Source organism: Aridibaculum aurantiacum, assembly GCF_017355875.1.
In the GTDB taxonomy this organism is placed as follows: Bacteria; Bacteroidota; Bacteroidia; order Chitinophagales; family Chitinophagaceae; genus Segetibacter; species Segetibacter aurantiacus.
In genome coordinates this window covers 2,363,913-2,421,583 of the sequence record NZ_JAFEWC010000001.1, presented here as the reverse complement: position 1 = coordinate 2,421,583, position 57,671 = coordinate 2,363,913, and the positions used below count along the sequence as shown (strand labels likewise).

At 41.6% G+C, this 57,671-nt stretch carries 44 protein-coding genes (2 of these 44 cut by a window edge); 24 read left to right on the top strand and 20 right to left on the bottom strand.

Going from position 1 to position 57,671, the window contains the following annotated elements; all coding sequences use genetic code 11:
* The 6 genes from J4N22_RS10115 to J4N22_RS10090 form a co-directional block, all read left to right on the top strand.
* Window positions 1-1,160: the 3' portion of a serine hydrolase gene (locus J4N22_RS10115; RefSeq protein ID WP_207493889.1), read on the top strand. It extends 178 nt beyond the left edge of the window; the window shows 1,160 of its 1,338 coding nt (coding positions 179-1,338); its start codon lies beyond the left edge, outside the window; the stop codon is at window positions 1,158-1,160.
* A 309-nt stretch (window positions 1,161-1,469) separates the two neighbouring features.
* Window positions 1,470-3,983, top strand: a complete 2,514-nt coding sequence (locus J4N22_RS10110; protein ID WP_207493887.1) for a DNA gyrase/topoisomerase IV subunit A — start codon at window positions 1,470-1,472, stop codon at window positions 3,981-3,983.
* 277 nt (window positions 3,984-4,260) lie between these two features.
* A complete protein-coding gene (locus J4N22_RS10105; RefSeq protein WP_207493885.1) occupies window positions 4,261-7,236 on the top strand; it encodes a SusC/RagA family TonB-linked outer membrane protein in 2,976 nt (991 codons plus the stop codon).
* Between the two features lie 21 nt (window positions 7,237-7,257).
* Complete coding sequence (locus J4N22_RS10100) at window positions 7,258-8,742, top strand: RagB/SusD family nutrient uptake outer membrane protein (protein WP_207493884.1); 1,485 nt, start codon at window positions 7,258-7,260, stop codon at window positions 8,740-8,742.
* 19 nt (window positions 8,743-8,761) lie between these two features.
* On the top strand, window positions 8,762-9,631 hold the full coding sequence (locus tag J4N22_RS10095; RefSeq protein ID WP_207493879.1) for a DUF4843 domain-containing protein: 870 nt from the start codon (window positions 8,762-8,764) through the stop codon (window positions 9,629-9,631).
* A gap of 167 nt (window positions 9,632-9,798) precedes the next feature.
* On the top strand, window positions 9,799-10,158 hold the full coding sequence (locus J4N22_RS10090; protein WP_207493878.1) for an RNA polymerase sigma factor: 360 nt from the start codon (window positions 9,799-9,801) through the stop codon (window positions 10,156-10,158).
* Between the two features lie 37 nt (window positions 10,159-10,195).
* Here the strand turns inward: J4N22_RS10090 and J4N22_RS10085 are convergent, their stop codons facing one another.
* The 6 genes from J4N22_RS10085 to J4N22_RS10060 form a co-directional block, all read right to left on the bottom strand.
* Entirely contained in the window at window positions 10,196-11,134 is a 939-nt protein-coding gene (locus J4N22_RS10085) for a hypothetical protein (protein WP_207493876.1), read from the bottom strand.
* A gap of 87 nt (window positions 11,135-11,221) precedes the next feature.
* Window positions 11,222-11,665: an SsrA-binding protein SmpB gene (gene smpB, locus J4N22_RS10080; RefSeq protein ID WP_207493874.1), complete on the bottom strand. Its 444-nt coding sequence runs from the start codon at window positions 11,663-11,665 to the stop codon at window positions 11,222-11,224.
* Between the two features lie 180 nt (window positions 11,666-11,845).
* A complete protein-coding gene (gene accD, locus J4N22_RS10075) occupies window positions 11,846-12,757 on the bottom strand; it encodes an acetyl-CoA carboxylase, carboxyltransferase subunit beta (protein ID WP_207493870.1) in 912 nt (303 codons plus the stop codon).
* Between the two features lie 280 nt (window positions 12,758-13,037).
* Window positions 13,038-14,096 carry a class I fructose-bisphosphate aldolase gene (locus tag J4N22_RS10070; protein WP_207493869.1) on the bottom strand — a complete coding sequence of 353 codons (1,059 nt, stop codon included), beginning with the start codon at window positions 14,094-14,096 and terminating at the stop codon, window positions 13,038-13,040.
* Window positions 14,097-14,286: 190 nt separating this feature from the next.
* A complete protein-coding gene (locus J4N22_RS10065; protein ID WP_207493868.1) occupies window positions 14,287-15,393 on the bottom strand; it encodes a hypothetical protein in 1,107 nt (368 codons plus the stop codon).
* 1 nt (window position 15,394) lies between these two features.
* Window positions 15,395-16,192, bottom strand: coding sequence for an ABC transporter substrate-binding protein (locus J4N22_RS10060; RefSeq protein WP_207493867.1), 798 nt, complete (start codon window positions 16,190-16,192; stop codon window positions 15,395-15,397).
* Between the two features lie 152 nt (window positions 16,193-16,344).
* Between J4N22_RS10060 and J4N22_RS10055 the strand changes: the two genes are divergently transcribed.
* Complete coding sequence (locus J4N22_RS10055; protein ID WP_207493866.1) at window positions 16,345-18,648, top strand: PAS domain-containing sensor histidine kinase; 2,304 nt, start codon at window positions 16,345-16,347, stop codon at window positions 18,646-18,648.
* A gap of 52 nt (window positions 18,649-18,700) precedes the next feature.
* Here J4N22_RS10055 and J4N22_RS10050 read toward each other — a convergent pair whose 3' ends face one another.
* The gene (locus J4N22_RS10050) at window positions 18,701-20,056 is read right to left on the bottom strand and encodes a pyridoxal-phosphate dependent enzyme (protein WP_207493865.1); all 1,356 of its coding nucleotides are present in this window, start codon (window positions 20,054-20,056) and stop codon (window positions 18,701-18,703) included.
* A gap of 186 nt (window positions 20,057-20,242) precedes the next feature.
* On the bottom strand, window positions 20,243-21,850 hold the full coding sequence (locus J4N22_RS10045; protein WP_242692118.1) for a S41 family peptidase: 1,608 nt from the start codon (window positions 21,848-21,850) through the stop codon (window positions 20,243-20,245).
* A 326-nt stretch (window positions 21,851-22,176) separates the two neighbouring features.
* On the opposite strand from J4N22_RS10045, the gene J4N22_RS10040 reads away from it, so the two are divergent.
* Window positions 22,177-23,904 (top strand): phospho-sugar mutase, encoded by a 1,728-nt coding sequence (locus tag J4N22_RS10040; RefSeq protein ID WP_207493864.1) that lies wholly within the window; start codon window positions 22,177-22,179, stop codon window positions 23,902-23,904.
* An 83-nt stretch (window positions 23,905-23,987) separates the two neighbouring features.
* On the opposite strand, the gene J4N22_RS10035 is transcribed toward J4N22_RS10040, so the two are convergent.
* Complete coding sequence (locus tag J4N22_RS10035; RefSeq protein WP_207493863.1) at window positions 23,988-24,506, bottom strand: outer membrane beta-barrel protein; 519 nt, start codon at window positions 24,504-24,506, stop codon at window positions 23,988-23,990.
* A gap of 137 nt (window positions 24,507-24,643) precedes the next feature.
* On the opposite strand from J4N22_RS10035, the gene bshC reads away from it, so the two are divergent.
* Window positions 24,644-26,239: a bacillithiol biosynthesis cysteine-adding enzyme BshC gene (bshC, locus tag J4N22_RS10030; RefSeq protein ID WP_207493862.1), complete on the top strand. Its 1,596-nt coding sequence runs from the start codon at window positions 24,644-24,646 to the stop codon at window positions 26,237-26,239.
* A gap of 37 nt (window positions 26,240-26,276) precedes the next feature.
* Here bshC and J4N22_RS10025 read toward each other — a convergent pair whose 3' ends face one another.
* The 4 genes from J4N22_RS10025 to J4N22_RS10010 all read right to left on the bottom strand — a co-directional run bounded on the left by J4N22_RS10025 (window position 26,277) and on the right by J4N22_RS10010 (window position 29,505).
* Complete coding sequence (locus J4N22_RS10025) at window positions 26,277-26,807, bottom strand: rhodanese-like domain-containing protein (RefSeq protein ID WP_207493861.1); 531 nt, start codon at window positions 26,805-26,807, stop codon at window positions 26,277-26,279.
* Window positions 26,808-26,809: 2 nt separating this feature from the next.
* A complete protein-coding gene (locus tag J4N22_RS10020; RefSeq protein ID WP_207493860.1) occupies window positions 26,810-27,751 on the bottom strand; it encodes a DUF6929 family protein in 942 nt (313 codons plus the stop codon).
* The gene (gene purE, locus J4N22_RS10015; protein ID WP_207493859.1) at window positions 27,693-28,220 is read right to left on the bottom strand and encodes a 5-(carboxyamino)imidazole ribonucleotide mutase; all 528 of its coding nucleotides are present in this window, start codon (window positions 28,218-28,220) and stop codon (window positions 27,693-27,695) included. The genes J4N22_RS10020 and purE overlap by 59 nt, the downstream gene beginning before the upstream one ends.
* A gap of 157 nt (window positions 28,221-28,377) precedes the next feature.
* Entirely contained in the window at window positions 28,378-29,505 is a 1,128-nt protein-coding gene (locus J4N22_RS10010) for a 5-(carboxyamino)imidazole ribonucleotide synthase (protein ID WP_207493858.1), read from the bottom strand.
* A 197-nt stretch (window positions 29,506-29,702) separates the two neighbouring features.
* Between J4N22_RS10010 and hppD the strand changes: the two genes are divergently transcribed.
* From hppD to J4N22_RS09995, 3 genes are all read left to right on the top strand, one after another.
* Window positions 29,703-30,833 carry a 4-hydroxyphenylpyruvate dioxygenase gene (hppD, locus tag J4N22_RS10005; protein WP_207493857.1) on the top strand — a complete coding sequence of 377 codons (1,131 nt, stop codon included), beginning with the start codon at window positions 29,703-29,705 and terminating at the stop codon, window positions 30,831-30,833.
* Window positions 30,834-30,918: 85 nt separating this feature from the next.
* On the top strand, window positions 30,919-31,671 hold the full coding sequence (locus J4N22_RS10000) for a L,D-transpeptidase family protein (protein WP_207493856.1): 753 nt from the start codon (window positions 30,919-30,921) through the stop codon (window positions 31,669-31,671).
* A 115-nt stretch (window positions 31,672-31,786) separates the two neighbouring features.
* Window positions 31,787-33,616 carry a M61 family metallopeptidase gene (locus J4N22_RS09995; RefSeq protein WP_207493855.1) on the top strand — a complete coding sequence of 610 codons (1,830 nt, stop codon included), beginning with the start codon at window positions 31,787-31,789 and terminating at the stop codon, window positions 33,614-33,616.
* Here J4N22_RS09995 and J4N22_RS09990 read toward each other — a convergent pair whose 3' ends face one another.
* Entirely contained in the window at window positions 33,617-34,873 is a 1,257-nt protein-coding gene (locus tag J4N22_RS09990; RefSeq protein WP_207493854.1) for an aspartate kinase, read from the bottom strand.
* Window positions 34,874-35,255: 382 nt separating this feature from the next.
* On the opposite strand from J4N22_RS09990, the gene gyrA reads away from it, so the two are divergent.
* Both gyrA and J4N22_RS09980 read left to right on the top strand, forming a co-directional pair.
* Window positions 35,256-37,898, top strand: a complete 2,643-nt coding sequence (gene gyrA, locus J4N22_RS09985; protein WP_207493853.1) for a DNA gyrase subunit A — start codon at window positions 35,256-35,258, stop codon at window positions 37,896-37,898.
* Between the two features lie 13 nt (window positions 37,899-37,911).
* Window positions 37,912-39,207 carry a hypothetical protein gene (locus J4N22_RS09980; RefSeq protein WP_207493852.1) on the top strand — a complete coding sequence of 432 codons (1,296 nt, stop codon included), beginning with the start codon at window positions 37,912-37,914 and terminating at the stop codon, window positions 39,205-39,207.
* A 75-nt stretch (window positions 39,208-39,282) separates the two neighbouring features.
* On the opposite strand, the gene J4N22_RS09975 is transcribed toward J4N22_RS09980, so the two are convergent.
* The 3 genes from J4N22_RS09975 to serA form a co-directional block, all read right to left on the bottom strand.
* Window positions 39,283-40,128 carry an alpha/beta hydrolase family protein gene (locus tag J4N22_RS09975; RefSeq protein ID WP_207493851.1) on the bottom strand — a complete coding sequence of 282 codons (846 nt, stop codon included), beginning with the start codon at window positions 40,126-40,128 and terminating at the stop codon, window positions 39,283-39,285.
* A gap of 17 nt (window positions 40,129-40,145) precedes the next feature.
* Window positions 40,146-41,465 (bottom strand): NAD(P)/FAD-dependent oxidoreductase, encoded by a 1,320-nt coding sequence (locus J4N22_RS09970; protein WP_207493850.1) that lies wholly within the window; start codon window positions 41,463-41,465, stop codon window positions 40,146-40,148.
* A gap of 374 nt (window positions 41,466-41,839) precedes the next feature.
* Complete coding sequence (serA, locus tag J4N22_RS09965) at window positions 41,840-43,075, bottom strand: phosphoglycerate dehydrogenase (protein WP_207493849.1); 1,236 nt, start codon at window positions 43,073-43,075, stop codon at window positions 41,840-41,842.
* Window positions 43,076-43,229: 154 nt separating this feature from the next.
* Between serA and J4N22_RS09960 the strand changes: the two genes are divergently transcribed.
* From J4N22_RS09960 to J4N22_RS09935, 6 genes are all read left to right on the top strand, one after another.
* On the top strand, window positions 43,230-43,661 hold the full coding sequence (locus J4N22_RS09960) for a response regulator (RefSeq protein WP_207493848.1): 432 nt from the start codon (window positions 43,230-43,232) through the stop codon (window positions 43,659-43,661).
* A gap of 378 nt (window positions 43,662-44,039) precedes the next feature.
* Window positions 44,040-45,029 carry a serine hydrolase domain-containing protein gene (locus J4N22_RS09955; RefSeq protein ID WP_242692117.1) on the top strand — a complete coding sequence of 330 codons (990 nt, stop codon included), beginning with the start codon at window positions 44,040-44,042 and terminating at the stop codon, window positions 45,027-45,029.
* 72 nt (window positions 45,030-45,101) lie between these two features.
* Window positions 45,102-46,592 carry an NAD(P)H-hydrate dehydratase gene (locus J4N22_RS09950; protein ID WP_207493846.1) on the top strand — a complete coding sequence of 497 codons (1,491 nt, stop codon included), beginning with the start codon at window positions 45,102-45,104 and terminating at the stop codon, window positions 46,590-46,592.
* 168 nt (window positions 46,593-46,760) lie between these two features.
* Window positions 46,761-46,991 carry a hypothetical protein gene (locus J4N22_RS09945; protein WP_207493845.1) on the top strand — a complete coding sequence of 77 codons (231 nt, stop codon included), beginning with the start codon at window positions 46,761-46,763 and terminating at the stop codon, window positions 46,989-46,991.
* A 214-nt stretch (window positions 46,992-47,205) separates the two neighbouring features.
* Window positions 47,206-49,614 carry a sodium-translocating pyrophosphatase gene (locus tag J4N22_RS09940; RefSeq protein ID WP_207493844.1) on the top strand — a complete coding sequence of 803 codons (2,409 nt, stop codon included), beginning with the start codon at window positions 47,206-47,208 and terminating at the stop codon, window positions 49,612-49,614.
* A gap of 201 nt (window positions 49,615-49,815) precedes the next feature.
* Window positions 49,816-50,868, top strand: a complete 1,053-nt coding sequence (locus J4N22_RS09935) for a T9SS type A sorting domain-containing protein (protein WP_207493843.1) — start codon at window positions 49,816-49,818, stop codon at window positions 50,866-50,868.
* Window positions 50,869-50,969: 101 nt separating this feature from the next.
* Here J4N22_RS09935 and rimO read toward each other — a convergent pair whose 3' ends face one another.
* On the bottom strand, window positions 50,970-52,277 hold the full coding sequence (gene rimO / locus J4N22_RS09930) for a 30S ribosomal protein S12 methylthiotransferase RimO (RefSeq protein ID WP_207493842.1): 1,308 nt from the start codon (window positions 52,275-52,277) through the stop codon (window positions 50,970-50,972).
* A gap of 116 nt (window positions 52,278-52,393) precedes the next feature.
* On the opposite strand from rimO, the gene J4N22_RS09925 reads away from it, so the two are divergent.
* The 3 genes from J4N22_RS09925 to J4N22_RS09915 all read left to right on the top strand — a co-directional run bounded on the left by J4N22_RS09925 (window position 52,394) and on the right by J4N22_RS09915 (window position 53,783).
* Complete coding sequence (locus J4N22_RS09925; RefSeq protein WP_207493841.1) at window positions 52,394-52,867, top strand: hypothetical protein; 474 nt, start codon at window positions 52,394-52,396, stop codon at window positions 52,865-52,867.
* 126 nt (window positions 52,868-52,993) lie between these two features.
* Window positions 52,994-53,464 carry a hypothetical protein gene (locus tag J4N22_RS09920; protein WP_207493840.1) on the top strand — a complete coding sequence of 157 codons (471 nt, stop codon included), beginning with the start codon at window positions 52,994-52,996 and terminating at the stop codon, window positions 53,462-53,464.
* 64 nt (window positions 53,465-53,528) lie between these two features.
* Window positions 53,529-53,783, top strand: a complete 255-nt coding sequence (locus tag J4N22_RS09915) for a hypothetical protein (protein ID WP_207493839.1) — start codon at window positions 53,529-53,531, stop codon at window positions 53,781-53,783.
* A gap of 5 nt (window positions 53,784-53,788) precedes the next feature.
* Here J4N22_RS09915 and J4N22_RS09910 read toward each other — a convergent pair whose 3' ends face one another.
* Both J4N22_RS09910 and J4N22_RS09905 read right to left on the bottom strand, forming a co-directional pair.
* Window positions 53,789-54,664, bottom strand: a complete 876-nt coding sequence (locus J4N22_RS09910; protein ID WP_207493838.1) for an SDR family oxidoreductase — start codon at window positions 54,662-54,664, stop codon at window positions 53,789-53,791.
* 61 nt (window positions 54,665-54,725) lie between these two features.
* Window positions 54,726-56,849, bottom strand: a complete 2,124-nt coding sequence (locus J4N22_RS09905) for a prolyl oligopeptidase family serine peptidase (RefSeq protein ID WP_207493837.1) — start codon at window positions 56,847-56,849, stop codon at window positions 54,726-54,728.
* A gap of 446 nt (window positions 56,850-57,295) precedes the next feature.
* On the opposite strand from J4N22_RS09905, the gene pfkA reads away from it, so the two are divergent.
* Window positions 57,296-57,671 carry the start of a 6-phosphofructokinase gene (gene pfkA / locus J4N22_RS09900; protein WP_207493836.1) on the top strand. 608 nt of this gene lie beyond the right edge of the window, so the window shows 376 of its 984 coding nt (coding positions 1-376); its start codon is at window positions 57,296-57,298; the stop codon falls past the right edge of the window.

The window sequence follows — 57,671 nt, the reverse complement described above, 5'->3', positions numbered from 1 at the left end:
ATGCTGACGCTAAAGTGATGAATGATGCCAATTCAATCTTTCAAATTGGCTCCGTTACTAAACAATTCACTGCTACTATCATTTTGCGTTTAGCAGAACAAGGCAAGTTGTCGCTGAATGACAAGGTGAGCAAGTACTTGCCTGAATTTCCCAATGCTGATAAATTTACTATTGAACACCTGCTGAGCCATACTGCTGGCATTTACAACTATACCAACAACTCCGAGTTCATGAAGAACGAAGTGGAGAAGCCTATCAACAGCCAGGTCTTTTATGCTATGGTAAAAGACAAGCCGCTGGAATTTGAACCTGGCAGTAAGTTCAACTATAGCAATAGTGGCTATATGTTGTTGGGTTACATCATTGAAAAGGTTACAAACAAGCCGTACGAGCAGGTGGTAAGGAAAGAAATTTTTCAGCCGCTGGCAATGAACAACAGCGGTTTTGACTTTACGCACCTGCAGCACAAGGACAAAGCTATTGGATACACTTTGGTAAGTGATGGTAAAGGAGCGCGTGCACCAATAGTGGACTCTACAGTGTGCTATGCCGCTGGTGCTATATATTCTACAGTAGGCGATCTGCAGAAATGGAATGCAGCCGTTTTATCAGGTAAAATTCTAAAGAAGGCTTCTCTTCAGAATGCGTTTACCCCTCGTCATTCAGGTTATGGTTTCGGTTGGGCGGTTGATACAGTTGCAGGCAAGCCAGCCATTGTTCATAGCGGTGGTATACATGGTTTCCTTTCTTACAACGGCATCTTCCCGGCAGAAAATTCCAGCATTGTAGTTCTTACCAATTCTGGCGTAGCAAAGCCTGGAAAAGTTTTCAAAGACATCGCAGCCATTCTTAATGGACAACCATATGAGCTGCCAAAGGCAAAAACAGCCGTTACAGTAGATGAGAGGATATTAAAACAATATGAAGGAGTTTATGAAATCACTCCGCAATTCAGCATCACTGTTCGTGTACAGGATGGCCAGTTAAAGGCTCAGGCTACCAATCAACCAGAGTTTGATCTTTATGCAAAAAACGAAAGGGAGTTTTTCCTGAAAGTGGTGGACGCACAAGTGGAGTTTGTAAAAAATGAGAAAGGTGAAGTGGAGAAAATGATACTTTACCAAAATGGTATGACCTTACCAGGTATAAAGAAAAAGTAAAATTGATTTCTATATTATATTCAGAGCCGCCAAGAAAGCCGGCTTTTCTTATATCCCTATACTTATATCATGAACTCTCTTTACCTGTATAGAAGAAGGTAAACTGCCTTGTATATATGTGCAATTTTTGTTGCTCGTGGGAATTTCATTTTGTAGCTACACCCACTTATTAACGAATGGGTAAGAGATAGGCTGGCGGATTATATTTGCGGCACCTAAGCCGCATCCGGTAAATACATTATGTACATCATCCGTAGCTGGAACTATAGGTATAGGTTCTAATAAAAATTTGAAAGCGTAATTATATAAATGTCAAAAACAGTATTAAATCCTACGGATCCGGCAAACGAAACCGGCGTAACAGGGCAGTATAAAAACTGGTTCCTTGATTACGCATCGTACGTAATACTTGAGCGTGCTGTGCCGGCTGTTGAAGATGGAATGAAACCCGTGCAGCGACGTATTCTGCACGCGATGAAGGAAATGGATGATGGTCGTTTCAACAAGGTAGCGAACATCATCGGGCAGAGTATGCAGTACCACCCGCATGGTGATGCGAGCATTGGCGATGCATTGGTAAACATGGGACAGAAAAACCTGCTGATAGAAACGCAGGGTAACTGGGGCGATGTACGTACAGGTGACGATGCCGCAGCGCCACGTTATATTGAGGCTCGCCTGAGCAAGTTTGCGCTCGATGTTGCTTTTAACAACAAAACAACCGAGTGGCAGCTGAGCTACGACGGCCGGAAGAATGAGCCTGTTACTTTACCTATGAAGTTCCCTATGCTGCTGGCTCAGGGTGCAGATGGTATAGCCGTAGGTCTTTCTACTAAAATTCTTCCGCATAACTTCTGCGAACTGATAGAAGCCTCAATTAAAGCGCTTCGCAATAAGAAGTACGAAATATTTCCGGATTTTCTTACAGGAGGTACTATTGATGTAAGCAACTACAACGAAGGAAAGCGTGGTGGAAAGGTGCGTGTAAGAGCCAAGATCGAGGAGCTGGACAAGAAGACACTGGTAATACGTGATGTTCCGTATGGTGTCACCGTTTCCAGCCTTTGCGACAGCATTGTAAAAGCTAACGACCAGGGTAAGATCAAGATAAAAAAGGTAACGGACGCCACAGCAGCTGAAGTAGAGATAATCATTGACCTGGCTCCGGGAATCTCTCCAGATATCACCATCGATGCACTTTATGCTTTTACTGATTGTGAAGTAAGTATTTCTCCTAATGCCTGCGTCATCATTGATCAGAAACCGCAGTTTGTTTCGGTGCACGAACTGCTGCGGGTGTCCGCTGATAATACACGCAACCTGCTGCGCCGTGAGCTGGAGATCAGGCTGGGTGAATTGCAGGATAAATGGCACTATACTTCATTAGAGAAAATCTTCTTTGAAGAGAAGATATACAAGGAACTGGAGAAGAAGCACGAAACATGGGAGAAGGTGCTGGTGGCTATTGAAAAAGCTTTTGCGCCTTTTGTAAAGAAGCTGCGCAGAGATGTTACAAGAGAAGATGTACTGAAGCTGACGGAGAAACCTGTACGTCGTATCTACAAACTGGACATCGACGAACTAAACGCGCAGATCAAAGCGTTGGAAGCCGACATCAAGCAGGTGCAGTACGACCTTGAGCATCTTACTGATTATGCCGTTGCTTACTATGAAGGTTTATTGAAGAAGTATGGCAAAGGACGGGAGCGCAAAACAGAGATCCGCCAGTTTGATGTGATCACAGCTAAGACTGTGGCCATTGCCAATACCAAGATCTATATGAACCGTGCAGAAGGTTTTATAGGTACAGGTTTGAAAAAAGATGAATTTATTACAGACTGTAGTGACCTGGATGATATCATTGTTTTTACCAAGAGTGGTAAAATGAAGGTGGTGCGGGTGTCCGAAAAAGTATTTGTTGGTAAGGATATCATTCATGCTGCAGTATTTCAGAAGAATGATGAGCGTACTACTTACAACATGATCTACCTGGATGGAGCTTCAGGCGTGAGTTATGCAAAACGTTTTAATGTAACCGGTATAACCCGCGATAAAATATATGATCTTACCAAAGGCAGCGACAAGAGCAAAGTCCATTATTTCACTTCCAATCACAATGGCGAAGCAGAAGTAGTAAAGGTGGTACTTAGCCCGAATTGTACTGCACGTATCAAGGAGTTTGATTTCTTCTTTGAAACAATAGATATAAAGGGTAGGGGCAGCCAGGGAAATACGGTAACAAAGTATCCTATCAAAACAGTCAAGTTCAAAGAAGCTGGAAAAAGCACTTTGTCAGGTAGGAAATTATGGTTCGACAGTAAGTTCGGTAGGTTGAATACTGAAGAGAAAGGCGAATACCTTGGCAGCTTCGAAGAAGAAAAGCTACTGGTAATAACTGATGATGGTAGCTACGAGCTCACTGATACGGAACTTACGCAGCGTTTTGAACCTGAGAAAATTCTTTTGATTGAAAAGTTTGATCCTGAAAAAGTGATCACTGCTGTTTACCTGGATAACGATAAACTGCAATACAATATCAAGCGTTTTAGAATTGAAACATCATCCATTAAGAGCAAGTTCTTATTTATTAAAGAAGGTAAGAACAACAGGCTGGAAGCAGTGACCACAGACCAGGAGCCGGTGCTTATTCTTCATACAGGCAAAGGAGCACAGGCTACAACCCAGCGTATACAGATAGCAGGATTTATAGAAGTAATGGGTTGGAAGGCTGCAGGTAATAAATTGACCGACTACAATAAAACTGTTGAAATGGAATGGGAGCAAAAACAAAATGAAGAGGACGTGCAGGCTAAACTTTTCTGATGTAAAATTTCTTAAAGGTTACATTTTGTATATGGCTACTGACAAAATCAGTAGCCATTTTTTATATGAGAGCCACAATAGCTTGATGAGTGGGTGTAAAACATTTTAGATACTGTAATTAGATATAAACTTTGAATATAACCTTACACATAATGCTTATTCTTCTGAATCCTCATTAATAACTATTAAAAAAATGTGAATAGAAAAGCAGCGTTACACCACCAATTGTTTACTTGTAAGGATATATTTGCGATCGTTTAACAAAAAAAACAGTCTAATGAGAAAATGTAGAATGCTTTGCCTCATGGCGATGCTTTTGACCTGTCAGCTTGTTTGGGCACAAACAAGAGATGTAACAGGTAGGGTAGTCGACCAAAATGGCAACACCCCCCTGAGTGGCGTTACAGTTAGTGCTAGAGGAGGCACACCCGCTACAACTACTGACGCAAACGGTAATTTTAGTTTGCGCGTTCCGGGCACAGTAACCACTCTAGTGTTTACTTATGTTGGTTATGCAGAAGTTCAGGCTCCTATTTCATCAGGGCCTATGAGCATTTCTATGCGTGCCGGCGCAAGTACTATTGATGAAGTGGTTGTTACTGGTTACACTACTATTCAGCGTAAGAAATTTAGTGGTGCCACAGTAGCGGTTCCAATAAATGAAGTACGTACTGCACCTTTCGGTTCATTTGACCAGGCGCTACAAGGTAATGCTGCCGGTGTTTCGGTAATTGCATCCAGTGGTCAGCCAGGAGCAAACGCAGTTGTACGTATCCGTGGTATCGGATCTATCAGTGGTGGTAACGTACCTCTTTACATTTTAGATGGTATCCAAATCTCTGCTGCTGATTTCGCTTCTCTTAACCAAGGTGATTTCGAAAACGTAGAGATCCTGAAAGATGCGGTAGCTACTGCTATGTACGGTTCTCGTGGTGCTAATGGTGTTATCGTTATCACTACCCGCAGAGGTCGTGCAGGACAGATCAACCTGAACTACGATGCTCAGGTAGGTTTTAGCGATCTACCTAAAGACCGCCTGGTTATGATGAACAGCCAGCAAAAAATTGACTACGAATTACAGCGTGGTAATCCTTTTGGATGGACTCCTGCGCAGGCAGATAGCTTACGCCTGGTTAACTTCAACTGGAGAGATGCGCTTTTCCGGACTGGTATGACACAGCAGCACCAACTAAGTGCTTCTGGTGGTTCTCAAGCTAGCCGTTTCTTCGCTTCATTGTCTTACATGGACCAGGAAGGTATCGTTAAGAACACTGGTTTGAAGCGTTATACTACAAGGATCAACGTTGACAACAATATCAAGAACTTCCGTTTTGGTGCAACCCTTCAAGGTGGTTACTCTAGAACAACCAATACTTCTGAAGGTGCAACTTTCACCAACATGCCTCTGAACGCTATCCGTTGGACTAACCCATACGATCGCGATTTTGATCCTAGAACTGGTGACTACCAGCAGACAATCAACCCTACTACAGGCAGACCAACTGGCCAGTTCAGGTCAGGTCAGCCAAATGGTGCGCTTGAATTGTTTGAGAACAGAAGGTTTACACACCAGGTAAAAGGTATAGCTACTACTTACCTTGAGTACCATCTTCCTTGGGTTACTGGTTTATTTGCCAGGACTAACTGGGGTATAGATTATACTCAGAACGAATTTGACTTCTATACAAGCCCTAGAACTTCTGCTGCACAAAGCCGCGAAGGTTCTTTGCAAAGACAATTCAACAGGAACCTGCGCTACACTGGTACTACTTCATTGAACTATAAGAGAACTTTCGACAAGCATGAAGTAGAAGCAGGTGTTTTCACCGAGGTTGTAAAAACTGACTTCCGCACATTTGGTTTCGTAGGTTATGGTTTCACAACTGATTTCAGAAACGAAGCAGGTATCACACAGGGTAGTGCTACCAATGCTAACTTCATTCCTTCAGTGAATGGTAGTGGTACACAAAATGGTATCCTTTCTTACTTCTCTATCCTTAACTATGGTTACGATGGAAAATACTATGCAACATTAGTAGGTCGTCGTGATGGTTCTTCTCGTTTCGGTGTAAACAACCGCTTTGCAAACTTTGGTTCATTCGGTCTTACATGGGTAGCTACACAAGAAAACTTCCTTCGCGATGTTAAGTTCTTGAACGACCTACGTGTTAGAGCTAGTATTGGTACTACAGGAAGCAACAATGCTCCTGCAGGTGACTATCCAATCCCAATGTTGGGTACTGCATCTTATGCTGGTGCAAATGCACTTTCTCCAATCACTCCAGGTAACCTTGATTATAGCTGGGAAACAAACCGCACTGCTAACCTTGGTGTTGACTTCGCGGTGTTGAATCGCAGATTGTCTGGTACTGTAGAAGTTTATGACAGGCTTACTAAAGATCTGTTCTTCTCTATTCCTGTTGATTATTCTACTTCTGGTTTCGGTTCTATCCCAAGTAACTTTGGTAGCCTTAGAAACCGTGGTATAGAGATCATGTTAAGAGGTGATGTAGTAAGAACAAGAGATTTCAGGTGGACTTTGGAAGGTAACTTCACTTACAACCAAAACAGGATTGTAGAAATTCCAACTGACTCCACAGTTACTGGTGTTACTATTCTTGCAAAAGGTCGTCCGCTTAACAGCTACTTCCTGGTACCATTTGCTGGTGTAAACTCAGCTAACGGTAATGCATTGTATCGCACAAAAGATGGCGCTCTTACTGAAACTTACAGTGTGAACGATCGTCGTATCCAGGGTACTGCAGATGCACCTTATGTAGGTGGTATCCAATCTACCATCTCTTACAAAGGATTTGACCTGAGCGCACAGTTGAACTACTTCCTTGGTCGTGTTCTCTACAACAATGAAAGAAACAACGTGATCAACCCTCAGTACTACACTGATAACATGTCAGTAGAAATGCTAAGAGAGTGGAAGCGTCCAGGTGATGTTACTGATGTTCCAAGAGCATCTTCTACTGGTGGTAATGCTTTCCAGGCAGAAACAACTCGTTTGTTGGAAAATGCTGACTTCTTCCGTTTGAGAAACGTGATGTTAGGATATACTTTCCCTCAGCGTTTGCTTTCTAAAGCTAACATCAGAAGTGCAAGGATCTTCGTTCAGGGACAAAACTGGTGGACATGGACAAGGTTCCAGAGCTACGATCCTGAATTAACACAATCTTCAGCTCAAACAGGTGCTCAATACCCAGCACTTATCCAAACAACTGTAGGTTTGTCACTAGGTTTTTAATTCAAATTTTAAAAGAAGAGTATGTTTAAAAGAATAAAATATTCCTTCGTAGCATTGGTTGCTTTCATCATGGTGCTACAAGGATGTTCAAGAAAAGAGGTTCTGGAACTAACGCCAGAATACCAGCTGGATGCCTTGACGAACCCATCTACAATTGATCAGGTAGAGCAGGTATTGACAGGTGCCTATTCAAGATTTAGAAACGCCAACTATTATGGTTCTGGTAGTGGTACCGGCGCTGGTTGGGCTATCATGCCAGATGTTCTTTCTGATAATCTTTACGAGACTTTGGAATCACTGGCGAACTCAAGAGCAATGGCTGATTGGATCTACAATGGTAATACCGGCCAGATCACAAATATGTACGCTGCTGCTTACCAGGTAATAGCTAATGCTAATATCGTAATCAGGGATGTGGACAAATTTGCAACGCCTTCTAACCAGGGCAGGATCAACAGGATCAAAGGGCAGGCTTTTGCTATTCGTGCTTTGGCTCATTTTGACCTGTTCAGGTACTGGGCTGTTGATTACGACAGGAACAGCACTACTTCATTAGCGCTTCCTTACACTACAGAATTTATTGTGTCATCTAACCTAAAGCCTACAAGGTTGTCGAATAAGGTGTATTACGATAACCTGTTTGGTGATATCCAGCAAGCAACTACTTTGCTGGCGAACGTAGACCAACCAATCAATCCTGCGGGAAGAGCTTCTCGTCCTTTCATTGACCTTACTGCAGTTCATGCACTGAATGCAAGGGTTTCTTTGTATGCAGGTTTGTGGAGCCAGGCTGAGACTGCAGCTACTGCTGCTATCAATGCAAGGCCACTGGCTACCGGTGCTGCTTTTGCAGGTATGTATACTGAAAGTTCAGCTGGTGAGATCATTTGGAACGTACAGGTTGAGTCTGGCCAGTCTGGCCCTACTTACCTGATTTTCTTCCCTGCTCAGCAGAGGACTTATTTCCGTCCTGCTTTAGAGGTAGCTAATACTTCTAACACTGGTCTTATCCAGACCAATGATATCAGGTACAGCACATACTTTAGTAATGTAGGTGGTTCACTAGCTGTAACCAAATACAGTGGTAAAGGTGGTGCAGTAGATGGTGCTGCAAACTTCATCGTTTTCCGCACTGGCGAAATGTACCTTATCAGGGCTGAAGCAAGAGCAAGAATGGGTGGACAAGATGCTGCTGCATTGCAGGATCTGAATACACTGCGTGCTGCTCGTATCACAGGTTATACTCCGGTTACAGGTCTTAGCGGACAGGCATTACTTGATGCTATCGCTAACGAAAGAAGAAGAGAACTGATAGCTGAAGGGCATCGTTTCTTCGACCTGAAGCGTACTACTCGTACAATTGTAAGAGGTAGCACTTGTGGAAATTCTAATATCTCTCCAACAGGTGTTTGTACACTGGCACCAACAGCAAGAGAGTGGGCACTGCCTATTCCTGAGCCTGTAAGAAATGCTAATCCAAACCTGGTTCAAAACCCTGGGTACTAATCTTAAATAAGTAAATATTATGAGAAATAAATTCAATCACCTTTACCTGGCCCTGGCATTATTTACAATGCTGGCTGGCTTGGTAGGTTGTAAAAAGGATGAAGGAATGGTTGTTCCTGAACAAGTACCTTTCTTCCTTGCTAAGCCTGCATCTGGTAATTATTCCATTGCTACTCCAACTTCTGTTTTTAAAGTATTGGTAGGTTTAACTACTCCTTCCAGCACCGACAGAACAATCAACATCTCTGTTTCTTCACCTTCTGGTGCAGTAGCAGGTACACACTATAACTTAAGCAAAACTTCTATTGTTATTCCTGCGGGAAAAGTACTTGACAGTTTTGAAGTTAGAGGTGTGCAGAGCCAGTACTTAACTGGTAGAAGAGATACACTTCAACTGAGAATTGATGGTGCTGAAACTTCAAAGAGCCTGTTGGCCAGCACTTTCAACCTGTTTGTTTCAGGTCCTTGCTTTGAAGGAAGTGTAAACCTGAATGCTTTCCTTGGAGCTTATCCTGGAACCATTGAAGAGTTCGGTACTCCTTACGGACCTTACACTACTACAGTTACTGCAGTAAATCAAACAAGTCCTACAACTGGAACCATCACGGTGTCTAATATCTTTGATGCAGGATGGAACCCGGTAACCTTCAATCTAGATTGGACAGATCCGGCAAACAGGATCATCACTTTAACTCAGCAATCTAATATTGGTGATGCAGGTACGATCAATCCTACTTACTCTGGACAGGACATCAGTGTTAGAAACCATTCTAATGGACAAAGAGGAACTTTCTCTATCTGTAATCAAACAATCACTATCAGGATGCAATTAGGCGTTACTGGTTTAGGTTGGTTCAATACAATGTATACTTTGAACATGGCTAGATAAGATCATTTTCAAAATGGAATTACAATGGGCTGCCTCTTCTGGGCAGCCCTTTTTTTTTGTTTTATAAAACATAGTAGAGGAAAATTAGTACCAGGTAAGGATGTAATCAGCAGGAATTTGATGAATTGCCATGGAATAGTCTTTGCATCTAAACCCAAAATCATTCTATGAAAAATCCTTCAACGGAGCTGTTAGGCTCTATCATTCTGCTTTGCCAGCAAGGTGATCGTGAAAGTCAAAGATTGTTATACGATCATTTTTCTCCCGCTATGTATACTTATTGTTTAGAGAATGCTTCAACCACTGCAGAAGCAGAAACTTTATTATTACAAGGATTTCTCCAGGTATTTGATAAGATCTCAGAATTTCAACCAGGTGCAGATCTTGAAGCATGGACACTTGGTATCTTTCAAATTACAATTAGTCAGTACCAGTACAAGAAGATTTTATGCGCCACCGAATTTCCTTCCGTTCGGATGACCACAGAGCGTAAGAGTATGGATGTTTTCCAGGTGAGAAATAGTTAATTGCATAAAAAAACCGGCAGAGCCGGTCTTTAGATTCTTATTGATTGCTGCTGATAAGTGTAGGAGGTTTTCTCCTAAAACGTATGGTAGCATTTTTAATAAAGTTACTGGTCATGAATAATTCGTAACGTTTATCTCCAGCGTATATAATTGCTACAGCAGTGTTAGGAGGGATAGTCCCAAGGTTTTCTGCATACATCGCTATTTCATTAACCGTAGTATCAAGCGGCAGCGTAAAGTTGAGCGGCTGTTTGCTTAGCATTTGTTTATGTGATATCAACTGTCTATTGTAGAAAAGTGAAATGGTATCATTGTCTATATCACCATTATCGTACAAGCTGATCTTCAGGCTGTCGGCATCTACTTCTATAACCTCTGATGCTTCAAAAGATCTTTTAACCAAAGCGGCTACCATTGGTGCAGTAGTATCTGGTTTCTCTTCTGGAAACTGTTCTTTCAATAGTTTTTCCAAAGGATTATCATCTTCTAAATTATCAGCAAGATCTCTCAGTTTCGGATCATCCGTTTTGGCCTGAGGTTGCTCTTTCTTAAATTTTATATTTATAGGAGGGCATGTAAAACGATAATCATAAGTAGGATTGAACTGACCAGTAAGTGTGGTCTCTAATTTAGATATACGTAAAGTGAAAGATCCCTCCATTGGACAATCAGCACCATTTTGATCTTTAGCCTGGTAATTTAGTACCGGCCTTGCCTGTAGTTCAAGTGTGCGGGTTTTGCTATTGAAGACACCGGTAACATTGGTTTTGATAGCTACACTTCTAAAAAAATAATTGAAAGTACCAGTAACACTATTGCCTCTTTGGGTAAGCGTAAGTTCGGATAAGTAACTATTGTGTTCACCAGCCCAGTTCACGCTGCCTATGCCGTACCATTCGCCTGATACAGATTGAGCTTTAACGCTTTGGGTAATGGAAAAGAAAAGGAGTAAGAGGGATAAGGTATAAGATTTCAATAGAAAGTAGATTTAGCTGGACAAATAACGCTGACTTCAATCGATTATCATGCCAGTAAAATCATAAAAACGCTTGGTGGGAATAAATTATTTGAGATAACGTTTTAATTCACGTTCGGTATCTTTCTTCTTGATACTGTCTCTTTTATCATGCAATTTCTTACCGCGGCCAAGGCCTATTTCTATTTTGGCCATACTCTTTTCATTGAAGAAAATGCGAAGAGGTACAACTGTAAAACCCTTGTCTTTAAGCTTTGTCTCTAGCTTTCGCAATTCTCTTTTGGTGAGTAATAATTTCCTGTCGTGTACGGCTATATGATTATTGGCAGTGCCCAAAGAATATTCGGCTATATACATGCCGCGTATCCATAGCTCGTCTTTGAAGAACATGCAATAGCTATCGTTGAAGCTAACCTTTCCTTCGCGTATGCTTTTTACTTCTGTTCCCATCAGCACCATTCCAGCTACCCATTTGTCCTCTATATAATACTCGTGGTAAGCCTGCCTGTTATTTATTTCTTTAGTAGCCATGGCGGCAAAAATAAGTGATGTGTGAAACTGTGAAGTCAAAAATAAAATGTAGCAACCTGGTGATAACAAATACTGAAAAACACTATCTACCTGGTGGTTCAGGATATTCTCTACAAAGCAAAAAGGAAAACCCATTTGAAGTTTTCCCTTTTGAATTATGATTTTTAGAATTGTAGTTTTCTAAGACTGGAAGAGCCTGATAACCTGCGCCAGCTTTTGCTTTAATGACCTGCGGTGAACAATGAAATCCAGGAAACCATGCTCCAGCAGAAACTCGCTGCGCTGGAAACCTGCAGGAAGATCTTTTTTGATGGTTTCTTTAATTACACGAGGCCCAGCAAAACCAATAAGAGCACCAGGTTCTGCAATATTCAGATCGCCCAGCATACCGAAGCTCGCTGATATACCTCCAAAGGTTGGATCTGTAAGCATGCTTATGTACGGAAGCTGTGCATCGCTAAGTTGCGAAAGTTTACCGCTGGTTTTTGCAAGTTGCATCAGGCTAAAAGCACTTTCCATCATGCGGGCACCACCACTTTTGCTGATGACCATGTACGGCAGTTTATGCTCAATACAATAATCAACAGCGCGGCTGAATTTTTCACCCATAACACTTCCGAGACTTCCACCGATGAACTCAAAGTCCATGCATGCGATTACAATTTCCTGCCCGTCTACCTTGCCGGTAGCAACACGCATACTGTCTTTCAGGTCAGTCTTGTTCCAAATGTCTTCCAACCTTTTGCCGTATGGTTTCAGGTCGGTAAAACCAAGGTAGTCCTTGCTAAGAATGTTCTCGAACAGTTCGGTGTATTCGTTGTTATCGTAGATGATCTCGTAGTACTCGCTGCTACCAACGCGGTGATGATGATCGCACTTCTGGCATACGTAATATGCTTCTTTCAGATCTGCTGCGGTTGAGATATAATTGCACTCAGGACATTTAGCCCAAAGCCCTTCCGGTGTTTCCTTCTTTTCTGAAGAAGGCGTAAGAATTCCTTTTTTTATGCGCTTAAACCAGCGCGGCCTTCCTTCTTCGTTCTTGGTTTCATCGCCGGTCAGGTTGGCATCAAAATCCTCTTCTTTTTTCATACGCTTTTCAATTGGGGGATTGAAGATAGTGATAAAATCTAGTGCTGGTTGAGCTGACAGCTTTAGAAAAAAAACGGAGTACATAGTACGCAGTAAGAATTCCCAGTTGCTGTCAACGCTTTGCTAGATCATTATCATTTTGTTCTAATGTTTAAACTAATATGCAGCTTTTGCTGCTTTATGTACTGTAGTACAAGTGAGTGACACAACGATGATGCCACAGGGTACTACTGCTGGTTACAAAAATACCTGTCATATTGCTACGACAGGTATTCTTTTTTTATGCTACTGTAATTGATTCGTCCAGGTAAACATCCTGTATAGCGTGCAGCAGGCTGACACCATCCTGGAACGGGCGCTGGAATGCTTTACGTCCAAGAATTAGTCCCATTCCACCGGCACGCTTGTTCACTACCGCTGTGATCACTGCTTCCTGCAGGTCGCTGTCGCCCATGCTTTCGCCACCGCTATTTATCAGGCCTACACGTCCGTTGAAGCAATTGAGCAACTGGTAACGGGTAAGATCGACTGGGTGATCGGAAGTAAGTTTTTCGTATACCAACTTGTGAGTTTTGCCGTGCTTGGTAGCCAGGTACCCGCCATTGTTGGTAGGCAGTTTTTGCTTGATGATATCTGCCTGCAGCGTAACACCAAGATGATTTGCCTGCCCGGTAAGATCGGCTGAAGTATGATAATCTTTACCATCAACCTTAAAGGCATTGTTGCGGGTGTAACACCAAAGAATGGTAGCCATACCTAAAGAATGCGCTATTTCAAATGCTTCGGCAACTTCCTTAAGCTGGCGGGAACTTTCGGCGCTTCCCCAATAGATGGTAGCACCTACCGCTACAGCTCCCATATCCCATGCATTCTTAATGGTGCCAAACATGGTCTGGTCGAACTTATTGGGATAGCTAAGAAACTCGTTGTGGTTGATCTTTACAATGAAAGGTATCTTGTGCGCATACTTGCGGCTCATGATACCTAGTACGCCATAGGTACTGGCTACACCGTTGCAACCACCTTCTATAGCAAGCTTTATTATGTTTTCAGGATCGAAATAAATAGGATTGGGAGCGAATGATGCACCACCGCTGTGTTCAATTCCCTGGTCAACAGGGAAGATGCTGCAGTGGCCTGTTCCGGCAAGGCGGCCTGTGTTCAACAAAGTGTGCATGCTGCGCAGAACCTGGTTGCTGCGATTGCTGTTCACCCAGTTTTCATCAACATGGTTGGGAGAGGGAAGATGAATAGTTGACTTATCAATTGTTTTACACTCGTGGTTTAGCAGGTATTCTGCTTTGTCACCTAAAAGTTCCAGGATTTTTTGATTTGCCATGGCAAGTGGTCAGTGGTTTGGTTAGTGTATAATTTTTCTTCTATCGTCTACTGCACTTAGATGCATAGTAAATAACCAGCGGTACCCGTAGCGGAACTGAATATTGCAGGTTCAGAACTACGAATATTAAGCGCAGTTTTTAGTGCTGGCAAAGATAGAAGGAAATAGAATATAGCGGTTGAGGGAGAAGCTAATACACACTTCTTACCCTGCTTTTCTCAACGAAACGTATATTCTTATGAAGCGTTTGTTTCAGGTTCAGTTTTACAATATCACCCATTGTTCTTGCTTTCAAAAAGCGCTTGTTATCATGATAAAATGCAAGTTCCGTTTTTAGTTGTTCTATCTTCTCTGGCGAAGAGATGTTGTCCTTGCACATAATGTTGAAGAGTTCCATTAAGCGGAAGCGAGAATCAGCAACCCGGAAAGCCATCATGGTTCGTTCTTCAGTTTGGTATTGTTCTATGGAATCTTTGTTCAGGTGCTCTAGCGCTGTATTTACAAAAGGAAGGTTCTCTTTGAAAAACTGGGGCAGGTAAAGATTCTTACGGCTCTCGTAGGATTGCTGGTCAAAATCTATAGCGCGTATGCGGTATTGCAAGTCTTCAATATCGGGTGTTATATCAACTACATAATTATAAGAACGCATATCGCCCAGTAGCCTGAGAAAGCAACGTTCGTTGAATTTAACGAACTCCTTGGAAAGCCTGATCTTGTTGGTATGTGGTTGTTCCAGGTAGTTTTTGATGAACATATCACCGGGAATTCCGGGAATATGTTCTTCTACCATGGTGTCAAGAAAGGTAAAATAAGTTATACGGTTTGGTGATAATAAGTGCTCAAGCTCAAGGCCGTAGATACGTGAGGCATCTGCCTGCTTTATGTAAAAATGATCGTAGTTGTCGTTGAACTTATTTACAATGCGGATGCGAAAAGGATGGGAGTTACCAAACGGGCAGAAGTCAATCCGTGCTACATCCAGGTGTTTAGAAAAAGCAAGATTTCCTTCTGTTTTGAGAATGGCATAGATCTGCAACAAGCCATCGCGAATAAATTCCCATTCACGCATATCGTAAACCACCTTTTCCCAATGCGTATCGTTGCCATATTTATCCAGTAGCGGAACAGAGAAGGTTATGCGAGCAAGGTCGGCGTATAATACCGGAAGTTTTACCTCTCGACCATATTGCTGCAGGTAGTGCCGAAGTTTGGTGTTGATGGGATACATCGGCTTCTTACGTGACGGCGCATCTGATACTTTTTCCCGCTCTGCATTGAACTGGTCGCTAAAACTCATTTTAGCAATTTACCTGATTTGATCGTATTTCTTCCAGCAGTTGGTGAAAATACTTTGGTGCATCCACCAGCCTGCTACCATACCAGCTAAACATTTCGCCATCTACTAAAACAATGCGTGTTGCAGGTAAGTACTGTTGCAATTCCTGAATATGTTTTTCTTTGAAAGGATAAGGTTCTGAAGATAGCAGCAACAGATCGCAGCCGCTTTCAGCTAATTGATCTTTGGTTACTTGTGGATAGCGTGTGGTGTCTTCCAGTATATTTGAAAACCCGCAGCGACGCAGCATATCTCCAATAAATGTATCACCGGCTGCAGCCATGTACGGTTCTCTCCATATCAGGTAGGCACAAGAAAGTTTTTGTTTTAATTGTAGTAAATCAGCATTCTCTAGTTGTTCAAAATTTTTCTGTATTGTTTGTTTGATCTCCTTTGCTTTTTCATGCTTGTTGGTAAGGGTTCCAATAGTTGATATCATTTCCAACGCCTCTTCCAGGTTATTTACATCGCTTACATATACCGGAGCAATCTCTTGCAGTGCTTCCACCTGCTCCTTTACATTTTCTTCTTTATTGGCAATGATAAGCGTAGGTTTTAGAAGCATTACCTTTTCTATATCTACAGTCTTTGTTCCGCCAATTCTTTGCTTGCTTCTAAACCAACGTTCAGGGTTAATACAAAACTTAGTGATGCCGACCACTTCATCTTCTAAACCGAGGTGGTAAAGCAGCTCAGTTTGTGACGGGACAAGTGAAACAATTCGTTGCGTTTGTGATAGGTTAACTGGTGGAACATTCATAATCAAATATATACACGTGAATTGACTCTCAAGATCTACTGATTTGAGTGCGGAGAAATAATTGAAGCAATTCCTGTTTGAGTGCCTTCATTTATACTTATAAGAATTTGAGCACGAACATTTATTATTACCTTTCACGCAACAGTTTATCCATGAATTCAGAAGCTAGTCTCATACCTGATATTATCAATAAGGAAGTACTTAAGTTGAGCATAGAAGCCTCGCCTGAAGCTGTATTGGTGCTGGATCAACAAAAGCAAGTATTGTACTACAACAATAACTATGCAGCCATGTGGGGTATCGCCCGTATGGAGCATGATAGTCATGATGATGCTCTTCTATCAAAAGCTCTTTCTAAGGTGAAAGATCCGGTAGAGTATGCCCGACGAGTAAATGAGATCTACGCGCAACCGGATGTCACCAGCCACGACCAGGTAGCATTGAAAGATGGAAGAATTCTTGAGCGATATGGAAAGCCAATCAGGGGAGAGGATGGTAAATATTATGCATGGGCCTGGTTCTTTCGCGATATTACCCAGATAAAACAACAGGAGCAAAGGCACCAGCAAATACTGAATTCTCTTCCGCAACTAGTATGGACTTCCTCGGCATTTGGAGTACCCGATTATTACAATAAAAGCTGGTGTAACTATACAGGAAAATCAGTTGAAGAACTCATGGGAAATGGGTGGCAGTCTATTGTTCACCCCGCCGATCTTGCTGAGGGATTGAAGCACAGGCAAGCTACTTTGAAGACACGCGAAACATTTAAATGGGAAGCAAGATATAGAAGATGGGATGGCATGTACAGATGGCATATTATGCATGCTGAGCCGGTAAAGGAAGGGGACGAGGTACTATATTGGGTAGGTACATGTACTGATGTGGATGATCTGAAAAGAGCAAATGAACAACTGGAAGCCAGCAAAGAAGAGTTGAACAGCCTGGCTAATGCAATGCCGCAACTGGTTTGGATAGCTGATAATAATGGTGTAGTTGATTTCTATAATAACAGGATAGAGGAATTTAGTGGAGCAACCAGGCTGGAAGATGGAAGATGGAAATGGGCAGGGTTGATTCATCCGGAAGATGAGCAGCTAACCGTAGATGCCTGGAACCATGCAATTAAAGAAGGTGTTACTTATGCTGTAGAACATCGTGTGAAGATGAAAAATGGAAGCTATAAGTGGCATCTTAGCCGCTCGTTTCCACAACGAAACCATGAGGGCGAAATCATAAAATGGTATGGTACTGCTACTGATATCCACGAGTTAAAGCAGTTGGAAAGGGAACTGGAGCAGCGGGTGAAAGAGCGAAGCAAGGAACTTATTCAGCAGAAAAACCTTCTTGACTCTATTCTTAAACATTCCCCTGCGGGTATAAGTGTTTATACTGCCATAAGAAATGCAGAAGGTGTTGTGGTAGACTTTCAATGCATTCTGGCCAACGATGCTGCACAAACATATACCGGCTTGTCCAACGAAGAAAGGTATTCAAAGACTGTTTTAGAGATCACACCTTCACTTGAAGGTAGCCCGCTTCATAATATGGCCATAACAGCTGTTGAAGAAGGAAAATCTTTCCGTACAGAGTTTTACAATGAAAACTTACAGAAATGGCTGGAACTGGTGGTAGTAAAAATGTATGAGAACCACTTGATAAATGTTTTCCGTGACATAACACCCATCAAGGAAACGCAGCTACAACTAGAAAAACATATAGATGATTTGAAGCGTACCAATTCTAACCTGGAAGAATTTGCTTACGCAGCCTCACATGACCTGCAAGAGCCGGTTCGGAAAATGAAGATATTCACCGACAGGTTGAAGAAAAGCTTGGAGGACCAGTTGGATGCTGAACAGGAGAAGTATTTTGAAAGAGTAGAGTTTGCTGTCAGCAGAATGGGTAGTTTAATTGATGACCTGTTGTTGTTCTCATTCGTCACAAAAGGAGCCACTTTTGAAGACGAAGTAGACCTGAATCGCAAGGTTGATTTGGTACTACAGGATCTTGAACTGGAAGTGGAGGAAACAGGTGCTAAGATCACCATTGATAATTTGCCGACCATTTCTGCTCATAAGAGGCAACTGCAACAGTTATTTCAAAATTTACTTACCAATGCTCTAAAGTACAGGAAGCCTGGCGTGCCACCAGAGATCAGCATTTCCTGCTCAAGATTGAAAGGAAGCGAAACACCCGTACTGATGCCTGCCGAACATGCTAGTAAAGAATTTTACAAACTACAGATCAAGGATAACGGCATTGGCTTTGAGGAACAATATGCAACTGAAATTTTCAAACTCTTCAGTCGCTTGCATGGAAACAATTATACAGGAACCGGTATTGGTCTTTCTATTGTTCAAAAGATAGTGGAGAACCATGGTGGTTACATTTGGGCAGAAAGTAAGGTGGGAGAAGGAGCCACTTTCAACATTTTATTTCCTGTTGAACATTAATTCATTTATCAAAAAAATAAAAAGGCGCTCACTGTTGGAGCGCCTTTTTCAGCTATTTAGCCAAGCTCTGAATTACGTCGTACTTCGTTAAAATGTGGAAATCACCAGTATCATCTTTTGCCAGCACAGCACCATTTTCTTTATTTATCAGGCCGCTTACTTTTTCTACAGGTGAGTCGAAAGCAACTACAGGGTAGGGTGCTTCCATTACTTCTTTCACCGCCTGGGCTTTGATGTCAGGATTGTTGATGATCTTTTTAAATAAACCTCCTTCGCTGATAGAACCGACAATTCCTTCTCCATTAAGAACAGGAATGTGTTCAATATCGTACTTCTTCATCAGTTCTACAGCATCGGCTACTGTTTGTGAAGGTTCTATAGTAACCAGTCTTTTTTTGCCACGTGCGCTTACAATGTCTTTAAATGTCTTCACTTCCAGGAAACCGCGTTCCATCATCCACTGGTCGTTGTAAATTTTTGCAACATACCTGCTTCCATGGTCGTTGAAGATGACAACCACAACGTCCTCCGGCTTCAGTTTATCTTTTAGTTGCAGCAATCCTTTTACAGCAGTTCCCGCACTATATCCAACAAATATTCCTTCTTCACGTGAAATGCGGCGTGCCATTACAGCGCCATCTTTATCGTTTACCTGCTCAAACAAGTCAATCACGCTCATGTCGTAGTTGGCTGGAATAAAATCTTCACCAATACCTTCAGTTACGTACGGGAAAACTTCATTGGTATCCAGTTCACCTGTTTCATGATACTTCTTCAGCAACGATCCAAATACATCAATTGCCCATACCTGTATGTTTGGATTTTTCTCTTTGAAGTACCTGCCTAAGCCTGTGATGGTTCCACCTGTACCTGTTGCTACCACCAGGTGAGTGATCTTACCTTCTGTTTGTTCCCAGATTTCAGGGCCAGTAGTTTCGTAGTGAGCCTGGCGGTTGGCCAGGTTGTCGTACTGGTTCATGTGAAAAGAGTTAGGTATCTCTTTGGCCAGTCGTTTTGCTACTGAATAATAGCTGCGAGGATCTTCAGGCTCTACGTTGGTAGGACAAACTATAACTTCAGCACCTACAGCCTTTAATATGTCAACCTTTTCTTTTGATTGTTTGTCGGTAGTGGCAAAAATGCATTTATAGCCTTTTACTACACCAGCAAGCGCCAATCCCATTCCAGTATTACCGCTGGTACATTCTATAATAGTTCCACCCGGCTTTAGTTTTCCTTCCTGCTCGGCTACTTCCAGCATCTTTATTGCCATCCGGTCTTTCATCGAGTTGCCGGGGTTGAAGTATTCTACCTTAGCCAGTACAGTGCAAGGCAATTCTTTGGTTACATTATTCAGTTTTACAAGAGGCGTGTTCCCGATCGTTTCGAGAATATTTTTTTGCCACATAAGCAAGCTTTTTATTTAGCGGCCAAAGGTAAGGAAATAGGAGAGGGAGGAGGTTTGATGTTTAAGGTTTGGTGTTTAAAGTTTAAAGTTTCACTGCAAAGTTTAATATTTACCCGTACCTGCTCACCACTCACCATTCACGTCTCACCAGTTTCATCTAATGCCTCAAGTGTTATCCCTCACGCCTTACTTCATCACCTCCATTGCCTTTTTTACAAAATCATCTGTTCGGTTCATTACCTGGTAGTAGCCTTCCTGGCGCCACATTTGCCTGGCCAGTAAACCCGGGATGCGCTTCAAAATATCGGCTTTGTCTTTAGCGCTTACTTTAGCAAGGTTGATGGTATCTTTTGCTGCAAAGTTCTTCAGTGCTTCCCATTCGTTATCACCTGCACGAAAAGCTTCAGCCAGGTCATTTGCTTTTTGGTAATTGGTAAGTTCAGGCTTGTGTTGTATATAATAGGTATAGATAAAATTGCTGAGTGTGCCTTTCAGGTAGAGTTTTACAGTTTCGTCACCCATACTGGTTGTATCTAAAGGCACGTACACATCAGGTGTTATGCCACCACCACCGTATACTATTCTTCCGCCTGGTGTTTTATAAGCCGGACCTGACCTGCGGGTAGTGTCGCCTTTCAACACCTCGCCATTTTGAATGCGGGAGGTTACTTCTTCTTCATATTTCTCGTATCCTTCTTTATATGACTTCTGAATGTTGCGGCCAAGCGGGGTAAAGTAGCGGGCAACGGTGAGGCGTAAAGCGGAACCATTGCTTAATCCAAATTGTTCTTGTACCAATCCTTTTCCAAAGCTGCGACGCCCAACAATAGTTGCCCTGTCCCAATCCTGTAGTGCTCCACTCAAAACCTCGCTGGCGCTGGCCGAGCTTTCATCTACCAAAACTACCAGTTGTCCTTTCTCGAACAAACCATCGCGTTTACACCTGTATTCATATTTAGGTACATGGGCACCTTCTGTATAAACGATCAGTTTATTCTCATCTAAAAATTCGTCTGCAATGTTTACGGCCTGTGCTAATAAACCGCCACCATTTCCACGAAGGTCTAAAACGAGCCTTGTCATCTTTTGCGCCTGCAGTTTTTCCAGTGACATCATGAACTCGCGGTAGGTGCTTTCAGCAAATTTGTTGATATGTATAAAACCGGTTTGCTGATCTATCATGTATGCAGCATCTACAGAAGGAATGGCTATGGTGCCACGTTCTATAACAACGCTTACAGGTTTACCATCGCGGAGCACGTTTACCTTTACAGGAGTTCCTTTGCCGCCCCTTAGTAATTTTCTAATGTCTTCGCTTTTCATGTTCACGCCAGCAATCTGTATGCTGTCGTTGATGCGGATCACTTTGTCGCCCATTAGCAGACCGGCTTTTTCAGAAGGACCACCAGGAAGTACATTTAAAACATTGACAGTGTCGTGAAATATTTGGAACTCAACACCTATGCCACTAAAGTTGCCGCGCAATTCATCATTGGCCAGCGTAAGGTCGCTGGCAGGAATGTAAACAGAATGCGGATCGAGTTGGTGAAGAAGGTTCTGGATTGATTTATTACTTAAAGAGTCTAGACCGATAGGGTCTACATATTTCATATCTACCAGGTCGAGTACTTCCTGGAATGTATTGCGATTGATCACTTTGAAAAAACCCGGAACAGCAGTGTTCTCACGCAATTTAAAACCAACGATCATTCCAAGCACCATGACCAACGAAAACAACAAAGGCAACCAAACCTGTAACTTCCTGTTGCCCATCCTATTATTTCTCTCTTGCATAGGGCGCGAATTTCATTATTTATCAGCAATTAAATTCTTTAAAGTTTAAGACTGGAGGTTTTGTGGCAGAAGAGTTAGGCTTTATAGTTTTTATGTAAAGGAAAGAGGACACGAAAAGCAAAAAGGTATGTGCCTGCTGTAAATGTTTCAGATACAAATAATTCTCTACATCTAAGTGCCGAAGTAACAGTTTATCGTTTAATTTGCCACACTGCAAAAACAGCCGATGTGCCAGTTGCCGATGAACTGAGCGTAGCAACGATGTAAAACCGGAGTTACAATGCTGGTACAATAATTACTAACAGAATAAACCAAAATTGAACATTATGGACGCTGCTATATTGGACAAAGTAAATGTATGGTTGAACGGGAACTATGACGAAACTGTAAAGGCGGAAATCAAAAAGCTACAACAGGATAATCCTGATGAATTGGCTGATGCTTTTTACCGTAGCCTTGAATTTGGTACGGGTGGTCTGCGCGGGTTGATGGGTGTGGGTACCAACCGTATGAATAAATACACAGTGGGCATGGCCACGCAAGGCTTTAGCAATTACCTGAAAAAGGTTTATGGCGAAGTAGAGATTAAAGTTGCTATAGCACATGACTGCCGCAACAACAGCAGGTTTTTTGCTGAAACGACTGCTAATGTATTTGCTGCTAATAATATCAAAGTGTACCTGTTTGAAGACCTGCGTCCTACGCCGGAGCTTTCTTTCACTATTCGACATTTGGGTTGCCAGGCAGGTGTAGTGCTTACTGCATCGCACAACCCCAAAGAATATAATGGTTATAAAGCGTACTGGAATAATGGTGGCCAGTTGGTGCCACCTCACGATAAGAACGTGATCACCGAGGTAGAAGCGATAACCAGTGTGGATGAAGTGAACTGGACTGGCGGCGAAAGCAACATCAGTATTTTGGGCAAAGGAATGGATGATGCTTACTTGGAAATGGTGAAAAGCCTGAGCATTTATCCTGATGTAATTGAGCGGCAGAAAGACCTGAAGATCGTTTACACATCTATACATGGTACCGGTATAACGCTGGTGCCGGAAATACTACAGCGTTTTGGTTTCACCAATGTGCATGTAGTGGAAGAACAGGCTGTGGTAGATGGTAATTTCCCAACAGTTGTTTATCCAAATCCAGAGGAAAGCGAGGCGATGAACATTGGCTTGCAGAAAGCAAAAGAACTGGATGCAGACATACTGCTGGGAACTGACCCGGATAGTGACCGCGTAGGTATTGGTGTAAAAGATACCAATGGAAACTGGGTACTGATGAATGGTAACCAGACTGCTGTGCTTGCTTTCAATTACATGATTGAGGCGCGCAAAACAAAAGGAATAGCGGAACCAAACGATATGGTGGTTAAAACAATTGTTACCACCGAAATGATTGACCGTATAGCAGCAGAAAACGAGGTGAAGTGTTATAATGTGCTTACCGGTTTCAAATGGATAGCTGAATTGATAGAGTCCAAGCTGGGTGAAGAGAATTACATAGTAGGAGGTGAGGAAAGCTATGGCCTGATGATAGGTGATAAGATAAGAGATAAAGATGCAATTTCTGCTGTAGCTATGCTTTGTGAAATGGCTGCTTTTGAAAAGGATAAAGGTCGCAGCTTGTACGAAAAAATGATTGACCTGTACGTACAATACGGAGCTTTCAAAGAGGGATTGATAAGCATAACTAAAAAAGGTATGCGCGGTGCAGAAGAAATAGCTGAGATGATGAAGAGCTACCGTGATAATCCTCCGACTACCATTAATGGTTCGCCTGTGGTTCGCCTGCTTGATTACCAGGAGCAGGTAGCGCGCAACCTGCAGGTAGGAGAGGTGTCTGATATTGCTTTACCAAAGAGTAATGTACTGCAGTTTGTACTGGAAGACGGGTCTAAGGTAAGTGCAAGGCCGAGTGGTACCGAGCCAAAAATCAAATTTTATTTCAGTGTGAATGCTCCGCTGGAAAGTGCTGATAAATTTGCTGAAGTAGAACAGGAACTGGATGCCAAGATCCAGGCAATCATCACAGATATGAAGTTGAAGTAATTTTTATAACCTGGAGATGGAGTAGAAGTTCTGTCTCCAGGTTTTCTTTCTTAGGATTTTGTTTCTGCCTATTATTTTAGAAACTAGCTTTTGCGGTTGCGCCAAATGCTAAACAGCGCCTTAAAGTTTAACCGCACATTGGTACCGCCACTGATGTAGTCTACTCCAGCATCAACGAAGTAATCCTCTGTAAGATTTATTCGTTTTCCTGCACCAATTAGATAAGAAAATTCTACGTTGCTGGCTGTTTTATATTCCGGACCTGCTGAACCATTTACATACCATCCGGAACTGCCAAAGACGTATTTGTAGCCTCCGCGAAATGAGAAAATATTGATGTTTTGCTTCGTGCCTGAATGCTGGCCTGGAGCATTCTTCAATCCATGGCTGGCAAAACTGGTTTGCAGCAAAAGCACAGATCTGTTTGTGAAATTGTATTGAGCCATAGCCTCCATGCCAAAGCCAGTTTTCCACTGCTTATTTAGTAAGACGTAAGTGGGTACAGACACAAGTGGCCCAAGTGTAATATTGGTTTCATGTTTTTGAGCGAGTAGAGTACTTGAAAAGGCTATCAGAATTATCAAGATAAAAGTTGGCTTCATATTTTAATATTTCTGCCAGTGAATGTAAATCTTGCTGCTGACAGTAAGATCATTGAAAAAGAAATTCCTTCTCATCGGCTACTGGGTTCAGCACGCCTGCCTGCACAAACCTTGGTTTTACCTAACTTGCACCTCGCATGGAAACCAATTGTATTTACCTGCCTTACCAACAGACCGGCTCATTCTCTACCATAGTAACAGATTACCTGGCGCAGGATGAAAAACTCAAGCCTTTCTATACTCACGCACCTACTTTAGAAGGAATAAAAGCGGCAATTGAAGATCGCAGGTCATACATAACAGACAGGCAGCTTTTGGTAGACCAGCTTCGGGCTCAGTATGCCTCCATTGATTTATCTGCTCTTCAGCAGCAATACCTGGATGAGTTGCTACTGGATAACACTTTTACTATTTGCACGGCACATCAGCCCAATATTTTTACCGGCCACCTATACTTTATTTACAAAATTCTGCATGCCATAAAACTGGCTGATGAGCTAAGGCAACAGCTGCCTGCTTATAATTTTGTTCCGGTTTATTATATGGGCAGCGAGGATGCAGATCTTGATGAGTTAGGACACATCACCATCGATGGCAAAAACTATAAGTGGAATACAGCTCAAACAGGTGCTGTTGGCAGGATGAAAGTTGATAAAGCATTCATTTCCCTTATCAGTGAAATGGAAGGACAACTACTTATTCATCCTTATGGGCAGGAACTAGTGGATCTATTCAAACGTTCTTATACATTAGGTTCTTCTATACAGCAGTGTACGCTGGAACTGGTAAATGCACTGTTTGCTTCCTATGGCCTGCTGGTGCTCATTCCAGATAACGCAGCATTGAAACAACCTTTCAACCAGGTTGTAAAGCGCGAACTGCTTGAACAGTTTTCATATCCGCTGGTTCAGCAAACATGCGAAGCGCTTTCTCAGCATTACAAAGTGCAGGCTGGCGGACGACCTATCAATTTGTTTTACTTGATAGAAGATAAACGCGAAAGAATAGAAAAGGCAGGGGAGGAATATGTTGTTGTAAATCTTCAGAAAAACTGGAAAGAAGCAGAATTGTTACAGGAAGTAGATGAACATCCTGAGCGGTTCAGCGCCAATGTTATATTGCGCGGCGTCTTCCAGGAAATGATCCTGCCCAATATTGCATTTATTGGTGGTGGTGGAGAGCTGGCTTATTGGATGGAGTTAAAAGAAGTTTTTAATGCATGTGCTGTTCCTTTTCCTGTGCTGGTATTGCGAAATTCTTTCATGATGGTAAATGAGCAACAACTGCAGGCATCAGGTAAACTGGGTTTTGAGATAGATGAATTGTTTGCTTCTACAGATCAACTAGTTCATACGCTTATAAAAAAACATAATGGTGTAAAGCTGTCGCTGGAAGAAGAAATAGACGCAATTGAAACAGTTTATGATAAAGTGGCGGTTGCTTCTTCTACCATTGATGGTACACTTAAAGAGCATGTAGAAGCTTTACGCACACGTCACCTGAAGCATTTGAATGAACTGGAAAAGAAAATGCTGCGGGCTGAAAAGCGTAAATATGCTGCAGAGCAAAGGCAAGTGCAAAAACTACGTGACCAATTATTTCCTAAAAATGGTCTGCAGGAGCGGGTTGATAACTTTAGTTTGTTTTATGCAAATTTTGGGAAGAATTGGATAGAGAAGTTGTATAAAGTTTCACTGGCTTTAGATCAGAAGTTTGCTATTTTAAAGTTGTAGAAGCTGGTGTGCTAGTAGTTGTAGAGCAGCTATTAGGTCATAAGATCACTTCACCATTCCTGATCCATTTTGCCCACACCAGGTTATAACCATGAATATCTTTGGTAGCGCCTTTTGCGTTCACCAAACTCTTCTGTTGGTTGATCCACTCGAAGATGCCCCCATACAAGTTGCTTACATTAGCAAAACCTGTTTCTTGTAGATGCATGGCTGCTTTTTCGCTTCTCATTCCTATTGAACAATACACTACCACCGGTTGGTCTATTGGCAGTCTTTGCACCTGTTTTATTTGTTCGTCTTTTTCAGTTCCTATCCAAATGGCACCAGGCAAATGGCTTACCTCAAATTCTGCTTGAGTCCTCGAGTCCAGGATGATGTAACGAGCATAATTTGAATCTAGTTGCTGTACCGAAAGTTCGTTTACCTGGTGCTGCAATAGGTTTTGCAGGATGACATCAAAAGCCTTTTCTTCTACCTTACCTGAATGTTGCTGTTGCCTGAACCATGTATAGCCAACTGCAAGAAAGGCTGCCAATACCACAGCAGGAATGATGATCCACTTCTTCATGGTTATAAATCTATGGCTATTCTAAATAAAACAGAATTGCCTTTATCATTATCAGCAACAAGGTGTGCTATCACTTTATCTCCTTTCACACTTTCTATTGCAATTGATTCAATTTTTTGCCCATCGAACTGGGGTGAAACAGCAGGTAACTGATGCCATGTAGTTACGTTTACCTGCCCTGATTGTAAAGCTGACGAAGCATTATTGATCATCCCAATGTAACTGTCGCCAATAGCGCCATCATCAAAAGCATTGGTGGTTTCTTCTGTAGAGGCAGTAAAAATTAGTATGTCTTTTTCCGCTAAATAGGCCAGGCCGGAAATGCCTGCAATTAGTTCACTGGCAGGAAGCTGAATGTTGCAGGTCTGCACATGGAGTGTTGCGGTATCATGAACTGCCGCTACAGGAAGCATAATAAAGGTGTTCTGGGTTTGCTGTTGATTGGCCCTGTTCACCAGTACAAGTTTGTCATTTATAGTGGCTGCACCTTCTATATTTATTTCTTTGATCCCCGCTTTTTCTATGGCAGAAAAAACAGCAGCAAGGTCTTTCACCTCCAGCACCGACTGGCCGGAAGCAGGCAGTGGAATAAGTAAGCCAGATTTTCTTTTATCGGTGGAACCAGAACCGAAGCATATAAGAGTAGCAACACCATTATATGGTATGATGGCAGATGCTTCGTAATCATGTTTAATGTTTTTTGCCAGTCGCACCACATGAGAAGTATCGATGCTCAGACTGTCAATGCGGTTGTACTGCTTGTCGAGGAGTAGGATGCTGGAAGCATCGTCACCAATTAGGATCAACTGTTGATTGTGAATCTCCAAAGAAGAGCCAGAAGGAAAATCTAGGGTGGCAGAATGAAGAAGTTTTATTGCTCCATCATTACAAGCTGTCGAAGTAATTACTCCAGCCATCAGCAGATAATTTAGCAATTTTTTCATCCACCTGGGTTTGCATTTGTTGTTTGTATTCAGCCATTCTAGTAGCTAGATCATCATTGCTTGTAGCTAAAATTTGTGCCGCCAGCAGTCCTGCATTTTTAGCGGCATTCAGTGCTACAGTAGCTACAGGTACACCATTTGGCATCTGAAGAATAGACAGAATAGAATCCCAGCCATCAATACTATTAGAGGATTTTACAGGAACACCGATAACAGGAAGAGTAGTTATAGCAGCTACCATTCCAGGTAAATGAGCGGCACCACCAGCACCAGCAATGATAACTTTCAAACCTCGTTGCGCAGCGGTTTCCGCATACTTCACCATGCGCTGCGGCGTACGATGCGCCGATACTACGGTCAATTCAAAAGAGATATCAAACTGCTTCATTACATCTGCAGCAGCTTGCATAACAGAAAGATCGCTATCGCTGCCCATGATGATCCCTACTAAAGGTGATGTACCTGCCATTGTTTTGTTGTCTTATGTTTGATGTTTGATGTTTAAGGTTAGGTGTTTGATGTTTAATTTTTATTGTTTGATGTTTATGGTTTACATCGTTCATCCGAAGTTCTTCAAAACCTCCAACCTCCAACTTCTAACTTAAAACTTTAAACCTTAAACTTCTTTATCCCCCCTTCGCCACCACCTTCAGTACATGCTTTATCCTGTTGGCCTGGTGAATGAGTTCCTGTCGGTCGTTGCTCAGGATGGTTACATGCCCCATCTTCCTTCCTGGTTTGGTTTCTTTTTTCCCGTATAAATGCACGAATACATTATCCAACTTTAGTACTTCATTCAGTCCTTCGTAATGAGCAAGACCTTTATGTCCTTCTGCACCTACCACATTTACTATAGCTGAAGATTGTATAGCATCGGTATGACCAAGAGGATAATGCAGTAATACGCGCCACAGCATATCAAACTGGCTGCTATAATTACCTTCTATTGTATGGTGACCGCTGTTGTGAACACGTGGCGCTGTTTCGTTCACCCACACCTCATCATTATTATCAACAAACATTTCTACTGCAAAAAGTCCCGGGCTATTCAGCTGCATGATCACTTTAAGTGCGAAGGCTTCTGCTTTCCATAAAACTTTATCGGGTACCAATGCAGGGCTTATCTGGAAATCCAGCTGGTTTAGCAATGGATCAAACAACATTTCTGCAGGCGGATATATAGCAGTCTCGCCTTTATCGTTCATAGCTACTATGATGGCAATTTCTTGCTTAATGTTTACGCGTTTTTCAAGCACGGCCGGGCCATCAAACGCTTTATCTAAATCTTTTTCTGTTACCAGCATTTGCACGCCACGTCCATCATATCCGCCAGAAGCTAGTTTATGAACTGCAGGCAAAAAGTTTAAGTAGTCTTTCAGACCTTCAGCATTTTGCGTGGTCACAAATTCAGGGGAAGGAATACCATGACTGTAATAAAATTCCTTTTGCAGGATCTTATTATTGATGACACGAATAGCAGAAGGTTTGGGATAAACTTTTACCCCCTCGCTTTCCAACTTCTCCAGCGCATCCACATTTACCGCTTCTATTTCTATTGTGATGACATCGAGCTCTTTTCCGAAATTGTAGACTGCATCAAAATCACGTATGTCGCCCAATACAAAGTGATGGCAAAGATGAGCTGCAGGGCAGGCAGGATCGTTCTCTAATACATATGTTTCTACAGGGTAATTTATAGCAGCCTGTAAAAGCATTCTGCCTAATTGCCCACCTCCTAAAATGCCTGCCTTCATAGTTTTAAAATTGGGTGCGAAGATACCACCTCAGCTTTTGAAGCCGAAATTTTTTAACTTTGAAGCCAATGCGGTTGAAAGCCTTATACCACTTATTGATGAGTACGCTAGCTATGGATTCGCTGAGCGGCCTTTCTTAGTACCTACTTATTTTGAGCTTCCAGGCTCTTCTTCTTTACTTCCTAAAACTTATCAATATGGATACGCTAATTGCTACTAATATTTCCGCTGATACACAAACTGATTTTCTTCCGCTGCAAGGCACCGATTATGTAGAGTTTTATGTAGGCAACGCCAAGCAGGCAGCTCATTTTTATAAAACAGCTTTTGGTTTCCAAAGCCTCGCCTATGCCGGCCCTGAAACAGGCGTAAAGGACAAGGCTAGTTATGTAATTCGCCAGAACAAGCTGACGTTTGTGCTTACTACTCCGCTTCGTCCCAACAATCCTATTGCAGATCATATCTATAAACATGGAGACGGAGTAAAAGTGCTGGCTCTAAGAGTGGATGATGCTACCGATGCTTATGAGCAAACCACAAAGCGTGGTGGTAAACCTTATTTAGAGCCAACTAAACTTTCTGATGACAATGGTGAAGTTGTATTAAGTGGCATTCACACCTATGGCGACACTGTTCACCTATTTGTAGAGCGCAAAAACTACAATGGCGTATTTATGCCTGGCTACCGCAAATGGGAGAGTAGCTATAATCCAACTGAAACAGGTCTTTTATATGTAGATCATTGCGTAGGCAATGTTGGCTGGAACCAGATGAATCCCTGGGTGAAGTTCTATGAAGATGTAATGGGCTTCCGCAACATCCTTACTTTCGATGACAATGATATTTCTACTGAATATTCTGCCCTGATGAGTAAGGTTATGAGCAATGGAAATGGCTTTGTCAAGTTTCCAATCAATGAACCAGCGGAAGGTAAAAAGAAGTCGCAGGTAGAAGAATACTTGGACTTTTACAATGGCGAAGGTGTACAACACGTAGCTATTGCCACCAATAATATTATAGAAACAGTAAGTGAACTACAACGTAGAGGAGTGGAATTTTTGTCAATTCCTGAATCTTATTATCAAACAGTATTGGATCGTGTGGGTAAGATAGACGAAGATCTGCAGCCTCTTCAGAACCTGGGGATACTTATTGATCGCGACGATGAAGGATACTTGTTGCAGATATTTACTAAACCTGTAGAAGACAGGCCAACGTTGTTCTTCGAGATCATTCAAAGAAAGGGCGCAAAGAGTTTTGGTAAAGGAAATTTCAAAGCATTGTTTGAAGCCCTGGAAAGAGAACAGGATGCTCGTGGAAATCTGTAGCCTTAACTACAATTTAATCCACAGCAATTATACTTTAACTATAAATTTTTACGTGTAGAAAACGTATCAATTAGTTTTGGTTACCATGAAAGAATTTCGCCTCCTGGTCATTTTCCTTGTTGCTGGTTTTGTTGCGCATGCACAGCCTTCATTCATAGATTTTCAAAGAACTTACCCGCGTGTAGCTTCGGCATTGCGTGGTAAGGAAGAAATGCTGAAAAATGAATTTGCAGCGCAAGGCCTTAGATGGCCGGCAAAGCAGATGTACATCCGCAGTTTTAAATACGATAGCCAGTTGGAAGTGTGGGTGCGTAATGCAAGCGACGAGCCATTCAAGCTTTTCAAGACTTATAAAGTTTGCGCATTGGCTGGTGGAATGGGACCTAAGCGTATGGAAGGTGACTACCAGGTGCCTGAAGGGTTTTACTATATCAACGAGTTCAATCCCAAAAGCAATTACCATCTTTCATTAGGTATCAATTATCCTAATCCGTCAGATCGCGTACTGAGCGACTCAGCCAGACCCGGTGGAGAAATATACATACACGGTAATTGTATCACTGTAGGATGTATTCCTATACAGAACCCGCAGATAGAGGAATTGTATGTACTGGCCGCTCATGCCAAAACACATGGACAGGATTTTATTCCGGTACATATTTTCCCGATCCGATACAACAATAAAAAAAGCCTGGAGTACCTGGCTAAGGCGACCAAGGACGATAAGGACCTTCAGAAATTTGCTATCAAGATCAAAGAAGTCTTCGATTATTTTGAAGAGAACAAGAAACTGCCATTGATCTGTATCAACAAAAACGGTGATTACCTGGTGATGTAACCGTCAAAATAATTTCAGGAAGGGATATGGTCGTCGAATGTTGATTGTATCTATATTTATTGAAAATAACATCAAGCAGAGAACCAGCGTGTTCTCTGCTTTCATATAATGCCTTATGAAAGATTTTCTGAAGCTGGCGGCTTTTATTTTTTTTCCTGTTTTTGCAAGTGCACAAAACGAATATACCTATCACGCCGACCTGGTGAACGTAAAAAAAGACCAGGTGGCAATCGAACTTCACACGCCACCAGTCAAAGAAAAAACGATCATCTATTCATTTCCCAAGGCTATTCCGGGTTCCTATTCTCAAAAAGATTTTGGTCGTTTTATCACCGAGTTTACAGCATACGATAATGCTGGGAAAAAGCTAAAAGTAAAAAAGCTGAACCCCAACCAATATGAGATCGCTTCAGCCAATGAGCTAAAAAAGATCACTTATAAAGTAGATGATACCTGGGATGAAATGCATCCAAACTTTGTTTTCCAGCCGGGTGGTACCAATATAGAAGCAGGTAAAAATTTCGTGCTGAATAATCATGCCTTCTTTGGTTACCTGGAAGGTTACAAAATGCTGCCTATAAAGCTGGTGATAAATAAGCCAGAGGATATGTATGGTGCCACCAACATGAAGGTTGACAGAACACCAACCAAAGATGTTTTGTATGCAAAGGATTATGTTTTCCTGGCTGACAACCCGATTGTTTATGCCAAGCCTGATACAACATCTTTTCTTGCTGGTACCACAAAAATCAACATCAGTGTGTATTCTGCTACAGGTAAAGTAAAAAGTGAGCAAATAGCAGGTTGGCTAAAACCAATGGCCAGTGCTTTGGCTAAATTTTTCAATGGCTTACCCGTTGCTTCTTACCAGTTCCTTTATTACTTTGATGACCCGGCTACGTCTATGGCGCGCAAGAACAATGGTGGCGGATATGGCGCACTGGAGCACAACTATTCTTCGCTTTACTATTTACCTGAAGTTCCGCTGGAAAGCCAATTGAAGTCGCTGGTAAACGAGGTTTCCAGCCATGAGTTTCTACACATACTTACACCGCTGAACCTGCACAGCAAAGAGATCCATGATTTTGATTATGTAAATCCAAAGATGTCGAAGCACCTTTGGTTATACGAGGGTGTTACTGAATATTTTGCACACCTGGTTCAGTTGCAGCATGGAATCATCTCGGAAGAAGAATTCTTTAAGAACATGCGCAGCAAAATTGGCCAGGCTAAGGAGCATTGGGATTTTTCGATGACTGAGATGAGCAAGAACGTGCTGACAGACCAGTACAAGTCGAAGTATGAAAGTGTATACAACAAAGGCGCATTACTTGGTTTAGCACTTGATCTTTTTATTCGTGAAAAGACAGATCACAAGAAGGACCTAAAGGATGTGGTGCTTTCTTTATCAAAAAAGTTCGGCCCTGAAAAGCCTTTTGATGATGAAACCTTTTTTGATGATTTCATTGCTGCCTCTCATCCTGCTGTGCGTGGTTTTATTGCAGATTATATAGAAGGTGCAAAGCCATTGCCGATAAACGAATACATGGACAAGATGGGCTATGAATTTGCGCAAGAAAAGCAGGTGAATGGATATTTTATCTCCACCCAACTAGGCCTGAAGTATGATGATGTAAATAATAAATTTTTATTTACTACCGGTAGCGGAGAGAATGCGCTTGCTATCAAGAACAATGATGTTTTCTATAAAATAAATGGAATAGAGGTAACGGAAAAAAACCTGGAAGAGGTGTGGGAGAAATACTTCCGTTCCAATAGTACCATACCAACGCTTACGCTTACGGTTATAAGAAATGGTGTAGAGACAGAATTGAAAGGCGACCTGTACAAAGGTTACAAGAACGAACAGGACTATGTTGGCCCTGTTGATAATCCTACTACTGAGCAGAAAAGGATGCTGGAAAAAATTGTTGGACGTAGTTAATTAGCGATAAAGTACCTGCACTGTTTCCTGGGTTTTTTGAATAAGAACAATATCAGCGTTAGCTGTCATGCTATCTAAAACTTCTGGCGTATAGTGGCGGATGGTAAGCAGTGACAAGCCTTTTTCAACCTGCACATCAAAACATTCGCTGGCAGCGGCGGCCAGGTTGCTGATCTTTTCTTCATGATCATCTACACATAACAAAACGTTAATAGCACCTGTCTGGATCAGGTTCGGCCGCACTTTTACTTCACCAAAGATTTTGTAAAGCAGGCTCATAGGTTGTTCGCCAACGAAAGAAAAATCCTGGCTGTGCAGGTGAAGAATTGCCTGGTTCTTTTTTACCACAATAACCGGCGGAAGACCTTTTACAGCCTTACCACTTACTGTAGTGCCTGCTTCTAATGGATTGATAAACGAGCGGACATGCAGCGGAATGTTCTTGTTCTGTAGCGGCTTTATGGTTTTTGGGTGGATCACCTGTGCGCCATAAAAAGCCATTTCAATGGTTTCATTGAAATTTAGTTCGGCTAAAAAACTAGCCTCGGGAAATTCTTTCGGATCTGCACTCATTACCCCAGCCACATCTTTCCAGATAGTCAGGTTTTCAGCATTTAAAAGGTTAGCAAAAATGGCAGCAGTATAATCACTTCCTTCGCGACCTAGTGTTGTGCTTTCATTCTCATCAGTTGATCCGATAAAGCCCTGGGTGATATAGATCTTGCCATTATCTTTTATAGGAGAATTATAAAGGTTCTGCTTCGTTACATTCCAATCTATATTGGCATCTCTAAACGTATCATCTGTTCTGAGAATATCTCTTACATCCAGCCATTGGTTAGCTACACCTTTTTCATTCAAATAAGCACTCACGATGCAAGTGCTCAACAGTTCTCCCACACAAACAATCTGGTCGTAGTAGTAATCAAATTCCTGCACTGGATTATCATGCAGCAACCACTCCACTTCAGTAAAAAAGTTAACCAGTTCCTCCAAGGTTTGGTTGTACGTGGTTACTAGCAGGTATTTGGCAGTAGTAAGATGGCTTTGTTTTATAGCTTCAAAAAGATTTAGCGCTTCTTCTTTTTTACCCGCAAAAAAAGCTTCGGCTACTTTTTCAAGTGCATTGGTTGTTTTGCCCATTGCCGAAATAATTACTACCAACGACTGCCCCTGGTACGGAAGAATGATGTTTGGAATGTTCTGGATCCTTTCTACGCTATTTACACTTGCCCCGCCAAACTTAAAAACCTGCATATTGAATAAGTTGAAACTTTAGATGGCGGCAAAGATACAGTTGAGGATGAAGTAAAAGCTGACCAAAATGTATCTATTCTTTGTCCCAATGCACGATAACTCATTGTTGATCATTCTTCTTTGTTGCGTGAAACTCCAACAGCCTGTTCGGACAATTTTATATCAGCAAATTTCGCTCTACAGCATGATCATTATCCTGATTTTTCAATGAAGAAGCCGCCACTTTTGATGCATAGAAATTTACCAGAACATTTGGTATAACCGCTATAAAATCAGACGTTTCACAGCCTGAAATGTGCGGCAAAGGGTGTACATTTGCCCACCTTCTTTATAGTAGGTATTCACTGGAAATTTCAACCCAAAGAGGTTACTAAAAAAGTACATGGAAGAGAATATAAAACCACTTGAGACAAACGACAACGATCGGATCATCCAGGTAAATATTGAAGAACAAATGAAAACCGCCTACATCGACTATTCAATGTCGGTGATTGTAGGCAGGGCTTTACCTGATGCCCGTGATGGCTTCAAACCTGTACACCGCAGGGTTTTGTACGCCATGAACGAACTCGGAAACTTCAGTAACAGGGCTTATAAAAAATCAGCACGTATAGTAGGTGAGGTAATGGGTAAATACCATCCACACGGAGACTCATCAATTTACGATACGCTGGTGCGTATGGCGCAGGATTGGACGATGCGCTACACCATGGTGGACGGCCAGGGAAACTTTGGTAACCAGGATGGTGATCCACCGGCGGCGATGCGTTATACCGAGGTGCGCCTGCATCGCATTGCCGAAAGCATGCTCGATGATATTGAAAAAGAAACTGTTGATTTTCAGCTAAACTTTGATGATAGCCTGCAGGAGCCTGTGGTGCTGCCCACACGTATACCACAATTATTGGTTAACGGAAGTAGTGGTATTGCGGTTGGTATGGCTACCAATATGCTGCCTCACAACTTAAGTGAAGTAGTAGATGGTTGTGTGGCTTACATTGATAATAAAGAGATTACGATAGAAGAGTTGATGGTGCATGTTAAAGCACCGGATTTCCCTACTGGCGGTATCATCTACGGTATGGAAGGCGTGAAGCAGGGAATGATGACCGGCCGCGGAAGGGTAGTGGTACGTGGAAAATGCCATGTAGATACCAAAGCCAGCGGACGTGAGCAGATCGTGATCACTGAGGTACCTTACCAGGTAAACCGTGACGCGCTTACTGATAAGATCGGTCAGCTAGTGAATGATAAAACCATTGAAGGAATTGCCCACGTAAACAACGAAAGTAACAAGCGCGAAGGCACCCGTATCGTGGTAGATCTTCGCCGCGATGCTGTTGCCAACGTGATCATCAACCAGTTATACAAGTTTACTGAACTACAGACCAGCTACGGTATCAACAATGTGGCACTTACGAAAGGTCGTCCTAAAACGATGAACCTGAAAGAACTCATCGTTGAGTTCGTTGACTTCAGGATGGATGTGGTCATCCGCCGTACTCAGTACGAGCTGAGAAAGGCGCAGGAAAGAGCACATATTTTACAAGGTTATCTCATTGCTCTTGATCATCTTGATGAGGTGATAAGACTTATCAGGGCATCTGCTACACCTGACCAGGCAAGGGAAAGCTTGATGAATGCTGGTTGGGGAATTGATGAAATTCAAGCTAAAGCTATCCTGGAACTGCGACTGCAGAGACTGACAGGCATGGAGCGTGAAAAGATCAAAGAAGAATATGATAGCCTGATGCAATTGATAGCTCGTTTACAGGAATTATTAGGTAGTGAAGCGCTGCGTTATGACCTTATAAAGACTGAACTGCAAGAGGTAAAAGATAAGTTTGGAGATAAGAGAAGAAGTGAAATTTCATTCTTATCAAATGAGATGAGAATTGAAGATCTCATTGAGGAAGAGGATGTTGTGATCACTATCTCACATTTAGGATACATTAAAAGAACATCTTCTGACGAGTACCGCCAGCAAAAAAGAGGTGGCCGTGGCTCCATTGGAAGCCGCACCCGTGAAGAGGACTTTGTTGAACATCTTTTTGTAGCATCTACCCACCATACGCTCATGTTCTTCACCGAAAAAGGACGTTGTTTCTGGATGAAGGTGTACGAGATACCGGAAGGGGATAAGACCAGTAAAGGGCGTGCTATTCAAAACCTGATGCAATTGCCGCAGGATGATAAGGTGCGTGCTATCATCGACATTAAAGATCTATCTGATAAGGAATACATAAATAACCACTATATCCTGCTTTGCACTAAACGTGGTATCATCAAAAAGACACTGTTAGAAGAATTCAGCCGTCCACGTGCAAATGGTGTAAATGCCATCAACATCATGGAAGGCGATCAACTGATAGAAGCGCGCCTGACTGATGGTAAATGTGAAGTGATGATGGCGGTTAAAAGCGGTAGAGCCATCCGTTTTCCTGAAGAAAAGGTACGTCCTACAGGTCGTGGTGCGATCGGAGTTTTCGGTATAGAAGTAGAAGACGAAAAGGATGAAGTAATTGGTATGATTTGTGTCCATCAGGACGACACCAGCAAAACCATCTTAGTAGTTAGTGAAAAAGGTTTTGGAAAGCGTACAGCAGTTGATGAATACCGGATCACCAATCGTGGTGGTAAAGGTGTTAAAACCATAAGTGTTACAGACAAAACAGGTAGCTTGGTAGGAATTTTGGACGTAAGCGGCAAAGAAGACCTGGTAATAACTTGTAAGTCTGGAATAACTATCAGAACAAGTATAGCTGATATACGTGAAGCAGGTAGAGCTACCCAAGGAGTAAAACTGATACGTATTGATGAAAAAGATGAAATAGCAGCTATTTCCAAAATACAAGAACAGGAAGAAGCAATTGTGCTTACTGAAACTTCCATAGATGCCGAGAACGAAGCACTTGACAAAATAGAAGGAGCTGCGGCAGCCGAAGGAGAAATAGTAGGTAATGCTGATGAAGCTGCTGATAATCAAGAAGATAATACAGAAGAAAACAATTCAGAAAATCTATAAAACACACTCTAATATGAAAAAAATAACGCTTGCCGTTGCACTGTTATTTTTTGCTTTTACAGGCTTAGTAGCACAGGATCTGAAGAAAGCGAAGACTGCAGTAACCCTAAGTCAGTTACCAGGTGCTGCTCCTGAAAAATTGGAAGATGCAAAGACTGAAGTAGATAAACTTGTAGCTGATCCCAAAGGTCAATCTAATGCAGAAGCATGGATGCTAAAGACTCAGGTTTATGGAATGCTAGCTGGTAACGAAGCAATGAGGGCCAAATATCCTAATGCAAGTAAAGAAGCATTCACTGCATTGAACCGTTACCTTGAATTGGATCCTGAAAACAAGAAGCTTGCAGAAGCTGGTTTTGTAGGATTGAATGACATCTACCGTTCATTCTTTGACGAAGGTGTAAAAAATTACAATTCTAAAACATGGGACCAAGCTTTTGAAAATTTCCGTCACCTTGCTGATGTAAGTGACCTGATGATCAAAAGGAAGTGGACAAACACCCAGTTTGATACAACGGCTTACTTGTTTGCAGGTATCGCTGCACAAAATGCAAAGAAAGAAGACCAGGCAATCAGGTACTATAAGGAATTGGCTGACAGAAAAGTGAAAGGACAAGATTATGAGCATATCTATGTTTTCCTTCCTAACTATTTTTCTGCTCAAAAGCAAGACGCTGATTTCAACAAATACCTGGCGATAAGTAAAGAAATGTATCCTGAAAAGCCATATTGGGCTGACCTGGAATTCGAATACAAAACCGGAACATTATCTCTGGAAGATGTAGCTAAACAATTCGATACAGAACTAGCTAACAACAGCCTTAGCGCACAGCAACTATTCGATTACGGTAACTTTTTTGTGAGCGATAAAAAGATTCGTGACCTGAATGATGCTGACAAAATTAAATACCTGCAAAAGTCAATAGAGGCTTTCACTAAGTCTGCAGAAAAAGATAGCACCAATGCACTAGCTATTTATAATGTTGGAGTTACCACTTATTCTTTGTGGGAAGATGCAGCTGACAAAGCACGTAACATAAAAGGTACAACAGCCGATATCAAAGCAAAAAGAGCACAAGCTGATAAACATGCTGATGCCGCTGCTGATAAGAGCATCGACTGGTTGGAGAGATCTTACCGTGTACTGAATGCTAAAGAAAACAAAGACAGGATAGAAACCAATAGCCAGAAAACATCTGCTAAATTCCTTGCTTCTTTATATGAATATAAAAGAGAGCGTTCAAAAGGTAATGATGCAGCTTACGACAAGTTCGATAAGAAATTGAAGTTCTACGATACAAAGTATTAATAGAAGAGAAAGCCGCTGATTAAGCGGCTTTTCTTTCATAAAGGCTACTTAACATAATATTAATTATAGGAAAAATCACTTCAAGAAACTGATGCTTGCATTGACCACTTGCTTCATTGCTTCAGGCAAATCATCATTTGCAGCCGGGTGACTACGACCAAAAACATGATCCGTATCTATTTCTAAAAATTTAGCTGTTGGCTGCCAGTGCTTCAACATTTTTCCGGCTTCAATTGGTACAGCTTCATCAGCTGTACCATGAATTAGTAAAACTGGAATATTAAGCGACACGATTGCTTGTTGAATATTTAGCCTGAGCTTATTCATTTCATAATCTTTGTACAGCTGGTAATGCAGCGGCATTTGTTGACCGGTTCGGCTATTAGGGTAATATTCCAATTCATTTTCTTTCCAGGCTTCTAAACGTTCGTCAGGCCATTTTCCCCATGGAGTTTTACATTCTATCACGGACGCCCAGGTTACAAGTTTTTTTACGCGGCTGTCTTCGGCTGCTTTTAAAATGGTAACTCCGCCGCCACGGCTATGGCCAATCAAATATATCGCTCCAGTATTGGCTTCATTAGTAGGAATTTCATTGGTTTCCTGCACCCAATCAATGACCATCTTCAGGTCGTTCAGTTCTTTAGTGTAATTGTTTTGGCTAAACGCCTCCAGGTCTTCAAAATCTTCCGGCTTATCAATGGTAGTCCCGTTATGGGAAAAGTTGAATTTTACAAACACAAATCCAGCCTCTGCAAATTGTTTTGCTACAACATCAAAATTTCCCCAGTCTTTAAAGCCATTGAAACCATGTGCGTAGATGATTATTGGTTTAGCTGTTTGATCAGGCACTAAAAAGACATCCGTTAACATAACCCGGCCAGCAGAACCAAATACATGGAGGTTCTTTTTTATTATCATAAACTACGTGCGTTGTTTTACCGGGCTGTTTCCAAAGTATGTTTCTGCTGGGGTTCTTCTTGTTCTGTCTTTTTACGCGGACGACAAAACTCATTAAATATCAACCTGAGGCTTTGGTCGTAAGTAATGTAATTGTACACCCAGTTAATGAAGACAACCAACCTGTTTTTTACCCCCAGTATAAGCACCAGGTGAAGACCCATCCAGATAAGCCACGCAAAGAACCCACCGAAATGAAGTTTAGGTCGCGGAATGTCAACAACAGCCAGGTTGCGGCCGACCGTTGCCATACTACCTTTATCATGGTATTCAAATTCCTTCAGGTTCTTTGAGCTTTTCATTTCTTCCCACCTGAGGTTGTTAGCAAGGTTTTTCGCTTGATTGATGGCAACATTCGCTACCTGTGGATGACCTGTTGGATATTTAGGCGTTTCCATATAAGCGACGTCACCCAAAGCATATATATTTTCTGTGCCTAAAACTTTATTGAAGCGGTCTACTTTTATTCGGTTGCCGCGAACTACTAAACTTGGATCAATGCCTTTAGGCACGTTTCCACGTACACCCGCTGCCCAAATCACTGTAGATGTTTCTATTGTATCACCCGTACTAAGTATGGCGGTGTCTCCATCATAATCTTTAAGAATGGTGTTTGTTCTTACAATGACGCCCAGTCTTTCCAAATATCGCTGCGACTGTTCACTTGATTTCTCGCTCATTGGACCCAGCGTTTTCGGACCGCCTTCCAGCAAGAAAATATTCATATCTGCGAAATCAATTTCCGGGTAGTCGCGTGGCAGCACATATTTTCTCATTTCTGCAATGGCACCTGCCATCTCCACTCCTGTTGGACCACCGCCAACAACCACTATATTCATTAGCCGCTTTCTCTCCAGCGGGTCTGTCGATTTTACTACATCTTCAAAATTCTGGAGCAACTTATGGCGTATCTGTAATGCCTCCACCGTAGACTTCATACCATAAGCATTGTCAATCAACTTTTGGTTTCCAAACCAGTTGGTATCAGCTCCGGAAGCAATCACTACTCTATCATATTCAAATTCTCCAATATTTGTTACAACTACCTGCTCATGGGTTTTTATTTCTTCAACCTTGGCCATCCGTATGCGCACATTCTTACTTCTTTGAAATGCTTTACGCAGGGGGAAAGAAATGTTACTGGCATCAAGTCCTGCCGTAGCCACCTGGTAAAACAATGGCTGAAATTGGTGGTAGTTGAATTTTTCCAGTAATAGAACTTCGAATCCTGGTTTGTTGTTGAGGCTCCTTGCTAGTTTGAGGCCGGCAAAACCAGCTCCTATAATTACAATTTTCATCTGTCTACTATTAATGTGTCATGCACAAATGTGTGCATGTGGTTGTAAGAATATGGTAAAGATGCAAAGGCCTTGCCACTACATTTGGCAGTAGTAGGTATTGTTATGCCGGTTTATTTAGCTGAATACAAAAGCTTTATGAAGATAAAAAGCTTCATGTAAACGAATACGAGGAAAATAAAATATCAATGGCAGAGAAGACGGTGAGAATTGGTAGACTGAGCCGAATCTAATTGTTGAAAAACTAGATCACGAAAAAGCTCAGGTATAAAGAAGTTATACTACGGGTACCAATAGTATGTGCAAATGTTAGTACCAGTAGTTTAAGATAAAATTGAAGTAGGCTGCTGTGGTCCTCGTCGCAGCCAATCTTTCTAATAAAGCAACCTGACTTTGATGGTCTCTTTTACATCCTTCAAAAGTTGATTTGCATGGGCAGACAGCTTCTTATCTACATCCAGCACAACGTAGCCAATCTCATCATTTGTCTTTAGGTATTGCCCAACGATATTGATGTTGTTTTTTGAAAGCGTTGTATTGATTTCGCCAAGTACACCCGGAACGTTATTATGAATATGTAAAATGCGGTGAGCACCTTCCTGTGGTGGCAAACTAAGTACAGGTACAGTATGCGAGCCATTTGTAATACCTTTTTCCAAGAAATGAAACATTTTATTACTTACATCTTCTCCAATATTTTGCTGCGCTTCTTCAGTGCTTCCACCAATATGAGGAGTAAGTAAAACATTTGACAGTCCCTGGAGCGGGCTTTCAAACCTGTCGCCATTTTTTTCAGGCTCTACAGGAAAAACATCCACTGCAGCTCCGCCTACCTGTCCTTCTTCTATAGCTTTACGAAGCGCATCAAGATCTATAACTCCTCCCCTTGCATAGTTGATAATAATGGTGCCTTTTTTCACGCGCTTCAGAATGTTCTTATTGATAAGATGATTGGTAGTTACATTTTCAGGTACATGCAGTGAGATGATATCAGCCTGCGAAACGAGGTCTTTCAACGATTTTTGATCTACAGCATTTCCAAGCGGCATCTTTGTTTCTACATCATAAAAGATAACCTTCATACCAAGTGATTCTGCCATCACGCTTAACTGGCTTCCTATATTTCCATACCCAACAATACCTATCGTTTTCCCCCTCAATTCAAAGGAGCCTTTTGCTTCTTTCAGCCAAATTCCTTCATGGGCTGCTTTATTCTTATCTGGTATTCGTCTTATCAGCATTATAGCCGCACCAATTACTAATTCGGCCACACTTCGTGTATTGCTGTAAGGTGCATTGAAAACTGCTACACCATGTTTGGTTGCAGCTTTCAGATCTACCTGGTTTACACCAATACAAAAGCATCCTACTGCCTGTAGTTTTTTTGCGGCATCCAGTACTCTTTCAGTGATGCGTGTTTTACTTCTTATACCTATTAAGTGAACATCCTTAATTGCTTTCACCAGTTCATCTTCGCTTAATGCTCCGGAAAGCCTTTTTACATTGGTATAGCCATTGTTTGTAAATACTTCTGCTGCTTTATCACTTATATTTTCAAGAAGCAAAATGTTGATCTTCTCTTTCGGATAGCTTGTTGTGGAGTTGTTCATTTATAAAGCAGTTTGGAAACCGGGCGAAAGTATGAATTAAATTAAAAGCTAGTTGCGCCGAAAGATTCCAAAGGTTATCTTTGCTGCATCCATTACTATCTTCCCTGAGAGAATTTTCTTTTCCAAGTTTTAGATATCTATACACAGAAAAACCATGGAAACCCCCTTTCGAATCCTTATTGCAGATGATGATGCTGATGACATTCAACTAACAAAGGAATGTTTTGTAGAGAATGAATTTCCTATTGATGTAAATGATGTACAGGATGGGCAACTGCTATTGGAGCACCTGAAAAAACTTGTTCTTCAGCACGAAAGAGATCAACTGCCACAGTTGATTTTACTCGACCTTAATATGCCTCGCAAAACCGGCCTTGAAGCATTAAGAGAATTGAAAGCCGACACTCAACTCTGTCGTATACCTGTTATAATTTTTTCTACATCTAAAGCCCAACGAGATATAGACAAGGCTTATGAATTGGGTGCAAGTTGTTTTGTAAACAAACCCAACACACTGGAAGAATGGTGTGATAAAATGGGGAAGCTTGGTAAGTTCTGGATAGATTGCGTGAAAGTGGCGGTTTAACAACAACGACTTGAAGATTTGTTTTGATAGTCTTTTTTAATTTATTCTGATCACCGTTTCTGCTTCTTTATTACCGGCCATTACAAGTAGAAGTATTTCATTTTCTTGATGTGGAAAACTTCGTTTCATTTTCATGGCATAGAAAATGATTCCACAGAGGAAGTTTCTACAATGTTAACCTGCATGATTCCAATAATTTCAGCCGAAAATAAAATTGATTTGAAGTATCCTATATATATATTGATTGCTGCTTTACTTTTTGGCTGCAAACAGAAGAACGAAAAAAACGCGCAGAGAAACCAACCCCATCAAACGGTTGCTTTATATAACAAACTATCAGACGAGCAAAAGGCTAAATACTCCGAATCTGTACAACGCATGTATGATTCCCTCCTACTAAAAAGAGGCTTCAATGGAGGAATAATAGTGGCAAAGAATGGCCAGGTTTTACTGGAAGATTATAGAGGCTACTTCAACCTGGTAACCAAGGATACAATAACACCCAATACACCTTTTCACGTAGCATCTGTTTCGAAGACATTTACAGGTATGGCTATAATGAAACTGTGGGAAGAGAATAGATTGAAACTAGACGATTCACTTCAGGTTTTTTTTCCTGACTTTCCATATAAAGGCATCACAGTACAGATGTTGCTGAACCATAGAAGTGGCTTGCCAAACTACGCTTACCTGATGCCTAAAGAGCCGCATTGGAAGAAGAATTTTGCAACCAATCATGATATGCTTCGTTTCCTGGTAGAAAAGAAGCCGCAGCCGTACAATAAGCCTGATCGCGGATTTCAATACTGCAATACGAATTATGCATTACTGGCACTGGTGGTAGAAAAAGTAACAGGTCAGCCTTTTCCTGAGTATATGAAGAACAATGTTTTTACTCCGCTTGGCATGCAAAACACTTTTGTATTCTCTATAAAAGATACGGCAGATTATGTACCTAGTTTCAATTGGGATAATTCGCCTGCACGCATAGAAAGTATGGACTGCATCTATGGTGATAAAAATGTTTACACTACTCCGCGTGACCTGTTGCTATGGGATGATGCTCTTTACTCCAACAAATTTGTAACGGAAGCTACACTTGATGAGGCCATACAACCTACAAGCTTTGAAAAACCAGGTTCTCACAATTATGGTATGGGATGGCGTTTGGTACTAATGCCCAACAACAAAAAGATCGTTTACCACAATGGTTGGTGGCATGGCAACAACAGTAGCTTTACGCGCATGATTCACGATACCGTTACCATCATCATTGTTGGAAATAAATTCAACCGCGCAATTTATAGTGGGCAAAAGTTTGGCGCAATCTTCAACAACCAGGCGGATGATGAGAACATGGTGGAATAAGTGAATTATACTTTTCTGCTTAACTCATTTAAGATGTAGTGCCGGGTTATCTTTATCCAATAACTGAGGCCAATGAAGATATTTTCAGCCAATCAAATCAGGGAATGGGAACAGTACACTATAGACAATGAACCCATCAGCTCCTGGGCTTTGATGGAACGCGCATCCTTGCAATGTACCAACTGGATTATCCAGCATGCACCTACAGATCAACCAATTAAGATCTTTTGTGGTAAAGGCAACAATGGCGGCGATGGCCTTGCTATAGCAGCACAGTTGGCAGAGCGAAAATTGCAAGCTGAAGTATATATCCTTGAATTTGGAACTGTTGGAACAGCAGATTTCCAAAACAACCTTCGCAGGTTACACGCGTTGCCTGTAAAGCTTCACTTCATACAGGAGCCCAGTTTTTTCCCGGAGATATCAAATAATGATTTGGTTATAGATGCATTGTACGGCTCAGGCCTTAACAGGCCTTTGCAGGATCTTTCAGCACAGTTGGTGCAACACATCAATTCTTCCGGCGCACGGGTTGTTTCTATTGATCTGCCAAGTGGAATGTTTGCAGACTATTCTACCATACCCCACCCTGTTATAGTTGCTGATTATACACTCACTTTCCAGGTGCCAAAGCTTTGTTTTCTATTGCCAGAAAATGAGCAGTTTTTCGGCGAGCTTCATGTGTTGCCTATTGGTCTGCATCCGGCATTTTTTAAGAATGAAGAAGCGCATTATCACCTTGTAGAGCCTGCTTTCATAAAAGAAATATATAAGCCACGCAAACGTTTTTCGCATAAAGGCACCTACGGGCATTGCCTTGTAATAGCGGGTGAAACAGGAAAAATGGGCGCTGCATTATTAACCACTAAAGCATGCTTACGTGCGGGTGCAGGTTTGGTAACTGCTTTACTGGATGAACAACATCTTCCTATTATGCAGGTGGCAGTGCCTGAGGCAATGGTGGCAATGCGAAATGAAATGGTTGATTTTTCTAAGTACAATAGTATCTGCATAGGACCGGGTTTGGGTACATCAGCTAAAGCTGTTAAACTGGTAGAGTTACTTTTAGAAAAAGCCACTACTCCACTTGTTCTGGATGCAGATGCATTGAACATATTGGCGCAGCGAAACGATCTCTTACAATCACTTCCTCAACAGTCTATACTTACGCCACATCCAAAAGAATTTGAACGCCTTTTCGGAAAATGTTCAAATGATTATGAACGTTTAGTATTGGCTAAAAAGAAGGCGGAAGAGTTAGGCGTGATCATCATTTTGAAAGGACATAGAACGGCCATTGCGCAAGCTGATCAACCAATAATTTTCAATAGTACAGGTAACCCCGGGATGGCTACTGGCGGCAGTGGTGATGTATTAACAGGTATCATCACTGCACTTTTAGCACAAGGCTATACACCGGCGAATGCAGCTGTTTTAGGAGTTTATCTTCATGGTTTGTCAGGTGATCTAGCAGCAAAGCAATTATCAGAAGAAGCGCTTATAGCAGGTGATATAGTAAGGTTCTTAGGTGAAGCTTATAAAAAGATAAGATCGCTTTCTTAGTTGAAAGAAAAAGAGTCAGTGCTACAGTAATTCTACTTTTCCTAAATAAGAACTATTCTAAAGTGATCGCACCTGCAATTTTAATCTTCATCAGCAGGCGGAGTACAGGCAAAAGTTGTTAACTTCATTATGTACCATAATTCTTTACACCTCTGGTAAATGTAGAATATGATTGTAAACAAGCCTGCCTATCAAACTTTGGAACAGCCCACCATTCAACAAGGGCATCATGATGAAGTAAAAGCGATCAGCAAGCTTGTTCATCTAAAATTTAGCAGGCTTATCAAACGTGAAAAAAATCCATTGAAGAAGCTCGTGCTTACCATGAAGCGTTATGCAGAATTAAAGAAGGTAAAAGCGCAGGTTACTTCCTCCGACAACCTATACTCCATCTATTGATCCCTCTTCTAGTATCGCTATCCTTCATTTAGAAATAGTAATAAAAGTTGCTGTTTTGTAAGTAGCACTTCCTCAACATATTGCTTTACAAAAAACAACTCTCTTTTCTCTTATAAGTTTCTTTTCCCCGTTTTATAAGAAAGTGTTAATGTGTTTGTTTTACACCTATTTTTGGCCACATTAAAACATACAAGAGAAAAAACGAGAATTGCTTATGAACTATTTGATTTATGCCGTTCCGGCAATGGGTATCATAGGGCTTCTATACACCCTGGTGAAGTTTAAATGGGTAAGTAAACAGGAAGCAGGTACGGAGAGGATGAAGGAAATCGCTCATTATATACAAGAAGGTGCAATGGCCTTCTTACGTGCTGAATATAAGATCCTCACTTATTTTGTTGTTATTGCTGGTTTATTGTTGGGTGTTATGGGTTATAGCAATCCAAGCAGCCACTGGAGTATTTCCATATCATTTGTGGCAGGCGCTGTTTTTAGTGCTTTAGCAGGATATATCGGTATGCGCATCGCAACAAAAGCGAATGCTCGTACAGCACATTCTGCACGTACCAGTTTAAGCAAAGCTTTGGCTGTTTCATTTACCGGAGGTTCTGTAATGGGTCTTGGAGTAGCTGGCTTAGCAGTACTTGGTCTTGGTGGTTTATTCATCCTTCTAAAAGCAATATTTGCTCCTGAGAGTGGCGTGAATAGTTTAGAAATGGAACGTACTATCGAGGTGCTAACCGGTTTTTCATTAGGTGCAGAAAGTATTGCATTGTTTGCACGTGTGGGTGGTGGTATTTATACAAAAGCTGCCGACGTAGGCGCTGACCTGGTAGGTAAAGTAGAAGCAGGTATTCCTGAAGATGATCCGCGTAACCCGGCAACCATTGCGGATAACGTAGGGGATAATGTGGGTGACGTTGCAGGTATGGGTGCTGACCTTTTCGGTTCTTATGTTGCAACAGTTCTTGCTACCATGGTACTGGGACGTGAGACTATCATTCCTAATGGTTCTTTGAATGAGTTTGGTGATATGGCTCCAATCCTGCTGCCGATGATGATAGCAGGTGTAGGAATTTTATTTTCTATAGTAGGAACCTGGTTTGTTCGCATTAGCGATAAAGTAGGCGTAGGTACTGAAGCTGTACAGCGCGCTTTGAATATGGGTAACTGGGGTTCTATAGTACTTACCGCTATTGCTGCTTATTTCCTTACTGTATGGATTTTACCTGATACCATGATCCTGCGCGACTATACTTTCTCTCCTATGGCTGTTTTTGGTGCCATTGTAGTAGGATTGGTAGTAGGTACGCTTATGAGCATCATTACCGAATACTATACAGCAATGGGTAAACGCCCGGTAAAAAGTATCATCCGCCAATCGGCAACAGGACATGCTACCAACGTGATTGGTGGTTTGGCTGTGGGTATGGAAAGTACCTTTTTGCCAATACTTGTTTTGGCTGGTGGTATCTACGGAAGCTACCAATTTGCTGGTTTATATGGAGTAGCTATTGCTGCTGCTGGTATGATGGCTACTACAGCTATGCAGCTGGCTATTGATGCTTTTGGACCAATTGCCGACAACGCTGGTGGTATAGCTGAAATGAGTGAGCTACCTAAAGATGTGCGTGAGAAAACAGATATTCTTGATGCTGTTGGTAATACTACTGCTGCTACTGGTAAAGGATTTGCCATTGCTTCTGCAGCCCTTACTGCATTGGCTTTATTCGCTGCCTTCGTAGGTATCTCTGGAATTTCGGGTATTGATATTTATAAAGCAGATGTTCTTGCATGTCTTTTTGTTGGTGGAATGATACCATTCATTTTCTCATCTCTTGCTATACGCGCTGTTGGTGAAGCAGCTATGGCAATGGTTGAAGAAGTGCGTCGCCAGTTCCGTACTATACCTGGAATAATGGAAGGTACAGGCAAGCCGGAATATGATAAATGTGTGGCTATATCTACTGAAGCATCTATTAAAAAGATGATGTTACCTGGTGCTATTACCATTGTTTCTCCACTGATCATCGGTTTCATTTTTGGCCCTGAAGCACTGGGTGGTTTCCTTGCAGGAGCAACGGTTAGTGGTGTACTGATGGGTATGTTCCAGAACAATGCAGGAGGCGCATGGGATAATGCTAAGAAGAGTTTTGAAAGCGGTGTAGAGATCAATGGCGAAATGTTTTACAAGAAATCAGATCCACACAAAGCATCTGTAACAGGTGATACTGTTGGTGATCCATTCAAAGACACATCAGGACCATCTATGAACATCCTTATCAAATTGATGTCTATTGTTTCACTGGTTATTGCACCTACACTGGCTTCAATACATGGTACACGTACTTCTGCGGAAGAAAGACATTCAAGCAAAGTAGAAGTGATCATTGATAAGAAATCAGATGCAGCTCATATAGAAATAAATAAAGGAGCTGATGATTTAATTGCTGCCATAAAAAAAGATGGATTGGTGACAGGTGATAATGTGAAAGTGGAATGGAATGATGGTAAGCTTTTCATCAATGATGTAAATCAACCAGGTGATGTAATTGAGAGATACCAGCAGTACCTGCAAACAATGGATAAACTAAAGCTATCTGTTGAGTTGGATAAGAACTAAATTTCTATCATTTCAAAATGATAAATGACTGCCTCAAACGGCGGTCATTTTTTTTATTAACCATAATCAGCTGGGATTGTGAGAATTATCATTTTCAAATTTCTATAAATGGACAATTTGCAGGTGAAGCTTTCGTTCTTATGAAGCGTAAGCAACAAACATATCATCCACGTTGTGCGATTGATATATAAACCACCAACTATGAGATCTTTTATCATTCTGGCATTGCTTGTAAGTACAAACTGCTTTGCATGGAATAAAGCAAAAGAAGAAAACGCATTTGGCAGTCGTAGTTACAATTCAGTTGTTCCATCCGACTCTAGTTTCTGTAATTGCATCAAGCCACTTTTTAATTACCTGCTTGCAAGTTCCCGGTTGAATATTTCGTCAGCAGATAATATCACTGTGCAATCGTTGGTGAATGATGCTGTACAGGCAGGATATATGATCAATAGTTCTCAATGCCCACATCTTGCTTCCAATCTTAATGGTCTGTTTTACACGCTCACACCACAGTATGTATCGTATGCAGGAATGATAGTAGCACCAACAGGTGCAGCATATCGTGCTAAATTGGGTAATTGTACAATCAGCTTCCGGTCAACCGCAGGACCATTTGAACACAAGCTTAGTTACTTCCAGCCAAAAGACTGTAGCAACGCAAATAAAGTAGAATATGCGGCTTCACCCGTTCCAACCGAATGCCTGAGATATACTATACAACATACGCCTGACCAGGCCGGGCTTAGTTGGTTTGTACATTATAATGATTGTGCAGGTGCATTGCAGGTAAAATGGCTGCAACCAACAGATCCATCCTTTTCATTCTGTGCCACAAGAATACACCAGGTGCAGGACGCAGATACGCTGAAGCTGGTGCACGCTTCCTCCATTTATTCTCTTTCTTCGGCCACTTCACCAACATGCGTTTTAGATGCAGCGATTTATTACAGGCAGACCATTGCAGTGCTTGAATTAGAAGGTTGTGATACCTCAACTGTTCTCAGGCAAAAGAACTTTATGGTTAAAGCTTTTCCGAATCCAACAGGAGACGAATTTGTTCTTTCTGTTCAATCAACAAGCACTGAACCACTACATGTAAAAGTGATGGATCTATCAGGCAGAATGGTAGAAACAACAAAAGCTGGGGCTGGTAAAAATATTTACCTGGGAAGAGCTTATAAACCTGGTGTTTATTTTATAGAAGCTAAACAAGGCAAAGACAGGAAGCTGGTAAAAGTTGTAAAGAACTGATAGCTGGGTTGATCAGCAGATAATAAAATTAAAAAGCCGGTATTGCCTAAGCAGTACCGGCTTTTATTTATAAGTATTTGTAACTGGTCAAAATGGATGTTTTAAACCACCTCTCCTTCCAGGTCGTAATCATATGCTTTGGTGATCTTCACGTTTACAAACTCTCCAATGCGTAACCTTTTGTTAGTATTGATGACTACTTCATTATCTACTTCTACACTATCAAATTCAGTTCTCGCAAGGTATCGTCCGGCCTCTCTTTTGTCAACAATCACTTTGAAAACCTTACCAACCTTCTCCTGGTTTTTCTCAAGGCTTATCTCCTGCTGTACTTCCATGATCTCTTGTGCACGTGCTTCTTTCTCTTCATCAGAAAGAGTATCTGCAAATTCATAAGCAGATGTATTCTCTTCGTGGCTATAAGTAAATACACCTACCCTATCAAAACGATGTTCTTGTAAAAATTCTTTTACTTCGTTCACGTCATCCTGCGTCTCGCCAGGAAAGCCAGTAATCAGTGTAGTTCGTAAACAAATGCCAGGAACCGTTTCTCTTATTTTATGAATAAGATCAGTCATTTCTTCACGCGTTATCTGGCGCTTCATGGCTTTCAGCATATGATTACTTGCGTGCTGAAGCGGCATGTCTAAGTAGTTACAGATATTGCTGCGCTCCTTCATCACATCCAAAATCTCCATTGGAAACTTACTTGGATAAGCATAGTGCAAACGGATCCATTCCAAACCTTTTACATCGGCCAGTGCATGTAGCAATCTTGGTAGTTCACGCTTTTTATAGATATCAAGCCCGTAGTAGGTTAACTCTTGCGCTATAACCATTATTTCTTTTACACCGCGTCTTACCAAACCTTCGGCTTCAGCTACCAGTTGCTCTATCGGCTTACTGATATGTTGCCCGCGCATCAGTGGAATGGCACAAAACGAACAGGTACGATTACATCCTTCACTAATCTTCAGGTAAGCATAGTGCGATGGTGTGCTTAATAATCTTTCGCCTACAAGCTCTGCTTTATAATCAGCTTCCAGCGTTTTTAAGATCCGGGGCATTTCCATGGTTCCGAAGAATGCATCTACTTCAGGGATTTCTTCTTCCAGGTTGTTTTTGTAGCGCTCACTCAGGCAGCCTGTAACATAAACTTTGTCAAGCTTGCCGCGGCGCTTCAATTCCACCTGGTCAAGAATGGTATTGATACTTTCTGCTTTTGCTTTATCAATGAAACCACAAGTGTTCACAATAACTATATTATGATCACGCTTCGCGCTTTCGTGAACCACGTCAAAATCATTGGCAAGCAGCTGGCCACTTAGCACTTCACTATCTACCATATTCTTGCTGCAACCAAGCGTAATGATGTTTACTTTATCCTTCTTGAGCGTACGTGTTTTCATAAAGAGCGGCAAAGGTAATAACATCTATTCCGCCTCCCCAATTTTAACCTTTCGTTTCTGCAATTCACACGAACCTTTGGTGCTATACATAACCGCAAAAACTAATTATTCTTCTTATGAAAAAATATCTTGCTGTTATTGCACTTCTTTTTAGCGGTGCATGTTATGCTCAACAAGAGGGTGGTTCTCAATATAATTCAGCAGTAGGTTTGAAAGTATCTGCAGGTGTCGCAGTTAGTTATAAAACCTTTGTAACAGGTACAAATGCACTGGAAGCTCAAGCAATGTATTTTAACGAAGGTGTAAGACTTGCAGCCCTTTACCAATTTCATTTCTTTCAATTTGATGGTGTACCGGGCCTTGCATGGTATGTGGGACCAGGCGCGCATATTGGCTTCTGGCGCAAGAGTGCTCAGGTGGCTTATAATTCGAGGATAGATTTAGGCATTGATGGTGTCCTAGGTTTGGATTATAAAATACCAAAAGTGCCATTAAACATTAGCCTAGATTGGCAACCGGGCTTTAGTGTGCTGGGTGCAGGACTTCAACCGCAATTTGGTGGTATTGGCCTGCGGTATATCCTTAAGTAGTTTGCTGGAAGAGAAACTACTCAAGCACCTGTTGTGGCTTTATTTAGGAAGTATATTTTGAATGTTGTTAAACTATGGCTTTCTCATCTGGTCTGAGCCAGACATTTTAAAAATTAATAACATTCTATGAAAGCCATTACTCTTGCAGTGTCAGGCCTATGCCTGGTTCTGATGCATTCTGTGTCATTTGCACAAACGAAGCATCCATTCAAAAACATTCCCGTTACAGATGTTTCGGGAACTTTTACAAATGCAACAATTACCATTACAGACTTTGTAGTAAAAGATAACCAGTTGCACGTAGCCTCTACACTGCAAGGTTATCTTCAAGGCCAACCGGTTTCTATTCCTTCTTATGAAAAGGTAAATGTCGTTTCGGCTACATGCGAACAACTTTTATTAGAAATAGGTGCTGAAACAGTGGTACTATCTGGTAATGATTTCAACATAGGCACATTGATGGTTACCTTGAATAAAAAGCACAACGACCAACAGTTGAATAATACATTGTGCTCAATTGCTCATTTGCAAAATACTAATGCATCCTTACATGTGCTGGCAGCTAAGTTGAAGCAGCTGATACGCGGGCTGGTATAGGTATAATTCTTTTATAACTGCCGGTAGCATTATTATCGGCAGTTATAACTTCTAATTATATCTTATGTGCAGTTTCAACATTTCCCTTTCAAGTTCTCCTTCGGTTTTGATAGGAAGAGCGCGCCAACAGATACAAAGGCATGGTGGCACTTTTAATGGTGACGATACACAAGGTGAGATCATGATCAAATCTCCTATGGGTACAGTTGCAGGTTCTTACCATGTGATAGGAAATGAATTGCAGATGCGTATAACTAAGAAACCATTTCTTGTTTCATGTAGTAGAATAGAAAAGGAGCTTCGAAAGGTTCTTGGATAATACTACTAATTATGAAACGTTAGTCTCACTCCTTCTTCAAAACTTACAGGTTGGTAATTAAGTTCAGTAATCGCTTTATCTATTTTTAGTCCTGAACGCTTCGCTCGTTTTACAGGCTCAGGAAAAGTATCAGCAGTAACTTTCTCAATAAGGCTTTCATCAAGTTTAAGAACACGTGCAGTAGCAATAGCCATATCATAAGGCGATAGAACATCTTTGCCTGCAAGATGAAATATGCCAGTAGCAGGTTTATCTATCATGGTGCTGATCCCTTTGCAGATATCACCTACATAGGTTGGTGTACGTAGTTGGTCACTTACTACTTTTATCTTTTTGCCTTGCTCCAGGTTTTGTTTTACCCATTGCACAAAACTTCCTCGCAGCCCGTCCCATGCAGCACCATAAATAAATACCGGCCTTACTATGCTATACATCTTACTATTAGCCACCACCTGTTGTTCAGCTTCCAGTTTACTTCGTCCATAATAATTGAGAGGCCCGGTTTCATCCTCTTCTGCATGTGGCCCATTTTCTCCAAAAACAAAATCAGTTGAAGTAAAAATGAAATGTCCTTGTGTATGTGTAGCCAGGTTCTTTGTGGCTGTAACATTCACCTCCCAGCATTGTTGGCGGTGGTTTTCACATCCATCTGGTTTGCTCATAGCCGCCGTATGTATCACTACACCGGGTGCATGCTTTTGCAAATATGTTTTTACAGCACCTTCATTGGTGATATCTAGTTCTGCATATTCAACATCTATTGCGCCGAGCCTGCTGCTTCCTTTGCCTGTTGCTAATACTTTATCGCCTTTATCTATAAAATGCCTGCACAGGTGCTGCCCCAGAAAACCGTTGGCGCCTGTTATCATAATCTTCTTCATAGCGTAAAAATAAAACAGCCACTTGGATACAAGTGGCTGCATGAAATGTTTGTGTATGTACTTATTTAGGTTCTGAGTATTTCATCCCCAGGTTATGCATTACAAAGCTCCAGATATCTGTAGCCTCTTCTATTTGTTTACTGGTTGGTTTACCTGCACCATGTCCTGCTTTAGTTTCTATGCGGATAAGCGCAGGGTTTGCACCACGATGAGCTTCCTGCAATCTAGCAGCAAATTTAAAACTATGAGCAGGTACTACCCTATCATCGTGATCAGCAGTTGTTACCAATGTTGCAGGATATTGTACACCTTCACGCAGGTTGTGTAGCGGAGAGTAACCATACAGGTTCTTGAAATGCGTTTCACTGCTGTCTGCATTTCCATATTCTACTGCCCAAGCCCAACCAATGGTAAAGCGATGGTAGCGTAGCATATCCATAACACCTACCTGCGGAATGGCTACTTTGAAAAGTTCAGGGCGTTGTGTCATGGCGGCGCCTACCAGCAAACCTCCATTACTACCACCACGTATAGCTATCTTACCCGGGTTGGTATACTTGCTATTTACCAGGTGTTCGGCTGCGCCAATAAAATCATTAAAAACGTTTTGCTTATTCAATAGCATACCTGCTTTGTGCCATTCTTCACCGTATTCGTTACCACCTCTTAGTGTTACTACAGCATATACACCACCTTGTTCCATGAAGAAAAGATTAGAGACACTGAAACCAGGAGTAACTGGTACATTGAAGCCTCCGTATCCATACAACATCACAGGGTTGTTACCATCAAGTGTGATGCTTTTTTTGTGTGTAACAAACATTGGCACCTTAGCACCATCCTTACTTGTAAAGAACAATTGTTTCGTCACATAATCTTCAGGATTGAAATTCACTTCTGCTTTCTTATATAATGTTGATGCACCGGTAGTGATATCGTACCTGAAAATTGAAGGTGGATATGCAAAAGATGAGAAGCTGTAGAAGAATTCTTTATCAGATTTTTCGCCACCAAAACCACCTGCTGTACCAATGCCAGGAAGTTTTATCTCTCTAACCATTTTGCCATCATAAGCATATTGATACACTTTGGTGGAAGCATCTTTTAAATAGCTGGCGTAAAGGAAGCCTCCGCCTGTTCCCAATCCTTGCAAAACTTCTTTTTGCTCAGGAATAACCGTCTTCCAGTTTGCCTTAGCAGGATTTTTTGGATCTACCAATACTACTTTATAATTAGGAGCACCATCATTGGTTTGCAGCAGTAACTTATCACCCACATTGTCAACTACAGATGGTTCTGTGGAAAATCCTTCTACCAGCAAGCTAAATTCTTTTTGACCAGCTTTCAGATCTTTTACCCAAAGTTGCCTGCCACTGGTTCCTTGCGTAGTACCTACTATCAAGAACCTGTCGTCATCGGTAGTGCTAGCAAATACATTGCGTAGCGGGTGATCCTTGTCTTCATACACCAGTTCATCCTGCGATTGTGGTGTACCTACTTTGTGATAATACACTTTGTGAAATTCATTCTTCCCGCTTAGTTTGCTCTTCTCATCTGGCTCCGGGTAACGGCTATAATAAAAACCCTCATCACCCTTCCATGCTATACCTGAAAACTTTACAAACTGCAGAACTTCGGGTAAGGCTTTTTTGGTTTCTGCATCCAGTATATGTATCTGCTGCCAATCACTTCCGCTTTGCGCCACAGTGTAGGCTGTGTATTTATTATTCTTCGAAAAAGCAAGTCCGCCTAATGCCGCTGTACCATCAGATGATAGTTTATTAGGATCCAGGAAAACTTCAGGGTTTCCATTGAGCCCAACCTGGCGGTAAACGATGCTTTGATTTTGTAAACCATCATTTTTACTAAAGTAGTAGTACTTGCCTTTTTTATAGGGTGCACCATACTTTGGATAGTTCCATAATTTTTCCAATCGTGCTTTTACATTATCCCTATATGGAATGGAAGCAAGATATTCATTGGTAACGCGGTTTTGTTCTTCCACCCATTGCTTCGTCTGGGCGCTGTTGTCGTCTTCCAACCAACGATAAGGATCCGCTACTGTGGTTCCAAAATAAACATCGGATTGGTCAACCTTGCGGGTTTCCGGGTATTTAATTTGGGCTGAGGTTGATGTGGCCATAGTGATACAGGTAATGCCTAATAGGGTGAGATTTTTTTTCATTGGCTTTATTTTACTAGGCGGTAAAATACTTAATGATTTCATCTAAGAAAATCTTTTGTAAAAGAAGCCATCATAGAAGAATGCTAAATCAGTGAAGTGCTCTTCACCATGTGTCACACCATCAACCAATATTTTTGGTTTTAGAAAAAGTGACCTTTCTCAAGTATTCTGAAACTGAATACTGTTTATGGTCTGATTTTTATGCCGATTTATGTTCCACTTTTGCCAAACTTCAGTACAGGATGCATAGTTTGCATAACTGTTATTGATGAAAATGCTAACCTGAAACTTTTCTAATGTTCTGTATATCAACATTTCAGTATACATCTTTCATTAATACTAGCTTTGCGGGCAAATCCTTACTTTTGAACAGTTGTGTAAGATGTACACATAAGAATAAAACTTGTGTACTTACTAACCTAAACATGCAATCCACTTAAATAGTAATGGCTACAAAAGTTACAAAAATAGGAGTACTAACCTCGGGAGGTGATAGCCCGGGAATGAATGCCGCTATAAGGGCAGTAGTGCGTACAGGTATATATCATGGAATGGAGGTTTTTGGTGTAATGCGTGGTTACAGTGGCATGATAGATGACGATATTGTAAAAATGGAAAGCCGCAGCGTGGCCAATATTATCCAGCGTGGTGGAACTATTTTGAAGTGTGCACGCAGCAAACAATTTCTTACGCCGGAAGGCAGGCAGATTGCCTATGAAAACCTGAAGAAAAGAGGCATCAATGGCTTGGTGATCATTGGCGGCGACGGAAGTTTCAGGGGTGCTCAAAAATTCAGCAACGAGTTCGATATTCCTTGTATAG

Excerpts from the sequence above, each read along its gene's own strand:
- J4N22_RS10110 (WP_207493887.1), top strand. The coding sequence starts at position 1,470 with ATGTCAAAAACAGTATTAAATCCTACGGATCCGGCAAACGAAACCGGC.
- J4N22_RS10105 (WP_207493885.1), top strand. The coding sequence starts at position 4,261 with ATGAGAAAATGTAGAATGCTTTGCCTCATGGCGATGCTTTTGACCTGT.
- J4N22_RS10100 (WP_207493884.1), top strand. The coding sequence starts at position 7,258 with ATGTTTAAAAGAATAAAATATTCCTTCGTAGCATTGGTTGCTTTCATC.
- J4N22_RS10095 (WP_207493879.1), top strand. The coding sequence starts at position 8,762 with ATGAGAAATAAATTCAATCACCTTTACCTGGCCCTGGCATTATTTACA.
- J4N22_RS10090 (WP_207493878.1), top strand. The coding sequence starts at position 9,799 with ATGAAAAATCCTTCAACGGAGCTGTTAGGCTCTATCATTCTGCTTTGC.
- smpB (WP_207493874.1), bottom strand. The coding sequence starts at position 11,665 with ATGGCTACTAAAGAAATAAATAACAGGCAGGCTTACCACGAGTATTAT.
- accD (WP_207493870.1), bottom strand. The coding sequence starts at position 12,757 with ATGAAAAAAGAAGAGGATTTTGATGCCAACCTGACCGGCGATGAAACC.
- J4N22_RS10070 (WP_207493869.1), bottom strand. The coding sequence starts at position 14,096 with ATGGCAAATCAAAAAATCCTGGAACTTTTAGGTGACAAAGCAGAATAC.
- J4N22_RS10065 (WP_207493868.1), bottom strand. The coding sequence starts at position 15,393 with ATGAGTTTTAGCGACCAGTTCAATGCAGAGCGGGAAAAAGTATCAGAT.
- J4N22_RS10060 (WP_207493867.1), bottom strand. The coding sequence starts at position 16,192 with ATGAATGTTCCACCAGTTAACCTATCACAAACGCAACGAATTGTTTCA.
- J4N22_RS10055 (WP_207493866.1), top strand. The coding sequence starts at position 16,345 with ATGAATTCAGAAGCTAGTCTCATACCTGATATTATCAATAAGGAAGTA.
- J4N22_RS10050 (WP_207493865.1), bottom strand. The coding sequence starts at position 20,056 with ATGTGGCAAAAAAATATTCTCGAAACGATCGGGAACACGCCTCTTGTA.
- J4N22_RS10045 (WP_242692118.1), bottom strand. The coding sequence starts at position 21,850 with ATGCAAGAGAGAAATAATAGGATGGGCAACAGGAAGTTACAGGTTTGG.
- J4N22_RS10040 (WP_207493864.1), top strand. The coding sequence starts at position 22,177 with ATGGACGCTGCTATATTGGACAAAGTAAATGTATGGTTGAACGGGAAC.
- J4N22_RS10035 (WP_207493863.1), bottom strand. The coding sequence starts at position 24,506 with ATGAAGCCAACTTTTATCTTGATAATTCTGATAGCCTTTTCAAGTACT.
- bshC (WP_207493862.1), top strand. The coding sequence starts at position 24,644 with ATGGAAACCAATTGTATTTACCTGCCTTACCAACAGACCGGCTCATTC.
- J4N22_RS10025 (WP_207493861.1), bottom strand. The coding sequence starts at position 26,807 with ATGAAGAAGTGGATCATCATTCCTGCTGTGGTATTGGCAGCCTTTCTT.
- J4N22_RS10020 (WP_207493860.1), bottom strand. The coding sequence starts at position 27,751 with ATGAAAAAATTGCTAAATTATCTGCTGATGGCTGGAGTAATTACTTCG.
- purE (WP_207493859.1), bottom strand. The coding sequence starts at position 28,220 with ATGGCAGGTACATCACCTTTAGTAGGGATCATCATGGGCAGCGATAGC.
- J4N22_RS10010 (WP_207493858.1), bottom strand. The coding sequence starts at position 29,505 with ATGAAGGCAGGCATTTTAGGAGGTGGGCAATTAGGCAGAATGCTTTTA.
- hppD (WP_207493857.1), top strand. The coding sequence starts at position 29,703 with ATGGATACGCTAATTGCTACTAATATTTCCGCTGATACACAAACTGAT.
- J4N22_RS10000 (WP_207493856.1), top strand. The coding sequence starts at position 30,919 with ATGAAAGAATTTCGCCTCCTGGTCATTTTCCTTGTTGCTGGTTTTGTT.
- J4N22_RS09995 (WP_207493855.1), top strand. The coding sequence starts at position 31,787 with ATGAAAGATTTTCTGAAGCTGGCGGCTTTTATTTTTTTTCCTGTTTTT.
- J4N22_RS09990 (WP_207493854.1), bottom strand. The coding sequence starts at position 34,873 with ATGCAGGTTTTTAAGTTTGGCGGGGCAAGTGTAAATAGCGTAGAAAGG.
- gyrA (WP_207493853.1), top strand. The coding sequence starts at position 35,256 with ATGGAAGAGAATATAAAACCACTTGAGACAAACGACAACGATCGGATC.
- J4N22_RS09980 (WP_207493852.1), top strand. The coding sequence starts at position 37,912 with ATGAAAAAAATAACGCTTGCCGTTGCACTGTTATTTTTTGCTTTTACA.
- J4N22_RS09975 (WP_207493851.1), bottom strand. The coding sequence starts at position 40,128 with ATGATAATAAAAAAGAACCTCCATGTATTTGGTTCTGCTGGCCGGGTT.
- J4N22_RS09970 (WP_207493850.1), bottom strand. The coding sequence starts at position 41,465 with ATGAAAATTGTAATTATAGGAGCTGGTTTTGCCGGCCTCAAACTAGCA.
- serA (WP_207493849.1), bottom strand. The coding sequence starts at position 43,075 with ATGAACAACTCCACAACAAGCTATCCGAAAGAGAAGATCAACATTTTG.
- J4N22_RS09960 (WP_207493848.1), top strand. The coding sequence starts at position 43,230 with ATGGAAACCCCCTTTCGAATCCTTATTGCAGATGATGATGCTGATGAC.
- J4N22_RS09955 (WP_242692117.1), top strand. The coding sequence starts at position 44,040 with ATGTATGATTCCCTCCTACTAAAAAGAGGCTTCAATGGAGGAATAATA.
- J4N22_RS09950 (WP_207493846.1), top strand. The coding sequence starts at position 45,102 with ATGAAGATATTTTCAGCCAATCAAATCAGGGAATGGGAACAGTACACT.
- J4N22_RS09945 (WP_207493845.1), top strand. The coding sequence starts at position 46,761 with ATGATTGTAAACAAGCCTGCCTATCAAACTTTGGAACAGCCCACCATT.
- J4N22_RS09940 (WP_207493844.1), top strand. The coding sequence starts at position 47,206 with ATGAACTATTTGATTTATGCCGTTCCGGCAATGGGTATCATAGGGCTT.
- J4N22_RS09935 (WP_207493843.1), top strand. The coding sequence starts at position 49,816 with ATGAGATCTTTTATCATTCTGGCATTGCTTGTAAGTACAAACTGCTTT.
- rimO (WP_207493842.1), bottom strand. The coding sequence starts at position 52,277 with ATGAAAACACGTACGCTCAAGAAGGATAAAGTAAACATCATTACGCTT.
- J4N22_RS09925 (WP_207493841.1), top strand. The coding sequence starts at position 52,394 with ATGAAAAAATATCTTGCTGTTATTGCACTTCTTTTTAGCGGTGCATGT.
- J4N22_RS09920 (WP_207493840.1), top strand. The coding sequence starts at position 52,994 with ATGAAAGCCATTACTCTTGCAGTGTCAGGCCTATGCCTGGTTCTGATG.
- J4N22_RS09915 (WP_207493839.1), top strand. The coding sequence starts at position 53,529 with ATGTGCAGTTTCAACATTTCCCTTTCAAGTTCTCCTTCGGTTTTGATA.
- J4N22_RS09910 (WP_207493838.1), bottom strand. The coding sequence starts at position 54,664 with ATGAAGAAGATTATGATAACAGGCGCCAACGGTTTTCTGGGGCAGCAC.
- J4N22_RS09905 (WP_207493837.1), bottom strand. The coding sequence starts at position 56,849 with ATGAAAAAAAATCTCACCCTATTAGGCATTACCTGTATCACTATGGCC.